Origin of the sequence: Paenibacillus mesotrionivorans (assembly GCF_046098205.1) — a bacterium.
GTDB lineage: Bacteria > Bacillota > Bacilli > Paenibacillales > NBRC-103111 > Paenibacillus_AR > Paenibacillus_AR mesotrionivorans.
This window is the reverse complement of record NZ_JBJURJ010000013.1, coordinates 115,343-170,625: the sequence shown is the minus strand read 5'-3', so window position 1 is coordinate 170,625 and position 55,283 is coordinate 115,343. Positions and strand designations below refer to the sequence as shown.

The following is a 55,283-nucleotide window of genomic DNA, read 5'->3' as shown; positions in this document are numbered from 1 at the left end:
GAGAATGAGTACCGCCTGTCCGAGCATCTCCTCCGGGTCCAGGTGAAGAAGGATTCTCCTCTTCTGGACAAAACACTGCTGGAGCTGCGGATACCGGCGCGTTTTCAGCTTACGGTTATTGAGATCCGCCGTAAGATATCGGCGCGCAATCAGTTTTTTAAGACCATCAACCAGGAGGTGGCCGGTCCGGAGAGCATCATCCAGGAGGCGGATGTCCTGTATGTGCTTGGCCCCCGGGAGGATGTGTCGGCGTTCGCGGAGGAATACGGGCTTGTGGTGTTGGACTCCGGGGAGCCGGAGATTTCCGGCGGAAGCCAAGGCGGCGGCGCTTACGCCACCAGCGATATGGGGCTGGCGGAGGTGATGCTTACGCCCAAGTCCCGGCTTATCGGCAAGCTGGTGAAGGAATCCGGCTTCCGGGAGAAATACCGGCTGAATGTGCTGGGCATCCAGCGGAAGGACCAATACATCCTCCATCAGGTGAAGGAGGAAAAGATGCGCTTCGGCGATGCGCTGCTGGTACAGGGCACATGGGAGGACATTGCCCTTCTGGCTTCGACGGCCTCCGAGGTGATTGTGGTGGGTCAGCCCCTGGAGGAATCCCGCAAAATCACCATGGACCGCAAGGCGCCCATTGCAGCAGGCATTCTGCTGCTGCTGATTATCCTGCTGGTGACGGAGTGGGTGCCTGCGGTGACGGCGGTGATGATTGCCGCGGTGCTCACCGTAGCCCTGGGATGTATCCGCGGGATGGAGGAGGCATACCGGGCCATCAACTGGGAGAGCATCGTCCTCATCGGCGGCATGATCCCTATGTCCACGGCTATTGAAAAAACAGGAGCGGCGGAGCTGTTGTCCAGTGGTTTAGTGAACAGTCTGGGCCAGTTCGGGCCGATGGCTCTTTTGGCGGGGGTGTACATCACCACCTCCATTCTGACCATGTTCATCAGCAATACTGCGTGTGCTGTGCTGCTGGCGCCTATTGCCCTGGCCGCGGCCACCCAGTTCGGGGCGAATCCCCACGCGTATCTGTTCGCCGTATCCATCGGGGCCAGCATGTGCTTCGCTTCCCCCTTCTCCACACCGCCCAATGCACTGGTAATGTCGGCGGGCCGCTACAAGTTCAGCCACTACCTGAAGGTAGGGCTGCCCTTGCAAATTCTCATGGGCATCGTGATGATTATTGCGCTGCCGCTGATTTATCCGTTCTAGGTCTGTTTGCAAATGTTTGCAAATCCACGACAGGCGTCCCTTCCGGGGACGTCTTTTTTTGCGAGGGTGGACGAGAGGGAGGAGGCTTGGAGGAGGGCGGTGTTTCGGAAGCGGAGACTCTATTGTAACGATTTAATGCTCGGCGTGTGAGAGGATCAGGTAGAGTCTGGTGTGGGAAGAAAAGTAGAGTCTAGTATCGGGGGGAAGTACAGTCCGGCGTCAGGTTAACCAAGTAGACTTTGGCATCGGGAAACTCAAATGAGGCCCGGCTCCGGTGTACAAATCGCTGCCCGGTGTCGAGACAAAATGCAAAAGTGCATTTATTTTGGAAGGGTGGCGTCAAATGGAGGGCCTATCCTGCAAAAGTGCAGTTATTTGGAGTATAAAGGCCTTCTGAGGTCAGTTGGGCAGGAAATAACTGCACATTTGCATTTGGAGGGTAGGAGAGCCCGAGAATGGGAGAAAATAACTGCACTTTTGCATTCCAGTATCAGCCAACTATTATCGCACCAATCATCTGCCTCTCGGAAAAAACGATTGCTACAGCAAATCGAACCATCGCCACATTGTTCATGTTCGGCGGCTGGCGGTCTGGAGTCACCGCACACGGCTGCTCCGGCATCAACGTCCGCTCCGGTCACAGGCAACTCTCCGGCGGGATTTTCAAGTCATACCATGCTATGAACCCCATGGAGTACAAGGACAAATTTGCCTCAAGCTCAGTGGGCTGGCAGGACTTTTAGCGCAGAACGGGCGGTACTCTTGGGTACCATGTCCAGTTCGTTTCACCCTCCCCATCCATATACTTAAGTGGAGGAAGGAGGTGGGAACATGGCTAATTTGATTTTACCCCGTCAACCTCTTGTATCGTACACCCTGTATAATTACTTTATGACCGCTCCTGCCGGAGGCATCGCCCTGGCGGCGAATACCGCCTCTCAAATCGGGCCGGACACCGCAGGATTTTCCTGGGCGGACAATACAGGCGCAGCGGTCACCGAATTTGCGGTTGACCCCAGTACACCTGCTGTAGGCCATCAGTATGGCATTGAGTTTTATGTCGAAGGGCAGCTGCAACAAAGAAACCTGGTTACGACGGTAACCAACGAAGCGCTGGCACTGACATCCGCCACCGCAGGCACTATACCGGAAGGGTCACGTGTTACGTTGACGATTCTCGATTTCACCGTTTCGTAATCCGCTTCCGTTTTTTGCAGCAGCAAAGCTTCTTTTTCCTCCGGCAGGACTTCGGGGAAGAAGAAGCTTTTTTCTTGGCTGAACGCGGTGCGGGTTGGGATGGAGATGGGGGATAAACGGCGATAAATTCTGCGATAATATTGGCCCCCGCCGGCGGAAGGGTGGAGGTGCGGAAACGAAGACGGCCCGCCCGCAGCCGGTAGGTGAGCGGCGATTGCAGGATGCCATCCACATAAACATGCGCATAGGAGTAGGAGTGAGGGGAGGGGAGGCGGCTGCGGAAACCGGGAGCGGCATCCTTTATGCGAAACTCCCGCTTTCCGCCGGTGCTCCGGGCGTAATAAAAGGTCACCGCGGCGCGAAGCGGCAGACGTTTGGACAACACCTGCTTTAGCTTCCGGCGCTTCGGTTTACATATGGCCATGATGCTCCCTCCTTCCGTTTCCCGATCAGATGTCTCCCATAATAGTTAATGAGCACAAACCCGTTTTCGATACCGTGGTAAAGGCCTATCTTGCCCGGAGTCTAGATGGTGGCAGCTTCATTTCGCCGTAAAGGACCCAGACGCCGCTATTCAGCAAAAAACCGGCGTTTTGCACTTTTTACGGACACACGATCCGTTAATAGGTGTAAAACAGCCGGTTTTGAGGTCGAACTGTTGCAAATAAGGTCCCCTGCGTCCGCCAAATTGGTGAAAGGTAGGTTTGGAGGCGAATAGCGGAACGTGGGTCCGTTAAGTGTTCATTTCCTTAACTGATGATGCTGTCGCAATACTCACATTTAGTTGTTTCGCCTTCCATAATGGTTGTGCTGGCCCCGCAGCCGTGGCACTCAATCGTTTTAGGCTTGGGCGCACGGGAGGGATCTCCTTTATTCTCAGGCTTGTTTGTTTGAGGGTGGCTAACCATTCCAGCCCACTTATTATCTAGTCTTATGATTTGATTGCCATGGATTTCAATACCGGACAGAAGGTTGTTGTGAATCATATGCTTTAACTCATTTCTTACAACCAACGGCCGATGCCCGGTAGCCTGCGCCATTTCCTCTATGAATTTAATACTGTTTTGTGTAATGAGTTCACGATAATGATTGTAACGCTCATTTATTTTGTTGGATTTATTACTCGCAACCCCAAACATGATCATAGATGGCAGGAAAGTGATGGCACATACGAATATTATGAGGACTGGATCGCGTTCCATGGAAACAGCAACTGCGAACAACAATGAAAGTACAAAGAGAAGAAACACAGCCATCAGTTTTAAATCACTGATCTTTTTATGCGGATAATGGCGATGCTTTATGATCCGGTATAACATAAAAAAGGGAAAGAGGTAAGGGAAAAATACACATAAAAGAATCATTATACCGTTTCTCACAGAAAGATCTTCTTCATAATCATCTGCAATCACTGAAGCCATTGCGGCCCTCCTCTAATCCTCTTTATTTCAACGACAACAGCCGGCTGTTCCGTTTGGCCAGGCCGCCCATAATATCGTCCAGCAGCTGACGTGCCAGTTCTCCGTTGCCGGAGTCGCCTTTGCGCCACAAGTGAAGACACTTCTCCAGCTCCCGGATTTGCCATAGCAGGTTTTCCTCGATGGAAATGAGAGAAGCATGTGTGACAGGATCACTGAAACGCGCCTTCTCCGAAGCTTGCTCCAGGAGACGCAGCAGCGGGTCCCCTTTCACAGATGACCATGCCGCCGCTTCCATATGAAGTGCCTGGAGGGACTGCCGGATTTGTGCAATAACGGATGCGGATCCGGTGTTTGTCGTATCCTGATCTTCCGTATACCTTTTATAGCTATTGGCTACAATCAGTGCCGCGGCTAATAGAATAGTAGTGATGCCATGTACAAGCAGATAAGACACAAAAGAAACCTTAAATATTCCCCAAAACAGGACTATGTAGATGAGGAGCAATATCGCATACCCCGCAATAATCGTAAAAGGCAGCAATAGGGCAGGAACCTGCCTTGTTCTGCGACGGTTCTGCACCACTTGGTTTACATAGAAAAAAGCTGCAGCTTCGGACAGAATGAATCCGCTGAGAGATACTCCCCAATATCCGGAGAAGGAGGCTTGAAGTCCGATCCAGAAGAATATAAGGGCAGTGATTAGCAGGGATAGAAGAAATAATAAAGGAATGGTCAAACTGCCGAGCTGGCGGTATTGTTTCACGGATATGACCTCCCTCACAGCAGCTTATGGCCGCATTCAAAGCAGAATTTTTGACCGGGTTTTACCTCATTCTTGCATTGCCCACAGGTTAGAATCATGCTGGTTCCGCATTCCGGGCAGAATTTCGCATCCTTGGTAACGGTATGGCCGCATTTCGTACAGGATTTCCCAAAATCGGCCCCGCATTTGGCGCAGACCTCAGCATCTGCGAGATTATCGGCTTTGCATGCAGGGCAGGGATGATAGGGGTCTCCGCAGTGAGCGCAGAATTTGGAGCCCGGTAATACTGGCTTGCTGCAGTTGTGGCAAAGGATCTCTTCTTGTTGCTTGGCACTCTCCCGCATGGAGCACCCGCAGGATTTGCAGAAGTTGAAATCCGCCGGGTTCACGTCCTTGCACTGCGGACAAACGCGGTGGGGACCGGCGGCCTGAAGCTGGCTGGCCACTTGAGGCATAACGCTGCCCACGGCGTTGCCCAGACCCGAGCCCAAACCGAGGCCAATTCCTGCATTCATAAAAGCAGACTGGCTGCCTTCGTTTTTGGCAGCCTGCTCCAGTGTGTCAAATGCCCGGGCTTGCTGGTAATTAAACCCGAGGATTTCCATCTCCGCTTTTTTGGTGAGGGCTTCCTTCAGACGTTTGGTGGTAGGATCGTCATCCGGCAGATTGATGGATTCGATATTCAGATTTACTAGGCGAAGCCCTGCGTCCGCAAAGGCCGGTGCCACCCGTTCTTCAACGTGGCGGGAGATTTCGGAGATATAGGCGTGTATGTCCAGGATACTGATTTTTTTGTGCAGCAAAAAGGAAGAAATCAGTTCCTTGATATTCATCATTAGAATGCCTCTGAAGTAATTGTACAAGGCATCCTGATTAAACACCGGCATGGTCCCGATAAGTCGGGTGATGAACATCCGGGAGTCGGCAATTTCTACGGAAAGCTGGCCGAAGGCCCGAACGGCCATCATCAGCTGATACTTGGGCTCTTGCAGCTGGATTGGCGCTGAGGTCCCCCATTTGATATCCATGGACCGGAGCTTGTTTATATACCAAACCTCGGCAGTAAAAGGGGATTTGCCGCCGAAGGGAAGATTGACAATGTTGGAAAGCACGGGAATATTCTCCGTGGATAAGGTATGCCGGCCTGGCCCGAACAGGTCCAAGGCTTGGCCTCCTTTGAACAGAAGGGCTTCCTGTGACTCGTTGACAATAAGCTGAGTCCATGTACCTAACTCCTGATGGGGATACTTCCAGACCAATACGTCCGGAGGGCCGTCGTATTTTAATACGCGGATGATGGCCATGTTTGTTCTCCTCTCAAAACTGGCAGTACGCAGTATGTAAATTTATTCCGGTATAGGTATTCGACAAAACCCTCCAAATCCCTGCCAGCACCCTTCACTCCTATTCCAAGGATTTCCCATCGTGATGCCCGGCATCCTGAACGGGTTCGATGGGGAAATACAGGTCGCATTCGCAATACTGCCTGCTGCATCGGGTGTAGTCGATGCGTTCGAAGCTGAAGATTTCCTTCAGCTTCATCTGTACGGTAGGCATCCAGACCTCGAACACCTGATGCCAGATATCCTTTAGGGTCAACGCGGAAATCTTCTCAGGGTGATGCTGGCCGATATAAGTAAAGACACCGTAACGGTGAGCCTTGATCTCCCGCTTAAGCATATCTGCCGGGATAATGCTTGCAGCGTCGACGGCAAGTGAGGGCATATAATAGGTATAATCGGCTGCTGGCTCAGGCACACGGGTTAAGCCGATGTAAACATCCTTTTGTAAGGGATGCTGAATCCGCTGCCGGTGGTGCAGGAAAAAGTCCACCCCCAGCTTGTTGGAGGTTTGGTTCAGGTGGTTATCCCGGATATCCACTCTGTGCTCTCGGCCTGCCACCACAAAAGCGGGTAAAACGGCTGTGCTGCGGTAGAACATGATCCCCTCTGAGGCACGCCGCAGAAAATCCCCGTTGAAGCGGTCTAGAACCTGGAGAGGAACGGGGCGGTTCCGCCACTGGGCCGGGGTTACGCCGAACTCATTCTTGAACACACGGCCGTAGGTCCGCTGGCAGCCGAAGGAGTATCTCCAGGAGATGTACTCCAACGGTTTCCGGCCCTCGAGCAGATCCCCCAGAGAGAGGGCAATCCTTCTTCTTCGCACATATTCCATTAGTCCCGTTCCCGTGGTGCCTTTCCATATCCGCAGCAGATAGAATTTCGATACACATACATGGTCGGAGATGACATCCAGGCAGAGGGTTTCGTCCAGCAAATGCTTTTCCACAAATTCTGTTGTTTCATGGATAATATCCAGCAAGTGATGATCTATCACGCCCCATGCCCCTATCTAAGCAATTTCTGTCCGTTTTTCCAGATATGGATGTAGTATGATGGTACCACATTTTCTTGGCAGGGGGAACAACTGTTTCTATATGAATGCGGGCGGAGGATAAAATGTGGCCAATTGATCCATTGGACGGAATGCGCAGCAGTATCCAGAAGAGATTTCCGCAAGCCAGGCTTTCTTCACTTCCGGGCGGCGGGACAAATACCTGTTTCATGCTTAACGATAACGGCTTGCGGACAGTAGTGAAGGTGGCAATGGTTTCTGAAGCCGGCGCTTCCGTAGAAAAAGCATGTCTTGGTCAGTTGACTGGCTCAGGTTATGCACCGCGGTTGTTTGGAAGCTTTAGGGTTGAGGAGCGGACTGCGCTGCATATGGAGTTTGTGGAAGGCAGAATGATGCTCGAGCGAATTATAGAATACAGCCTCAAGGGGGAGGTTCAGGACATTCTGCCGCTGTTTACTGAATTGGGAGAGGTTCTTGCGGGGCTTCATCATCTTCCTGTTGAACGGGAAGGACTGGAGGAGGGCTGGACAATTCCAGAAATTCAGCTTAGTCTCCCCGATCCCCAGATCTGTATTGAACCCGCACTGACGAAACGCTCTGAAGAGCTGGTTGGCCGGTTAGAGGGAATCAACCCCAGGCAGGTATTGCTCCACGGCGACTATGGCTATCATAATCTATTGATCCGGGATAACGGAGCCTGCTGTCTTCTGGATTGGGAGCTTGCGGGCTTTGGCCATCCCGGAATGGATATCGGGAATGTATTGTTTTGGACTCATTTGCATTTCCCGGAAATCGCCGGAAGCTGTATCAGGGAGTTCCGGAAGGGATACGGGTCTGGGGAGGAGAATGATTCAGCTGACATCCTCCATGCCTTTGTGATTCTCCAGTTGTGGAGGATGATCGCGCTGGTACGTCCGGATTTTAGGGAATCCGTAAAAAAGGAATGGAACCGACGCCTTGCCTGGGCGCTGGACCATTCCTTCTTATAGCATTTACCTATGGATAAGCTGCTCCCGGCGGGGTCCTACAGATACCATGGAAACGGGGACGCCTGTGGACTTTTCCACGAAATCGACGTATTGCTTGGCTTCCTCTGGCAGATCTGCGTACTCTTTCACAGTAGAAATGTCGCATTTCCAGCCGGGAAGGTTCTGCATGATAGGCTCTGCGCCTGCCAGCCGCGCCGTTGCGGGGAATTGCTCTGTGATCTCTCCGGTTGCCAGCTTGTAGGCGGTGCAGACGGGGATTTCGTCCAGATAACCGAGCACATCCAGGTTGGTCAGCGCGGTTTGGGTAGCACCCTGGATCATGCAGCCGTACCTGGTGGCAACTGCGTCGAACCAGCCCATACGCCGCGGGCGTCCGGTGGTGGCGCCGTATTCCCCGGCATCTCCGCCCCGGCGGCGCAGCTCATCTCCTTCGCTGCCAAGCAGCTCGCCGACGAAGGGACCAGCACCCACACAACTGGAATAGGCCTTGATGACGGCGGTGACGCTGCTGATGGCATAAGGGGGCAAACCAGCGCCCACCGGGGCATAACCGGCAAGAGTGGACGAGGAGGTGGAAAAGGGATAAATCCCGTGATCCGGGTCCCGCAATGCACCCAGTTGTCCCTCCAGAAGAATATTTGCGCCGCCGGACCAGGCCTTGCGCAGCAGCTCCGTCGTATCGCAGAGATAAGGAGCGAGCCATTGCCCCTGCTCTGCCAGTCCCTCCGCCCAGGCGGCCGGATCAATGGGCTGTTGGCCATATAAATGGGCCAGCAGTACGTTTTTCTGGTCCAGCAGCTGCTGGAGCCGGCCTTGGAGTGCGCGGCCATCAGCCAGCTCCGCCGTCTGAATGCCCAGCTTCAAATATTTATCCGCATAGAAAGGGGCGATTCCTCTGCGGGTGGAGCCGAAGCTCTTACTGCCCAACCGCTCCTCCTCCAACCCATCCAACAGGCGGTGGACAGGCAGCACAATTTGAGCCCGGTCGGAAATATGGAGCTTCGGTGCCGGTACACCACGTTCTGCCAGCATCTGAAGCTCCGCCTGCAGCACCTCCACGTCAAGGGCCACCCCCGGCCCGATCACATTGCCCACAGCCGGATGAAATACTCCCGACGGCAAAAGATGCAGTGCAAACTTCCCGTAGCCGTTGATGACCGTATGGCCCGCATTGCTGCCTCCCTGAAACCTGACCACATAATCCGATTCCGCAGCCAAAGCGTCGATGATCTTCCCTTTCCCCTCATCTCCCCAATTGGCTCCCACTACCGCGGTTACTGCCATTCCGATGCGCCTCCTTTAGGGTGTATACGCACACCCCAGATTGTTTTACATTGACCTCTTTATTATAATAATGGCGGAGCTATTAGAAAAATGAATATTTATAATACCAGATATAAGGTGAGGTAATAGTTATGGAAATCAATCTGGAATGGTACCGGGTATTTTATTGGACGGCCCAAACCGGGAGCCTGTCCAAAGCTGCCGAACGGCTCTACATCACCCAGCCTGCGGTCAGCCAAACCTTGAAGCAGCTGGAGGCCAAGTTGGGGGGACAGCTATTTTTCCGGACATCCCGGGGAGTGACGCTTACGGCAGAGGGCAGTGTGCTTTTCCGCTATCTGGAGCAGGCTTTCGGGCTGATGGATGTGGCGGAAAAGGCGCTGGGGGAGATGCATGGCCTAAGCAGAGGTGAAATCAACATCGGCGCCAGTGATACGCTGTGCAAATATTATCTGCTGCCGTATCTGGAGCAGTTCCACCGCCAATATCCGGATATCCGCATCCGCGTGACCAACCGGACTACGCCAGAAACTATACAGCTGTTGAAGGATGGAAAAATCGACTTCGGACTGGTCAGTTTGCCCGCGGGGGACAAGCAGGTGGAAATCCGCCAAAGCGCTTTGCTGGAGGAATGTCTTGTCGGCAGTCAAAAGAGCGCCGGGTTGGCCCGCCAGGGGCTTGCCGTGGAGGAGCTGGTGAAGCAGCCCCTCCTGATGCTGGAGCCCGGTGCGAATACACGCAGCTACCTGGACCGTTTTGCTGCCTCCTGCGGCGTCACATTTTCTCCTGAGTTTGAGCTGGGCAGTGTTGATTTGCTGGTCCAGTTTGCTTTGCGGGGGTTCGGTCTTGCCTTCGTGCCGCGGATTGCCGTGGCGGAGGAGCTGGCGTCCGGTCACCTGGTGGAGATTCACGTGCATCCGGCTTTGCCGGAGCGCCAGATGGGCATTGCCGCTCTCCGGGGAGTGCCGTTGTCCGCCGCCGCTAAGGCATTTGTTGGGTTGCTGCCGTGGTAATCCGGCGGAATTTTTATTTTTACCAAAACCAAATCCATTCACGCGCGGATATATAGGTGAGAGGATGTGAGAGGCTTGCACAGCGATGAGCGCGCAAGGGACGTGGAGGCACTGGCCCGGCGCTGGGGCAGCAGGCTGTATGCGTTTTGCCGGAGGCTTGCCCCGTCCCGGGCAGATGCCGACGATTTGTACCAGCAAACCTTTCTTCGGGTGCTGGATATGCCTGGGCGGGTAGAGGAGGGCAACAATCCGGCAGGTTTCCTGATGGCAATTGCCGCCAGGCTTTGGCGGGACGAACAGGTCAAGCGGGCCAGGCGGCACCGGATTGCGCCGGTGGACCCGGAGCCGGACCGGGTGGAGCAGGCTCCGGATACGGGAAGCACGGAGCAGCTGGTGGAGGACGCCATGCTGCGGCGGGAGGTTCAGGAATCCGTCCGCAAGCTTCCTGACGTGCTGCGGATGCCGGTACTGCTATTTTATATGGGCGGTCTGTCGGTCCGGGAGGTTGCCGATGCTCTGCATCTGCCCCAAGGCACAGTGAAAACCCGGCTTTATCAGGCTAGGCAGCAATTGAAATCCGAACTGGAGGGATATTCCATATGAAGAAGCCGATGACGGATGAGGAGCTGGATTCCCTGCTGTTTTCCGCTCTGGGAGATGAAGCCATGGAAGTGCCTCCGCCGGTGCAGGCTGCGCTCAATAGGGAGCTGCGGAGGGAAAATCGCCGCTGGCCCTTGTACTGGTGGGTGCCGGCTCTAGCCGGTACGCTGCAGACGGCTGCTGCGGCAGCGGTTATTCAAGTGTTACTACCTGGTTCGATGGCAGCGTTTTTGGCTGCGGCGGCCTGCGCTGTATGCTCCTTAAGCGGATGTGTGCTGTGGGGCGTCGCCCGGAAAAGATGGAAAAAGGAGGTAGAGGAATGCTGAATATGCCCTTGTTTATCGGAATGATGGTGGCTGCCTTTCTGTTGTTCGGGGGAGCTATGGCCTGTTTTGGAGTGTGGACGTACCGGGATGCGAAGAGACGCGGACTGGAAGCGGGACTGTGGACCATTATTGTATTGCTGATGCCTAACCTGCTGGGTTTTCTATTATACTTCCTGGTGGGACGCAAACACCGGAAAATCTCTTGTCCCGTTTGCAGCAGCCTCACAGAGCCGGATAAAGCTTATTGCTCCAGCTGCGGGACGCGCTTGGGGGAAACGGTTTTTGTGCCTGCTGAGCGGGGCCGGGGGAGGGGAATCCTGTTTGCCGGACTTGGTTTGATCGTACTGGGTTTCATGGTGGTTATCGGTATTTTCTTAAGCCAGTTCGCAGCTTCTCCAGAAACCTTCACCCAACGGAATATCGCCATCGGCCAAGCACAAACCTCAATGCCCAACAGGTGGAAGCTGTCCTTCTGGTATTTGGACGGGGAAAAGTCCCGCTCCATCAAGCTGAAGCCGGAGGGCTCCCGGATAGTGAGGGTCACTGCGTATATTGAGTCGGGAACCGCTGAGGCTGTATTAACTGCCAAGGAAACCGGTGAGGAGAAGCGGATCATGCTGAATGATCTGAATGGTCAGGATTCTCCTTATACCTGGGATGTCAGCGATTTCCCCGCAGATGCGAAGCTGACGCTCCGGATTTATGCCGAGAAGGCTAAGGGCAAATTTGAAATGAAGTGGGAGCAGTAGGGGGACTGCTGTCGGGTGCAAGGCGCAAGAATGTGGACGTAAAAAGCTGCAATGCACGCTGCTAAACCCTCGGGTGTCCCCACTTTGGATTCTAACGGACGTGAGCGCCGCTATTTGCCCCAAAACGAGGTTCACGAAATTCTAACGGAAGCAGGAGCCCTTATTATAGCGGAAAGGGGCTACGGGCAGGCCTTTTTGCGAAAGTAGCGTCTGTGGACGCCGTTAGAATTTCCGAAGGAGCATTTTTGCGGAAATAGCGTCTCTGAGGTCCGTTAGAACTTCCCGACGGAGCCGGGATCCCGGCTTCAACATAAAAAGCGGCTTTTGGCAGATATGCATGCCGGATGCCGCTTTTTGCCTATGCCTTCACTGCGCGGGAGGAGGGAGAGATTGCACCTACCGTCCCTGCGCCATACCCTGGCTGCTCCGCTCCTTCTGAATGACATCATGGGCCCCGCCTTCCACGATGGTTGTGGAGGAAACCGTAGTGAGCCGCGCCTTCTGCTGGAGCTCCGGGATGGTCAGGGCACCGCAGTTGCACATGGTGGATTTGATTTTGCTTACGGTAATGTCAAGGTTATCCTTCAGCCGTCCGGCATACGGAATGAAGGAGTCCACCCCCTCCTCAAACTCCAGCTTCCCGGCTTTGGTTTCACTGTGGTGATCGTAGCGGTGCCAGTTGCGGGCCCGGCTGGAGCCTTCGCCCCAATATTCCTTCACGAAGCTGCCGCCAATGAGCACCTTCCGTCCCGGGCTTTCGTCGAACCGGGCAAAATACCGGCCCAGCATCACAAAATCCGCACCCATAGCCAAAGCCAGCACAATGTGGTAGTCATGCACAATCCCGCCGTCGGAGCACACGGGCACATAGATCCCCGTTTTGTCAAGATACTCCTGCCGCGCCGCTGCTACCTCAATAACGGATGTAGCCTGGCCTCTGCCGATGCCCTTTTGCTCCCGGGTGATGCAGATGGAGCCGCCGCCGATTCCCACCTTAATAAAATCCGCTCCGGCCTCCGCCAGATAAAGAAATCCCTCCCGATCCACCACGTTCCCCGCCCCTACCTTGACCCGTTCACCGAAGGTAGCTTTCAGATAACGGATGGTTTCCGCCTGCCATTCCGAATAACCGTCGGAGGAATCGATGCAGAATATATCCGCTCCTGCTTCGATCAGCGCAGGGACCCGCTCCTTGTAATCCCGGGTGTTGATGCCTGCCCCGACGATCAGCTGCTTGTTGCTGTCATGAAGCTCCAGAGGATGCTCCTTCAGACTGTCGTGGTCCTTGCGGAATACCAGGTGCAAGAGCCGGTCTTCCTTGTCGATCACGGGCAGGCAATTGAGCTTGTGCTGCCAGATGGTTTCATTGGCCTCGGCCAGCGACACTCCTTCCATAGCCACCACTAAGGACTGGCGGGGGGTCATAAATCCGGCAATCGGCTCGCTCTCCGACATCTGGTTTTCCCGGTAGTCCCGGCTGGTGACGATACCCATCAGCTTTCCGTTGGATTGGCCGTTTTCCGTAATGGCAATGGTGGAATGCCCGGTTCTTGCCTTCAGCCGCAGCACATCTCCCAGGGTATGCTGAGGAGTAAGATTGGAATCGCTGTCCACAAAACCGGCTTTGTACTTCTTTACCTTGCTGATCATGTCGGCCTGCTCGGCAATAGACTGGGACCCGTAGATAAAGGAAATCCCGCCGCAGCCGGCCAGCGCAATGGCCAGATTATGATCGGACACGGACTGCATAATAGCGGAGGTCATGGGCAGATTCATCTGCAGGAAGGGGATTTCCCCTTTGCGGAAGCGGGTTATCGGGGTGCGCAGCTGCACATTGTCGGGAATGCAGGCTTTGGTGGTCAAATTGGGTATCAGCAGATATTCGCTAAAGGTTCTGGACGGCTGATCATAATAAAAAGCCATAGCTTCACCTCCTATAAAATGGCCCCAAAAGCACTTGGAGTCCGCTTCGGAGCATCACATCACTTTTGGGGTTACGGGTTTCGGGGTTGGGGGATTCCTTACACATGTCCCAGACAGTGCACTGGAACCCCCAGATCCTGCTCCAGCTTCAGGTAATGGGCGCCTTTGGCCAGAATGGCCTGAACACCCACCAGGGTTACTCCCATCAGCTTCAATTGGGCGGCGATACACCGGATGGTGGCGCCGGAGCTGATGACATCATCTACCAGAAGCACCCGGTCCCCTTCCTTGAAGCCGTCGAAGCAAATAAAATTTTCATTATAAGCGGTTTCCCGGCGAATGCAAATCTGGAAATCCTCATACAATTCCGTACTCAGCCGCAGGATATTGACGGGCTTATGCAGCTTGCAGGCGGCCAGCATCCCCCAGGTATGTCCGCCTGGCTCCGGCGATACGATGTAATCGAAGGCGGGGAAATCCGCCTCTATACCGGCTGCCAGATGGTCGGTCAGCTCCAGCATCAGCTCCGGCTCCAGATAGGTGCCCCGCTCCCCGAAGGCATACAGCTTGAACGGATAAACCGTGGCGCTGTCCTTTTGGATTTGCACCGTTTTGGCAGCGTGTATGGAATGCGACAGTCTTGCGGGCATTTGACTCATACTGCTTCACTCCTTCAAAAAATATATAGATGGATGCCAATGAGCCCCGAGGCGCAGGAGAAGGACAACCGGAGGGAGCCGTCTCTTTTTTTGGGGGAAAAAGAACGGGCCTTCTGCCGCCGCAACGGGCAAACAGATTTGTCCGGTTACACTCCTCCTGTAGCCTGGGGCAATTTACGGTTGCCTGTAGAAACGCCCGTTCCACATTAACGGGCTTATACAAGAATGGAGACAACTATATGTTAGGTTTCGTCACACAAATTTCTTTTTTAGTATCCTAACATCCTTGAAAATCAATGTCAATAGATATATGCATGGTATGTTTATTCTCCGAAAAGTGGGCTCAGCTTCGTATTGACAGCGGGATTGGGTCGGTTTATCATTAATTTCAATTAATACGTTATATAAACTGACATCTCCTAATCCGAGGACGGAGTGATGAAGATGAGCGTGATGGAGCCTGATGTAAATGCTGTGCTGCCTCTTCCCCGGGAGTGTACCTTTACTGAGAATGATTGGCGGGTGCTTGCCCGCTATTGGTATCCTGTTGCTATCGCCGACGAGGTGAAGGACGCTCCTGTAGCCGCCAAGCTGCTGGATGTAAGTTTAGTCGTATACCGCAGCAGCGCCGGCAAGGCTGTGGTGGCCCGGGATCTGTGCTTCCACCGCGGTGCCCCGCTGAGCAAGGGCTGGATGGAGAACGGAGAAATTGTATGCCCGTACCATGGCTTCAAATATAATTGCGAAGGCGCCTGCACATCGGTGCCTGCACACCCCAACAGCAAAATTTCCCCCAGGCTGAAGCTGGCCATGTACCCGGCGGTGGAGCGGTACGGTCTGATCTGGACCTGTTTGGCGGGAGGGGAGGAGCCCCGGCTGCCGGACTTCCCGGGCTGGGAGGATCCGGATTTTATTCGAATTTTACCCCCAAGCTTCGATATCGCCGGTTCGGCTGGACGCCAAATGGAAGGGTTTCTGGATGTGTCCCATTTCGCTTATGTGCATACGGAGAGCTTCGGGGACCCCAATAATACCGAGGTGCCGCAGTATAAGGTGAGAAGGGAAGGGACGGAGCTGTTTGCCGATTACGTCAGCACCGTCAGCAATTACGGAAAAGGACAGAACATTCCTGTTCCGGAGGGGTTCCTGTGGCTTCGTGCCTTCCGGGTATTTCCGCCCTTCGCCGCTTCGCTAACGGTCCATTTTCCCCATGAGGGCAAGCTCATGATCCTGAACTGCGCCTCTCCCGTCTCCGCCCGGTATACCCGGCTGTTCTGTCCCATTGCCCGCAATTTCGATAAGGATGCGCCGGTGGAGGATGCTATCCGCTTTAACCTCCAGGTATTTTCGGAGGACCGGGCGATGGTGGAAGCCCAGAAGCCGGAGGACCTGCCCCTGGATCTGCTGGAGGAGGTCCACATTCCTGCTGACCGCACCTCTATCGCCTATCGCCAGCTGCTGTCCGAGCTGGGGTTGGGCCGCAACTATACCTCGTAAGGCAAGAAGCGACTCCTATCCATATATCCGTATGCCGCTTGCAGTTCCGGGCGGCCTTTTTTGTCCGGATAGATGCTTATGGAGCAGTGCTGATCCCACCTTGTGGGATGGTTTCTACCGTTCACCAACCACCAGCCCCGCCCACCAGCCCCGCCTATCAACCACAAGCCCTGCCCACCAGCCAATACAGAAGCAAAACCAATTTAACAACCAAGCTTGTGAAAATTATCACTTTCTTGGAGGTGAAATTGCGGTAATATAAACATAGGTTAAAAATACCTAGGTACAAATAACATAAATATGGAGGAATAGATCATGGAGTTCAAACATGCATTTACACCGGGTGCAATCGGACAGCTGACATTGAAAAACCGTTTTGTGCTTGCCCCTATGGGCTCCGGTATGGCGGACAATGAGATGATTACAGAGGAATTCATCCGGTACCATGTGGCTCGGGCCAAGGGCGGCGTCGGCATGAATACCATCGAATATACAGCCGTACATCCCACCACACGGAATCCGTCTATCCCTTCCATCTACGAGGACCGTTTTATTCCCGGCATGAAGCAGCTTACTGATGCTGTTCACGCTGCAGGAGGCAAAATAAGTACTCAGCTGTGGCATGCAGGGCGCCAGACCTCCAGCCAAATTACCGGGTTGCCGTTGATCGCTCCCTCTGCTATTCCCAATGTGGCTTACCGGGAAATGCCCGTAGAAATGGACCATGCGGTCATCCAGGAAATTGTAGAAGCTTTCGGAGCCGCTGCACTTCGGGCCAAACAGGCCGGCTTCGATATGGTGGAGCTGCACGGCGCCAGCGGGTACCTGTTGAATCAGTTCATGAGTCCTTACAGCAACAAGCGGGAGGATGAATACGGCGGCGACTTGGTGAAGAGAACACGCTTCTGCACAGAGGTCATCCAGAGCATCAAACGGCACGCAGGCGCAGATTTCCCCGTTTCCTACCGGCTGACCATCGAGGAATTTGTATCAGGCGGACTGGTACCCGAAGATATTATGGAGATCGCCCCGATCCTGGAGGCGGCCGGAGCCGATGTTCTGCACGTGACCAGCGGTCTGTTTGAGACTGTTCACAAAACCATTGCCCCCTTGGAGGTGGCTCCGGGATTTAACGCGGGCTATACGGCCCGGCTCAAAAAGCTGCTCCAGATCCCCGTTATGGTGGTGGGGCGGATTAACGATCCCGCAGTGGCGGAACGAATCATCGCCGAAGGTCAAGCAGATTTCGTAGCCTTGGGACGTACCCTCATCGCAGATCCTGAATTTTGCATCAAGGCGGAACAGGGACGTGTGGATGAAATCATCAAGTGTATCGGCTGCAACCAATCCTGCGTCGGCGGACAGCGTCCCGACCGGGAGCTTGCCGGACATAACGGGCCGGTATGCTTACGCAATCCGGTTACAGGACGGGAGGACCGCTTCGATGACAAGCCGGCGCAAACCCCCAAGAAGGTGCTGGTTGCAGGGGGAGGCGCAGCAGGGATGACCGCTGCCCTCCATCTGCAAAACCGGGGGCATCAGGTGGTGCTGTGTGAAAGCTCCGGCGCTTTGGGCGGACAGCTGTTCCTGGCAGGGCAATCCCCCTCCAAGGGGGAAATGGCGGAATCTGCCCTCCAGATGGGCCGGACTGTGGTGCGGAGCGGGGTGGAGGTACGTCTCCGTACACCTGTTACGCAAAGCCTCATCGAAGCTCTTCGTCCGGATGAGATCATCATCGCAACCGGTTCGGAGCCCTTCGTGCCCAACATTCCCGGAGTGGAAAGCGGGCATGTGGTAACCGCCCACGCTGTCCTGCGTAAGGAGGCGGCCCCAGGCTGCCGCACGGCCATTATCGGAGGCGGTCTGGTGGGCATTGAGGTGGCGGAGCTGCTGGTGTCCCAGGGCAAGGAGGTGGTCATCGTAGAGATGCAGGATGAGGTGGCCAAGGAGCTGGTGCATACCCGCAAGATTTTTGCGCTTGATTTTATTGCCCGGCATGAAATTCCTGTCTACGTGAACACCCGCTGTGTGTCTGTCGGGGAAGGGGAAATCACGCTGGAGAAGGAAGGCGCGGAGTTTACGCTTGAGCATATTGACACTGTTGTACTGGCTACCGGATCCAAGTCCCGGAATGAGCTGGCGGCGGTCGTACAGGCTTCGGGCATTCCATACCATGTGATTGGTGATGCCCTGAAGCCCCGCAAGGCGCTGGAGGCGATTTATGAAGGAGCGGAAGTGGCTCAGCTGATTTAACGGATCGGGTTGCAGGCTGCCTGTTAGGGAGGTTGCTCCTGCCGGGCAGCCTCTTTTGCTTCGATGGCGGATTTTGTATACTGGGAAGTAAAAGCCCGGAGGCGAACCGGATACAGGAAGCGGGAACCCACATGTATATCGATATTCTCATTTTGTCCCAGTTGATGCATAGCCCCAAGCATGGCTACGAGATCAAGAAAAATGTGGCTTTTCTATTGGGCAAATCCAATACCATTAATAATAATTATTTGTATCCCACCCTCAAGCGGTTCGAGGAAATGGGAGCCATCACCAAACAATTGGAGCTGCAGGAGAACCGGCCCAACCGGCATATCTACTCCATCACAGAAATGGGGAAGGAAATTTTCCACAGCCTGCTTAATGAATTTCCCCCGGAATATGCCCGGAATCAGGACGAAATCTTTAACCGGCTGGCGTTTTTTGATCTGCTGGAGCCGGAAACCCGGGAGCAGGTGATTACTGGACGTCTCCGGTTTATCGAGGAAAATTTGACTCATCTGGATGGTTTGGTCCACAGTCTGGAGGATAACCGGTTTTTGCCCATGTCCCCTATCATGCACGAATATTCGCGGCTGCAGATGCAGGCGGAGCAGGGGTTTTTCCTGAAGCTGAAGGAACGTTTTTTGCATAAAAAATGATGTAGATTTAATGAAAATTAAAATAGAATGATGCTGAAATCTGTCATATAATTATTGTAGTATGACGGTGGATGGATAACCATCGTGTGAAAGGAGCTGTTCGGGTTCGATGATGTGGAAAGAAAAATACAAGATCGGTGTGGAACTGATCGATGAACAGCACCTAGAATTATTTAAGCGTGTTGAAAGCTTTTTGCTGGTACTCCGCTCCAAGGACGATTGGGACACCAAGGTGGAGAAGGTTAAGGAAACCCTGGAGTTTATGAAGCTGTACGTGGTACAGCATTTCCGTGATGAGGAGCAGTATCAGCGGGAGGTTTGTTACCCGGATTGCGCCGGCCACTGCAAGCTGCATGCCCAATTTACAGCTGATGTGGCGGAATTCGTCAGACTGTTTGAGGAGCAGGGTTATCAGGAGCCGTTGGTCCAGAAGTTCGCCGGTAAGCTGCTGGCATGGCTGATTAATCATGTGGCCGCTTCCGACCAGAAGATCGCCGACTATCTGGAACGCCTGAAAGGGGATCCCGCGTATGAATCCTGAGCTTGCGAATCCCTTCTATGTGGCAACCCGGGAAGTGTTCCGGCTGATGCTGGACCTGGAGGTTCAGCGCGGAGCGGACCAGCTGAAGCTGGACGGTCTGGCCAATAAAAAAGCCTGTGTCAGCATCGGCATTGTTGGCGATCTGGAAGGCACCATCCAATATAATTTTCCCGAAAGTATGACGCTGGAGATGGTACGGATCATGTCCGGCATGGAAATGGAGGTTGTGGATGATTTTGTCGCCTCCGCCCTTAGCGAAATCGTCAATATCATCAGCGGCAACGCCATGACCAGCTTGTTCGAAAGCAATTATACCTGCGACATTCTCCCGCCTACTCTCGAGCTGATCGAGGAAGTGGCGGAGCGTCCTTCCGATAAAGTGATTTCCCTGCCCCTGGAGACGATCATCGGTCCTCTCCGGGTAGAAGTGGATTTGCGCAAAAAAGGGGCATAACGCCCGATCCTCCGCTGGTTTCCTTGGGAAGCTGGCTTTTTTGTTTGCCCTTCGCGCATGTTTGCAAACACGCTCTTAGGATGAATCCGTTTCGCATGATTAGCTGCCGGGCCAAGTGGTATAATAGACTGGAAGCGCGGTCCAGTGCCGCGGCTCTAGCAATAGCACTTGGGAGAGGAGTGGACCGTACCATGGATCAACAAGACGGATTGGATGTACAGAAGGAGCTGGCTACCTTTGCCGGGGGATGCTTCTGGTGTATGGTGAAGCCTTTTGATGAGCTCCCGGGAATCCTTCGGGTGGTTTCCGGTTATACGGGCGGACATAAGCCCAATCCTACCTATGAGGAAGTGTGCACCCATACCACTGGACATACGGAGGCGGTGCAGATCGAGTTTGATCCGGCACGTTTCCCTTATGCCAAGCTGGTGGAGCTGTTCTGGCAGCAAATAGATCCCACCGACCCGGGCGGTCAGTTTCATGACCGGGGTGACTCCTACCGCACAGCGATTTTTTACCATTCCGATGAGCAAAGGAAGATTGCCGAGGAGTCCAAGCGCAAGCTTGCAGAAAGCGGACGATTCGATAAGCCCATTGTGGTCCCCATTGAGCCTGCCCAGCCGTTCTATCCGGCGGAGGAGTATCACCAGGACTACCACAAGAAAAATCCGATGCATTACAAGCGTTACCGGATCGGGTCCGGCCGGGAGGCGTTTATTGAACAGCATTGGTCCCGCAAAACCCATGACACAAGCCACTTGACGCCGATACAGTATGAGGTAACCCAAAATAACGCAACGGAGCCGCCTTTCCGCAATGAATTTTTCGACCATAAGGAAGAGGGCATCTATGTGGATATTGTTTCGGGTGAGCCCTTGTTCAGCTCATTGGACAAATTTGATTCCGGCTGCGGCTGGCCCAGCTTTACGAAGCCGTTGGCCGAACATGCGGTGAAGGAGAAGTCGGACTTCAGCCATTTTATGATCCGTACCGAGGTCCGCAGCAGTGAAGCGGATTCCCATCTGGGCCATCTGTTTGACGATGGTCCGGAGGAGAAGGGGGGACTGCGCTATTGCATCAATTCCGCCGCTCTCCGGTTTATCCCCAAGAAGGATCTGGAGCAGGAAGGGTATGGCGAGCTCCGCAAGCTGTTTGGTGAATAAAAGAAGTACACTTCGAACCCCTGGTCATAATGGCCGGGGGTTTTTGGGGTGTGCTGGCGGGTGTAACATATATCACACTTTGAATAGAGCGGACAGTTTATAATTTACGGGTCCGCTGTCCGCATCAACCGACGCTTGTGGTGGGGCGGAACAACCGGGCAAGATCGGTAAGGAGGAACCAAGATCCATGGCTTACAAGTCGCTTGAACTGGTAAAACCTGAACTTTATACGCTGGAAGGGCTGGAGGTGGGGTTGACCTCATCCTGCAACTTCAAGTGCGATTATTGCTGCGCGTATCAGCGCAATGACGGAGAAAGCGTGGATGGCCAAGAGGTAATCCGGATACTGGAGGAGCTGCCGGGACTGAAGCGGGTGCGTTTATCCGGTGGTGAGGTCACCATGAAATACAAGGATTGTGTGGAGGTTGTGTCCTACTGTGCTTCACGGGGGATTCAAACCCAGTTGAATTCCAATGCCAGTTTGTTGAATGAAGCCAAGGTGGAGGAATTGGTGCAGGCGGGGCTGACCACCATTCATATCAGCTTTAACTTTACGACAGCTGAGGGGTTTTCCAGGTATTATAAGCTGCCTCCGGCTGTTTACAACCGGATTCTGGAGAACATCCGCCTGTTTGCACAGACTAAGGTGGATACAGTGTTGGAGACGCTGTTATTTGAGGAGACCCAGCATTGTCTGACGGATATCAGCGCCATGGTCTATGATCTGGGGGTCCGCACTCATGAAATCCAGAACAGCATTGTCATGAATCATACGGGATGGAAGGCTATAGCGGCACGGGAGCAATTGAAGCGGGCGGTGGATGAGCTCATCGCCGCCAAACGGGAGGATTCGGTACTGTTTTTAACCTGTATGGACCGTTTCGCCGAAGAGCTGGGCATCCGTGAGCAGCCGGGAGTATTTATTACCCAATGTATCGAAGGCAAAACCCAGCTCCATCTCCACGGGAACGGGGATATCCTAATTTCGGAGCTATGTTATCCGGTAGTGATCGGCAACATCTATAAGGGCACCAAACTGGCGGATATTTTCAGCAGTATGCCTCCTGCCTTACAGGATTATCTGCAGCGTGAGCCATGCCCGGCACGTGAAGCCATGTTTCCGGGGGGAAGCAAGGCCTAGGGCGGGGGTTGCCTACACGCCCTGATCCGTCATTCCTTCTCCGTCCCAAGACGGAGATATAAATCCTCCTGTGGTGTGTTGTTCCCGGATGGCAGGTTGCTTACAATGAGAACATACAGGATAAAGTCCTAAACAAGTTCAGGATTCGAACGGGAGGATATTATGGACAGGAAAGCGTTGGGCGGTATTTTATTAATTCTGGCCGGGGTATTGATGTTTGCCGGGAAGGGAAACCCCATAGACCCGGGATTTGTCTTCGGGAACTTCTGGGCCAGCCTATTTATTATCCCATTGGGATTATTCTTCCATTGGCTGTATTTCTTCGCCACAGGCCGCAAGGGGACAGGGCTCCTTATTCCGGGCGGTACCCTCCTGGTGGCGGGGGTGGTTTGCCAAGTCTCCATGCTGTTTGATATTTGGGAGTACACCTGGCCCGGCTTCCCGCTGGCCGTAGCATTCGGCCTTTTGGAGTTTTATTGGTTTTCTGGCCGGAACCGCTGGCTTCTGATTCCAATCTTCATTCTTACCAGCGTATCCGTGCTGTTCTTCGCCATCTTCGCATTAGGCGGCTTGACCAGCTTCCATGTGATGGGCCAGTCCGCAGCAGCTATCGTGCTCATCGCCGCAGGTCTGTTCCTGATGCTGGGCAAAAAGCGCGAGCGGTTCTAATCCGCCGCGCCGTTACACAGAATGCTTCCGTCCGTCTCTTGGGGAATCGGTTCCAGTCAGGCTTGCCTGGCCAGGAAGCTCCGATGCCCGGGAGACGGGCTTTTTGCGTGGGGGCGCCATGGTCCCCGGATCAGGCTGCATCTCGGGCAACTGGCTCCAATAACGCTTGGGCATATGATTCATCCGCAGGCGGGGGTTGACCCGCTCCCGGATGGCAATGGTATTGTAGAACCGTTTCCAGAGGCGGCGGAATTCCACTTCCTTGTGATCCAGCTCGGGCATGTCCAGCTCATCCACAGCGACAATCGCATCCCGCCCAGGCTCATGAATAAGGGCTTGACCGTGGGTCTTGTCGTAGATCATGAAGGTTTCGCTGGCGAATCTGTCGCAGAAGTGGCTGCGTATCTCTGGCAGCACCTGATTCCGCGGCTCTATGATGGAGACCAGCGCTCCTTGGTGGACGGAGAAACGGACGAAGCCAGTAAACTTATGAGCTTCCCGCCTCAGCTGCAGCACAGCCTCATCCAGCGTCCTGACGGTATCGTCCGCCAGCATATCCGTAACGGCGGGGCCGCAGGAAAAGCCCAGGCGCAGGAAATGGAGCAGCAGCAGCTCCTTGTGGGGGTGGTGGATCAGCCAGCCCAGGCGCACCAATTCACGGGCTTCCCGGGAAATCTTCGCGGCGATGGTGGCATATACCCGCTTGGCTGTGTTCAGATCGGTGGCAATGGGCCGGGCAGGCAGAAGAAATCCCTGCTCCTCCTCCTGGGAGACGATCTCATAAGGAAGCTCCTGCTGGCTGTAACTTTCATATACGCAGCATAAAAACCCGTTAAAGCTGCCGTCATAGCTGTAGGCTACATCTGTCCGGTAAGACATTGCATCACACTCTCCTTTGTCACCGCGGATTCGTCAAAAAAGGATAGCTGCTCATACTCTGGCTGCAGAACGTTCTTCAATCCGCTTTCGGAAATGAGGCCACGCAGGATGCTGCTTTCATTAACACGCAAACCCTCCAGCGCCTTGCCCTTACAGGTGATAAAATATTGGGCCCGCTTCAGGACCACACCCAGCTTCTTCAATGAGGCAAAGTCCAGGTTGGCTGTTCTTCGTGCGGCGATAATCCGTTTGGCGCTTTGGACGCCGATGCCCGGAACCCGAAGCAGCTCCTCGTAGGAGGCTCTGTTCACCTCCATAGGGAACAGCTCCATATGGTGGATGGCCCAGTTGCACTTGGGGTCGATGAGCGGATTAAAATTGGGATTCCGCTCGTCCAGCAGCTCCCTGGCCTGAAAGCCGTAGAACCGCAGCAGCCAGTCCGCCTGGTACAGCCTGTGCTCCCGCAGAAGAGGAGGTTTGGTCTCCGTAGAGGGGAGCAGGGAATGCTGGGTCACAGGCATGTAGGCCGAGTAGAATACCCGCTTGAGCTTGTATTTCTTGTACAGCCCCTCCGACAGAGTGAGAATCTTGTGGTCCGTCTCGGGTGTGGCCCCGACAATCATCTGGGTGCTCTGACCGGCCGGGACGAACTTGGGGGAATGACGGTACTTGACCACGTCGTATGCATTCTCAGTGATCTTCTCCCGGATGAGACCCATGGGCTTCAGGATGGACTCCTTGCTTTTGTCCGGAGCCAGCACCTGCAGGCTTTCCTGGGAGGGAAGCTCAATGTTGACGCTCATCCTGTCAGCAAGCATACCCAGGCGGGAGATCAACGCACTGTCCGCGCCGGGAATGGCCTTCACATGGATGTAGCCGTTGAAGCCGTATTCGTTCCTGAGAAGCTCAAGGGCTGCAATCATCTGCTCTGTGGTATAGTCCGGGCTGCGCATAATGCCCGAGCTCAGGAACAGGCCTTCGATATAATTGCGGCGGTAAAACTGTATAGTGAGATCCGCCAGCTCCTTGGGCGTAAACGCCGCGCGGCGCGTATCATTGGAGCGTCTGTTGACGCAGTAGGCACAGTCGTACATGCAGCTGTTGGTCATCAGCACCTTCAGAAGCGAGATGCAGCGTCCGTCTGCGGAGAAGCTGTGGCAGATGCCCATACTCACCGTATTGCCCGTCATGCCTGCTTTGGAGCCTCTGTTGGAGCCGCTTGAGGTGCAAGCGACGTCATACTTGGCCGAGTCGGAGAGGATGGTCAGCTTGTCGATCAAATTCATGGGTGTTACCTCCTTGCTTGCATTTATCATAACACAGAACATGTGTTCCTGTCATCTTTCATGCATGGGAGTTCTTGTCGAATATGAAAAAACTTTTGTAAAAAAAGGTTTGACATTGTTTTTTGACCGTGGTATATTACTTCTTGCGCCCAACAAGAAAGCCTAAGAAACAGCGCAAAAACATGCAGATCCGTAGCTCAATGGCAGAGCAACCGACTCTTAATCGGTAGGTTGTGGGTTCGACCCCCACCGGGTCTATAGCATCACCTTTTTCCACCGGCAATGCCGCATCTTGCAGATCCGTAGCTCAATGGCAGAGCAACCGACTCTTAATCGGTAGGTTGTGGGTTCGACCCCCACCGGGTCTATAGCATCACCTTTTTCCACCGGCAATGCCGCATCTTGCAGATCCGTAGCTCAATGGCAGAGCAACCGACTCTTAATCGGTAGGTTGTGGGTTCGACCCCCACCGGGTCTATATGATTTTTCCAAGGAGTCTCCTTCGTCCCAGCAGGCGGAGGGGGCTTTTTTTAATGCAATTTTTCTGTTGACCTTCCCGTTGCAGGAAGGTTTATGATAGATCCGTAAAGCTCATCCGGCCGAAACAGCTTAAAGCATGGAGGTCCCATTTTGAAAATCAGCGAGTTTGCCGAACACAACCAAGTCACGCCGAAGATGCTGCGCCATTATGACGAAATCGGCCTGCTTAAGCCGGAGGCCACGGACCCGGTCAGCGGGTACCGGATCTATGGGGAGGAACAGTCCCGGCAGCTGGGATGGATTCAGATTCTGAAGAATCTGAGCTTTTCGCTGGCAGAGATCAAGGAGATTCTCCGCGGCCCGGTGGGCAGGAGGGAATTATTGAAGGAGCTGAAGGAGAAGCGTATCCGGATCCTTTCCGCCCTCAATGAGCATCACCAGAAAAAGCTGCAGATTGACCGCTTCATTCAATTGCTGGAAAGGGATGAGGTTCAAATGGATAAGCTTATTGAGCTGGTGTCGCTGGAGCAGACCAGTGTTCACGAGTTAAAGAAGAATATGCCCAATATGGAAATGTTTCTGGAGAACGTGGCGGATATTCTGGCTGCTTGCGCCGGTGCCGATCCCGTTGCGGTGCTTCGTTTCGATATCGCCCGCTTCAAGCAGGTCAATGACGATTATGGCTTCGATGTGGGGGACCGGGTTATTCTTGCCTGTTATGAGATCCTTCTCGAGTCGGCTCGACCCTTCGGCACAGATGCCTGTGTCGGGCGGACCCACGGCGATGAGTTTATCCTTTTTGTTAAAGGGGACAAAAACCAGGCTGAGGAATTGGCAGGCCGGATTGTGGAAGGACTGGGAAAGTTTCCGTTTTCCAGCGTAGGCTGCCACTCCCGGGTAGGCTGCACCATCGGCCTGCTCCACACAGTGAAGGAAAAAACTGGCGATATCCGCAGGATGATTGAGGATACCCTGGATACGGTTAATGAAGCGCGCAAGGGAGGACCTAACACGGTTTTGCAGCTGCCTTATATAGAAAGATAAGGAATCATCTATATTTAAGAACGCCTCCGGAGGTCAAGCTTCCGGAGGTTTTTACCTTCTTCAGAAACTGTTTAGAGTTTCTTCATCTGATATTAAGGTACGTCTTGTATAGTGTAGATAGTAAGTGAAACGTAAGCGCTTTACAAACGTATAAGCCTAATGTTGAACCTAATCTGCGACGCGCCGTCCGCCTCTTGTGCACCAGCGGCATTCCCAAAGACCAGCGCCGCCACTATTGAATATGAAATGGGGATTTACCATGACAACGAAACAATGGATTATGATCGGTACGATTGTGATAATGATTACGTTGAACGGAGGCCCGGGAAGAGACGGCATTCGGTCGGCTGAAGCCGCATCCATAGCCTTCTTCGATACCTCCAGCCAAGCCGACAGTGAGGATGCTGCAGCAGAGCTTGCCAAGGTCAGCGATCCGCTGGCTCAAGCCATCGGCGAGGAAGCCGACTCTGTCATCTATGATGCTCTTCTTCAGGGCAAAACTCTGGCTGATGTGGCTTATGACCACGGCGCCGATGTGGACAGCCTTATCCGCCATCAGGTTGCCCAACTTACCGTACAGTTGGATGAGCGGCTTGCCGCAGGCAGCATCTCGGAAGAGGTGTATGCCGCGCACCGCGGTGAGTTGTATGACATTGTGGCCAGAAGTGTCCACGGGTTATAACGATAACCCGGTTTCCATTAACCCGGTTCCCCACATGAAAAAAAGGAGCTATAACGGAAGTCTTCTTCCCGCTATGGCTCCTTTTTTGTACAGCCCTATTCGTACAAAGCGTCCAACAGCTTGGACGACATATAGGATGTTTTGTCCGCACTTACCCGCTGCTGCCGGGGCAATCCCTCGCCCGTTACCGGATTGGGCTGTTCCTTCAACAGCACCCAAGGCCCATCTTCCCCGTCCAAGCGTACGGCCCGGATGCCGCCCTCGCGGCATAACCGCTCCACTTCTTCGGGCTGCAGGCCCCACTTGGCCGCCGCCTCCCGGACACCCATAATCTGGCTTAACACGTTCATGAACTCCGCCACCTTTTTTACCCTACTGGAAACCTCACGATCCCGTCCCTTCATTCTAGGGCATTGCCGCGGGTTGGGCAAGGTGGGTGCTGTCTCACAGGTATCACAGGTTCTTATACTTCCGTCTCCCCCGGGACAACCTAACCGTATTACCACATAAAAAGGAGCGGTTTGTCATGCATATTAAAAAAGCGGCATTTTCCAGAGTCATTCCTAACGGGGATCAGCTTATCGGAGAGGTGAAGGTTTGGCCGGTCCGGGAGGAGGCGCCGATGCTGGCCTGGTTTGTGCGGGAGGCGGACGGCTGTCTGTCTCTGCAAAAGCTGATCCGCAAGCAGGAGGAGCTGGATCTGGACTGGTACGACAATGACCTGCGGCAGGCCTTCCAGGATGTGACTGCCGAATGGTTCACCCAGCCACAAACCTCGGATGCCTGCAACCGGACGGAGTTTGAGCGGGAGGTGCTGGATTATCAGGATGTGGCGGCGGAGCTGGAGGAGCATCTGTGGAACACGGAGCAGGAGCTTGCCAAGGGGGCGGTGTTTGGAGCATTTGCCCATAAGGCCAGTCCGGAGGCCGGCGAATCGCAGCTGCACTAAGCCTAAGCCCGTTTCCTTGATACAGCAGGCAATTAAGGTTCCCCGGTGGAAACGTTCATGTTATGATGGGGGCATATACCTTTTTTGCTGAGGGGTGGCGTATGGGCAAGTTTATCGGTTTTGTTTTGTTATGGCAGCTGTTGGGGAATCCGTTCCTTGCCATTCTGGTGATTCTCGTGATCGGCTATTTCCTGGAGCGCCGCTTTATCGGCCTTACTCCCAGCATCGGCAAACCCTTTAAGCGGAACCGCAGGCTATCCGTTCTGCGGCGGGAGCTGGAGAGCCGTCCCCATGATACCCGGAGCAAGCTGGAGGCGGCCAGACTGTATCTGGAGAAAAAACGCTTCAGGGAAGCTCACGACTATCTGGAGCAGGTTTTGCCGGTGATGGACGATTCCGCCGAGGTGCTGGTGGAGCTGGGCTGGGCGAAGCTTAGGCTGGGCCAGCTGGAGGAAGGCGAATCCCTGGTCAGACAGGGGCTGGAGCGTAATCCCCGGGTCCGGTACGGCGAGCCGTATCTGTGGCTGAGCGAAGCGTTTCTGGAGAAGGAGCCGGCCAAGGCGCTCCATTATCTGGAGGAGCTGCGCCAGCTGAATTCCTCCTCCTCCGAAGCCTTCTACCGGATGGGCGAGCTGTACCGGTCCATGGGACGCAAGGAGGAAGCCAAAGCTGCATATGGCGAAGCGCTCCGCATCTACCGGAGTCTGCCTAAGTACAAGCGGAAATCCGAACGGAGATGGGCGCTTTTGTCCAGATTGAAAAAGAATGCGGGTTGATTCGGTCCGCCTCCGGCTCATGCCGCGGCATAGTCAGGTCGGTCCGTACCCGTGCTAGAACCGTCAGGGATAAGCCTTGGCGGTTTTCTCATGCGCAGGCCGCCAAACCCGCCTCCGGCTTGACGGTTTGCGGCAGCCGCCGCTAAACTAATAGCGGATTCATTTTCTTTGGAAACGCCAAAAAGAAAGGTTGAGATGTCATGTCCTTTATTCCCAAAGCACTGACCATTGCCGGCTCGGACAGCGGCGGAGGCGCAGGCATTCAAGCCGACCTGAAGACCTTCCAGATGCTGGACGTGTTTGGAACCACCGCCATTACTGCCATTACGGTGCAAAATACATTGGGCGTCACCGGCATCTATGATGTGCCCCTGGAGGGCATTGCCGGGCAAATTGATGCCGTGATGACCGATATCGGGGCGGATGCCGTCAAAACCGGCATGCTCTCCCAGCCGGCTGTTATTGAGCTGGTTGCCGCTAAGGTCAAGGAGCATGGCATCACCAGGCTGGTGGTGGACCCGGTTATGATCGCCAAAGGCGGGGCATCCCTCTTGGCGGAGGAGGCCAAAACGGTGCTGCGCCGGGTGCTGCTGCCCGTAGCCGCTTTGGTGACGCCCAACGTGCCGGAGGCGGAGGTGCTCACCGGGCGGGAAATCAGCTCCTTGGAGGAGATGAAGATTGCCGCCCGGCAGATTGTGGAGGAGTACGGCGCCTGCGCCGCCGTTGTGAAGGGTGGGCATATGGAAGGACCCCCTGTGGATGTGCTGTATGACGGGACAGATTTTCTTCTGCTGGAAGGGGTCCGGTATGAAACCCGCCACACCCACGGAACGGGCTGCACCTTCTCTGCAGCGGCAGCGGCAGGGCTGGCCAAGGGCGAGAGCCTGGAGCAGGCTGTCAAAACGGCCAAGGCCTTCATTACCTGCGCCATCCGCGATGAGCTGGGCATCGGGCAAGGCCACGGTCCCACCAATCATTGGGCCTATTCCAGGAGGGGCTGACCCATGTTCTATGCGGATTCGGACAAGCTGAACCGTCTTCTGGACTATCTGCCGGAGCTTGGCGGTATCGCCGGTGAGCTGGTTACCCGCTGGCATGAGGGGGACCGGCTGCTGGAGGCTGCGCTGGAGAGGATCATTCATCTGGCGCTGGAAGCAGTGACAGATGTAGGCGGGCTGCTGATCGACGGATTTATTCTGCGCGATCCGGGCAGCTATGCCGATATGATGGATATTCTCCTGGATGAAGGTGTCATCGGGCCAACGCGGCATGGGATTATGACCCGGCTGGTGGAAGCCCGCAAGATGCTGGTGCAGGATTACCTGACTCCGGACCGGCTGCTGCTTCTGGATATGGCCAGCAGCTTACCTGAGGAGCTGACCGGCTTTGCGGAGGATGTCCGGCACTTTGCCGGACGGGAGACCGGCGGAGCAGGAGTATGAGCCATCCGGGAAGGATGTTTTTTTTCGGTTAGCGGATTATGATACTTTTATGTATAAAAATTTTACTTAATAACAACTATAAGATAAAATAAAGTCAAAACAGGTGAGGGAGGTGAAGGGTTGAGCAAGGATCAGGATTCGTCGACGCGGAAGGTCCTCCTGACCATGATGAAAACAAAAGGCCCTTTGTCCGTCAATGAGATGGCCAAACGGCTTGGCGTTACAGAAATGGCAGTGAGGCGGCATCTCAACACCATGGAACGGGACGGTCTGATAGAAGCTACTATTTCCAGGCAAGCCATGGGACGGCCCTCCCATTTATATTCCCTCACAGTTTTGGCCGATGATTTGTTCCCGAAGAATTATCATCTGCTGACCCTGGACCTTCTGGATGAATTGCTGGCCCATGCGGGAGAGGAGCAGGTAAACCGCCTCTTCGAGGGCCGCAAGGAGAAGATGCTGGATAAATATGCTGATCAGATGAAGGGCCAAACGTTAGAGGAGCGTGTATCCGAGCTCACCGATATTCAGAATGCCGGCGGATATATGGCCAATTGGGAGAAGAAGGAAAACGGCGAGTATGTTCTAAACGAATTTAATTGCCCTATTGCCCAAGTAGCCAACCGGTATGAGGAAGCCTGCAAATGCGAGCTGAACCTCTTCCGGACCCTGCTTCAGGCGGATGTGGAGCGGACGGATTGTATGACCAAAGGCGCCTGCCGCTGCTCTTACCGGATTAAGCCGCTTCAAGACGGCACAACCGCCGAATCCCCAAACGACAGCTCCTCTTCCTGAGGCGGCTGCCGTTTTTTTTGTGAAGAATGAGGGGGTGGAACATATTTACAATGGCACTTCTATATGGTTTAATATGAATGAACACAAAAATATTCATTCATGGGGCGGCAGATGGAAGATAAAAAGACTCTGATATATAAAAGTGCAAAAGAGCTGTTCTCTGCTAATGGTTTCAAGGATACGGCAATTTCCGATATTGCCAAAAAAGCGGGCATGGCGGTGGGGACCTTCTACAATTACTACTCCTCCAAGGAAAAGCTGTTCATGGAGATTTATCTGGAGGAAAATGAAAAGCTGAAGCGGAGCTGCCTGCAATCCCTTGATCTGAGCCGGCCGCCTGTGGATGTGGTGCGGGAGATGCTGGTGAAAAACGGGGAGGGTATAGCTGCTAATCCCATTCTCCGGGAGTGGTATAACAAAGGGGTTTATCAAAAGCTGGAGAAGATGTACCGGGAGGAAAACGGGCAGCAGGCGGTGGATTTCCTGTATGACAGCTTTCATGAGCTGGTGGTGAGCTGGCAGGCTGAAGGCCGGATGCGCCAGGACATAAACAGCAAGATGATTATGATGGTGTTCGCTGCCATTATTAATGCGGATATACACAAGGAAGAGATCGGCATCGGCTATTTCCCGCAGCTGACAGACCTGCTGACCGAGCTGGTGATGGACAGTCTGACCCGGCCTTAACGGCCGTTGGATAATCAGAACGCTCTATAAGATCCACGAGGAGGGTTTTACATGAGGATTGCCGTAATTTCGTATTCCTTCACCGGCAACAACAAGGCATTGGCCCACAAGGTTGCCCAGGCGCTTCACGCGGATTTGATCGAGCTGGCCGAGCCCAAGCCCCGGACCATGGGCACAATTGTACTGGATATGCTGTTGAACCGGAACCCCAAAGCGCTGCCGCAGCCGGAAGCACTGGAGGAGTATGGACTCCTGCTGTTCAGCGGCCCTGTCTGGATGGGGCATGTGGCAGCGCCGCTGCGCCCGTATCTGGGGTATCTGCGGAAGCATCCCCGGCAGTATGGCTTCTTCTCCATCAGCGGCGGGGCGGACGGCGGCAATGCCAAGCTGTCCGGCGAGCTGCATAAAAGAGCGGGGACAGCCCCTGTTCTGTTGCTGGACCAGCATATTGCCGGCCTGCTGCAGACAGATGCCGCCTCCGCTCCCGCACGCAAGGATACGTCCGCTTACCGCCTGACGGAGAAGGATGTGGAGGCCTTGGCCGGTCCCGTCATCACGGCTTGCAAGCAAGCGATGTAGTCGTATTACGTCTGGTTCAACTGGCGGGTGAGCCGTTTGGCTCCCGCCAGTTGTTGCTTTCCGCAGCCTGGAACGCCTCGTGGATCTCCTCCGCCAGTTCGGAGGCCATCTTGACCGCGTCCGCCCCCTCCGAGGAATGGAGGATGGCGGTGTAGTCGATGCAGACGGCATCGCAGCCTGCCCGTATGTATTCCGCAGCCTGAGCTCTTACCGCCCCGCCTGCGGCGATAAGTGGGATATGCCCCAGCTCCGCCTTAATCTCAGCGGCATAGGCGGGTCCTATGGCCGCGGCCGGAAACAGCCGGACACCGCCGGAGCCATACTTCCAGGCCTTCATAACCTCTGTGGGGGTAAGTGCGCCGGGATACACCGGAAGCCTTGCCTCCCGCCCGAATTGAATCACCTTCTTGTCGATCCCCGGTGTGCACAGAAAGGCTGCACCCGCCTCCAGCGCCGCCTTGGCATCCGCCACATCCAGAACCGCGCCTGCGCCGATCAAGGCTTTCTTGGGAAGCTGCTTCTTCAAATCCCGGATCAGATAATACGCGCCTACCGTATTCAAAGGGATCTCCATGGCATGAATGCCGCCTTCATACAGCCAATGGGCTGCAGCTGCCAGCCTGTCCCTGTCCACTCCCCGCAGGGAGGCGATTATTCCCGCTTTTTTCAGCAATTCTCCGCCTTCTCCACGTTCCATCGTCCCCATCCTCCCTATTATGCCGGATGTATGTCCGGGATGACCCCATGATACCACTCCTCCGGACTTTTTTCACTTTCATGGAGAAATTCTTCTGTTTCGTGTGTCAAAATTTCAGATTGCACTTATAATGGAAGTACATTAGGCGTATGACCAGATGCTGGAGGCGGCCCACATCTTACGCGTAGAGAAATGGGGGAGTACACCGGTGATCGTCCAAATCAGCGCGGCAGTTGCAGCAGCCGCATTTACAGCGCTCGTCATTTATCTCATTACTTTTATTTTGTCGGCCAAACGGCTGATGGTGGAGGCCAACAAAACCTTATCCTCCATCCAAGGTGAGCTGGCATCCGTCAGCAAACAAAGCACCGAGCTTATGGCGGCCAGCCGCCAGCTTATCGAGAATGCGGATGATAAGCTGCATGCGTTTGACCCTGTAGCCCGTTCGGTGAAAACCGCAGGAGAGGCGCTGGAGCAGGCCTCGGCCTCGGTGAAGCAGGTTTCCGCCGCCGTTTCCCGGACAGCCTCGGGTGCGGCCAAGGCCAAAAGCCAGCAGCGGCTGGGCGAAGCGCTGGAGCTGGTCTCCACGGGGCTGCAGCTGTGGCAGAAGTGGCAGGATGCCAGGAACGCCAGGCAACAAGCGAAGCAAGAATCCAATACGGACACGAAAGGATGATTAGTAATGGCAGAAAACAATTCAGGGAAGAATTTTCTTATCGGCGCTGTGGTAGGAGGCGTGCTGGGGGCAATAACGGCTCTGGTGCTGGCGCCTAAGCCCGGCAAGGAGCTGCGGGAGGACATCTCCCAGCAGGTAGACAAAATCAGCGGCAAAACAGTGGAGCTGGCAGGAATCGTCAGCGACAAAACCACGGAGCTTGCTAAGGTTGTCGGCGCCCAAAGCGTAGAGCTGGCGGGCAAAGCCAGAGATGTGGCTACCGTGATTGCAGATGCGGTGACAGAGGTTGTGGCCGACGAGGTCAGAGCCTGGAAGGAATCCCACGCCGCATTGCCGGAGACAGCTCCTGCAGCCGAAGAAGGGGATAAGGCGGAGGAAGAAGCCCGTTTGGTCTCCGTTTCGGCAGAAGTGAAGTAAATCCGGGCTGAGCCCGGACATCTGCGGCGGCCTTCAGTCCTAATGGGCTTGAGGCCGCCGGCATACATAACGAAGGAGGACAAGCATGGCGGAGGAAAAAACGCAGTCGGGGTTTTCGGGCTATTCCGGTAAAAGCGAGATGGAGCGCACGCTTCAGGCGGGTTTGCAAGGAGCCCCGAGGCTGAAGCGTGAGGAAGTTTCGCATTATCTGGGCGAGTTCCGGGAGCGGGTTCTGCGGGTTCTGACGAAAAGCCAGGTAGGGGAGTCCATTCTGTACCGGGAGATTGAAGAGGCGGTGAAGCACCCGAAGGCCAAGCTGATGGTGCTGCAGGGGGGACAGATGGAACAGGCGGTCTCCAAGTACCAGAAGCTGGCGGAGGCAAACGGGATTATCGTAACTTACCGCCGGGATGAGGAATTTACCGGGGACATCGGGCTGGTGGTGGCGTCCGGGGATGCGGTGGATATGCCGGAGGTGGAAGTGGAATACAGGCAGGAGCGCCTGGCCAAAAAAGGGCTGACCGAGCAGCTGATCCGGGCTGCCGGCCAAGCGGTGTGCAAGGACTGTTATGCCCGCATCCGCGAGGCCGCACCGGAGGAGCTGGAGCATTACCAGCAGATCAATCCGTTAAGCCGGCTGTTCGGGGAGAAGTGCCCGGGCCACGAATAACGGGTCTACCACTTGGAGGGGTCGATGGTGTTGATGTCGATACCCTCCCAGATGTTCTTGATGGAGATGGAAGGATCCTCGAAGGCCAGCCAGGCGGTGGGCAAATACCGCTCGCCGTATTCGCTGGACGGTTTGTTGATGATCTGGTTATCCTTGACCAGCACGGTGGAGGAGCCGCCGTCCAGGTTGGCTGCGATAATCGCGCCGCGCTCCAGGAACATCTGCTGGAGCTCATACAGAGTGACGCCGATGCTGTGGGTTTGCCTGCCGTCGATAACGGCGAACATGATGGTGCCGTCGGCGGTTTGGGCCATGGCGGTGCGCGGGGCGACGCCCCAGCCCTCCGCGGCGCTTTTGATGGAGCCTTCGCCGTTTACGATGAAACGGGGGGAGAAGGTCACTGCCTCGGACATTTTCATTTTTAGCAGCTCTTCCGCCGAATATTTGCCTGCGATCATTTTGCCGTCGGCGTCAATCCCCACCACGTGCAGCTTGGTGGTTTTGGCTGCATCCAGATAGAAGATTTTTCCTCCGGACATGACGATACCGGCAGGCTGGAAGCCGTTGCCCTTCCATTCCGGATCGGCAAAGCCGCCGCCGTTCACACCGGCCAGGGCGCCGGTCCGCTTCACCATGGAGGAGACCTTTTCACCTTTGTCCACCTTGCCCGGGACCACAATGCGCAGCTTCTTGGGATCATGGACATGCAGGATGTATCCCTTGTAATAGCCGTAAGCGCCTTTGCCCTCTACCTCCTCCACCTCGATCGGCTCTTTGTTGACCTTATCGGGTTGGACGGATGTGACGGCCGGGATGGCGGGAGCCTGGACAATGGGGGTCTCGGCATATTTGTCGAAGCGTTCCCAATACGCGTCCACGCGTTTCTTTAATTCCGCCTCACCTACCAGGTATTTGCCCCAGTGGCGGTGCTGGGTGGTGATGAGGGTATCCACCATAATATTGCGGTATTGGGTTCCCCAAGGTGTCAGATAGAACCAGGCGGCGAACCCGGCGGCCAACACAAAGCCGATGATGCTGGTCCGTGCCAGGATACGCAGGAAAGGGTGCCGCTTCTTCTTCCGGGCGGCGCTGTGATTCACGCTCCGGGCCTGGCCGGGCGTTTGGGGTGGTGCTGGGGATGGCATTAACGTTGTATCCTCCGATCTATCCTTGAATAACCTGAACATTCAACTACTATACGGCGGAGGGCCGCCAAAGGTTGCAGCCGTCCTACTCCCGGCGGGAGGGGCCCATGTTCAGTTGGTAATGACGGTAATCCGTGGGCGCCTGACCGTACCACTTTTTGAATTGCTTCGAGAAATAGAGAGCATCGGGAAAACCCACCGACGCCGCTACCTGCTCCACCGTCAGGGGATCGCTTAGCAAGAGCCGTGCCCGCTCCATCCGGATTTTCAGCAGGAACTGCATAGGGGACAGGCCTGTATGCTGCTTGAACATTTTGGACAGATGAGTGCGGTGGTAACCTAAGGTTTGCGCCAGCTGCTCGATGGAGATCTGCTGGGAATACTGCAGCGTCAGCCAGCGGATGGCCTGCTCCACCTGGCGGGTAATCTGCGCTTCCGGCTCAGGATCACTGGTTTCGGTGCGCTGCCGGTTGCCCACCAGATCTGCCAGGATCAGTCGAAGCCAGCCGGAGGCCTGCAGATCGCAGGAGGGTTCGCCCTTGCCAAACACACGCTCGATCCGGCGGAACAGGGAGCAGGTTTTGGAGCTGTACGCGTTCTGGATCACCGGCTTCTCTGGAGTGATATCCAGCCGGGCCAGCAGCTCGTCCACCTGGCCGCCCTTATAGCCGGTCCAGCGGTAGGCCCATGGGGATTGCGGATCGGCATCGTACCGGACCAGTTCACCCGGGTAGATAAAAAAAGCGGCTCCTGCCTCAAGCAGGTATTCCTTGCCCCGGCAGTGAAAAACCCCTCTCCCGGACAGGACGTAGTGGAGCAGGTGATGGCTGTGCACCAATGGCCCCACCTTGTGGTCGGCGGAGGTTTGGGAGTGACCGCTGAACAGCACGGACAGCTCGTCCCTGGACGGGTACGGGTTAATCGCCACACCATAATTCAGATCCATGGTAAACCGCCTTTCTTCGCATCAGGAAACGGGAAGCGGCTGCCGCCGCAAATGTGCGCCTGCCTGACCGGACTTCTTCTATCATGATGCAGGAACAGAATCAAGAAATCAAGATTCGATTGGAATCAACAACCATGAGGAGGAGTACCTGTGAATCGTTTCTGGAAGGACAATGCCCTGCAGCTGGCTTGGGTGGTGGCGCTGGTGGCCACCTTGGGAAGCCTGTATTTTTCGGAAATTCTGGAGTACAATCCGTGCAAGCTATGCTGGATTCAGCGAATTTTTATGTATCCGTTGGTGATTCTTCTCGGCATTGCCGCCGTCAAGCGGGACAACAAAATTACTACCTATGTGCTGTCCTTGAGCATACCCGGGGGATTGGTGTCCCTTTACCATTACCTGTATGAAAAAACGGACTGGTTCCAAGCGGCCTCCAACTTTTGCCGGGAGAACCCCTGCGACATCGAATACATCAACTGGCTTGGCTTTATTACGATCCCGTTTTTGGCGCTGACGGCCTTCATTCTCATCACCGTGATTTGCTTCCTTCTGCGTCGTGCTTTGCGCAAGAACGACGGACTACATTTCTCCATGTAAAAGTGGCTTCCTTCCATAGTGAAAAGGCTTCGGCTGCGGTATAGTAGACCTATAAGGGCTACCGGCCGGAGCCTATTTTTCCATCTGGAGGGTGTTTATTCCTATGTCCAAAATTACGTTTCTGGGAGCAGGCAGCACCGTTTTCGCCAAGAATGTGTTGGGAGATTGTATGCTGACCCCGGCTTTGCAGGATTTCGAAATTGCCCTGTTCGATATTGATCCGGAGCGGCTGAAGGATTCGGAGAATATGCTGCTGAACCTGAAGGGGACGCTGAACAGCGGCTGCCTTGTGAAAGCGTATACCAACCGCAAGGAGGCACTCCGGGGCGCCAAGTATGTGGTGAATGCCATCCAGGTGGGCGGTTATGAGCCCTGTACGGTGACCGACTTCGAGATTCCGAAGAAGTACGGGCTGCGCCAGACCATTGCGGATACCCTGGGCATCGGGGGGATTTTCCGGAATTTGCGCACCATTCCCGTGATGATGGATTTTGCGGCGGATATGCAGGAGGTTTGTCCAGACGCGTGGTTCCTGAACTACACCAACCCCATGGCCGTGCTGACCAATGCGATGAATACCATGGGCGGCATCAAAACCGTCGGCCTCTGCCACAGCGTGCAGGTATGTGTGCCTCATCTGTTCCGCGATCTGGAGATGGACGATTCGGGAGTCCAGTGGAAAATCGCAGGCATCAACCATATGGCCTGGCTGCTGGAGGTTACCAAGGACGGCAAGGATCTGTACCCGGAGATCAAGGCCCGGGTCCGGGAAAAGCAAAAAACGGTCCATCACGATATGGTCCGCTACGAAATGATGCAGCGCTTCGGCTATTATATTACCGAATCCTCGGAGCACAATGCGGAGTACCATCCGTATTTCATCAAACGTAACTATCCGGAGCTGATCGAACGCTTCAACATTCCTCTGGATGAGTACCCCCGCCGTTGCGTCAGCCAAATTGAGCGGTGGAAAACCATGCGGGAGGAAATGGTCAACAACAAGAACCTGGAGCATTGCCGTTCCCGGGAATATGCCTCCTTCATGCTGGAAGCCATGGAAACCGACCAGCCTTACAAGATCGGCGGGAATGTGATGAACACGGGGCTGATCCCCAACCTGCCCAAGGAAGCCTGCGTAGAGGTGCCGTGTCTGGTGGACAAAAGCGGCATTACACCTACCTATGTCGGCGATTTGCCGCCGCAGCTTGCAGCGTTGAACCGCACCAACATCAACACTCAGCTGCTGACCCTGGAGGCGGCGCGTACGCTCAAAAAGGAGCATATCTACCATGCGGCTCTCCTGGATCCGCATACCTCTGCCGAGCTGTCCATCGACGATATCGTCGCCATGTGCGATGACCTTATCGCCGCCCATGGAAGCTGGCTGCCGAATTTCAAATAAGCCGCCTTGCGGCACCGCGTTTGGTTTGGCTGACCGCATAAATGTTAAAACCCCTGACCGCCCAGTGGAGCGGCTCAGGGGTTTTTAAGTATCTTCAATTCCTGGACACGCTCCAGCTGCTCCTTTATGCAGCCTCGTTTTGCTTTTCATCCACGGGAACTCCGCCTCTCCGTGCATCCGAAATGCAAAAGTGCATCTATTCTGCTGGATCACCGCTTCTATCTGCACCCCAAATGCAAAAGTGCAGCTATTATCCGCCGAGGGTTCCATGTTGCTTCCATCTGAGGGAAATAACTGCACTTTTGCAGGATAGACCGGAAAAACCAAGGTTTGTTTAATAAATACATGCACTTTTGCATTTCGGAAGAGGCTGGAAGTAACGCTCCTGCGTACGCGGCCCTCTTAGGTTTTTCCAATCTGATCCAAACCAGGGTGTGTCTGAAAACCTTGAGGGGAGCAGATTATTTTGAATCTTTGTTCCGGGCAAAAACACTTTTGTGAAGGTGTACCGGGGGGACGTCAAGCATCAGTAACGCCGCATAGGGCGAACAGGGGGTTCAAGGATGCCTCATGCGGGCTGTTCAGACAGACGTTATCCTACCTTAGTCGAACTGGATGGTCCAAGCCTCCTGCATTCTGCGCAGCTGGACAATTTGGCCCGTGTGAAACAGGTCATGGGGGAGCCAGCCGATGAGGTAGTCCAGCAGTGTCCCCTCACCAAAGGGGCGGCTTAAGTCCTCGTCCGTCAAAGCGCCGAGAGCCTTGCGCAGTCTGGCGGCAACCTCCTCCGTCCGCTTCAGGCAAGCCTGCCAATCCGCCTCATCGGCTTCCGGATTTTCCCCGAAGGTGTCCAGATTGGTGTTGGCCTTGGGCGGATTCGGGGTTTCCTCCAGCTTGTAGGCCAGCCGTTCATTATAAAAATTCAAATGATTGACCAGCTGGCGGATGCTGTTCCCCTGGGAAGCCGGCTTCCATACAGATTGCGCCGCTGTGGTTCCTTTCAGGGCAGACTCCAAATTGACGCACCAGCCGCCTTCTGCATTCCAGCTTTGGTCCCGCATGGCAAGCAGCATGGACAAACGGTCATGAGACATAAATGATTTCCTCCCGGCTTTTGAATTGGTATAGTGGTGTGTAGAAACATATGCACGACATTTCTGTAACTATCTAAATAGGGATAAGGTGGTTACTTGCAATATCACTTTATCATAGGGAAAACCTTCCTGCAAGCGGAAACATTACATATAACCGTTCTATCCGCAACAGGACGAGAGGATGAGCAAGGTTGGACATGTTATGGCTGGATTTTTTGAATACGGATTATCATGACTGGAGAGGTACGGGGAAGGATGAGGACCGGCTGGAGCGAGTGGATATGGTGAACCGGTTGCTGGATACGTGGCAGCTGTCCGCTGCCTTCCCCCTGTCTCCCCTGGAGCTCAAGGAGATGCGGGAGCTGCGCCAGTGGCTCAGGCAGCTGACGGAGCGGCTGGTCCGCGGGGAAACACTCACATTGGAGGACCTGGATAAGCTGAACGGTTATATGGAAACCTTCTGCGTATCGTACCGTCTGGAGGTGGAGGTATCCGAAAATAGCGGCCATGAGGCCTGTCCCCCTTACCGGCTGGAGGAGGAGCGGCAGGGACAGGGCTGGGCGGAGGTGCAGGGGGCTGTGGCTGCATCGTTCGCCAGGATGCTGGCTCATAACGAACCCGGCCGGATCCGGATCTGCGATAACCCCGATTGTTTGTGGGTGTTCTATGATGATACCCGCAGCAGGACCAAACGTTTCTGCGACGATACCATGTGCGGCAATCTGATGAAGGTGCGCCGGTTCCGGGCCAAACGCAAGCCGGAAACACCGTGAATCGGGTCCCATAAACAGGAATTTCCTCGGAGCATGTCGAATGGGTTAGCGTACAACTCCAAGAGACAGGAGGAAGCTCATTATGCCAAAAGCCCGTTATGTGGCTCTTACTGCAACTGCCATACTGCTCGCCGCTGCCGCATTATCTGCCTGCTCGGAGGACCAGGCTGCACCGGGGACCACCTCTGCCGCTTCGGTTGCCCCGTCTGCGCCGGTCGCCTCCGCTTCTCCGGCAGCTTCTGCCTCTATTGCCGCTACCGCTTCGCCTGTGCCGACGCCCACTGCGGCTCCGTCTGCTTCGCCTTCTGCGGAAGCCGCTTCTCCGTCACCAAGCGCAGCTGTTACCCAGGCTCCATCCCCTTCCGCGGCTGCCAAACCAGCCGTTTCCGCTCCTGCGGTAAAACCGGGCAAGGATACCAAGGCCTATTCCTGGTATTACATGAAGAAGAAGGACCATCAGGTCCCCGGCTTCCCCGGAGAGGTAAAGGACCTGTCCCCCAACAAAAAAGCGGTATGGGTAGGCACCGGCAAAACCGTTTACTTGACCTTTGATACTGGCGGTCCTATGGGCGAATCGGACAAGCTGCTGCAAATTTTGAAGGACAATGATGTGAAGGTCACCTTCTTTTTGGTGGGCTACAATGTGAAGGCTTATCCCGATTTTGCCAAAAAAGTAGTGGAAGAGGGCCATACCATCGGCAACCATACCATGACCCATAAGGATATGACTGAAATTTCCGAAGAGGCGGCCATGAAGGAAATCGATGATTTTGCCGCTTTGATCAAGGAGACCACAGGCAAGCCGGTGGCACAGGTTTTCCGTTTTCCTTACGGCAAATACAGCATGAGGCTGTTGGATCTGGTCAGTGAAAAAGGCTACACCTCCGTCTTCTGGTCCACGGCCATGCGGGATTGGGAGCCTCGGGCAGGCGGGGCGGAGGAGCCTTACAACGACATCATGAACGGCTTGCATGAGGGCAACATCATTTTGATGCATCAAGGTTCGGAGGAGAATATAGAAGCACTTGATCGGATCATCAAGGATGTGAAGAAAGAAGGGTATTCCTTCGGCACCCTGGATGAGCTGATGCAATAAAGCCTGTTGAGCCTGTCTACGCGTTTATGCGGTACCTTTTGGCGGGGGCGTTCATATCCTGAAGAAGGGTTATAACGCTGTAAACTCACCTTATAGGCAAAGGATGCGTGTATCCGTGCAGCAGGCCATAGCGGTATTGGACTCGGGTGTGGGGGGATTGACGGTGGCCAGCGAGATCATGCGCCAATTGCCCAAGGAGGAAATCCTCTACTTCGGCGACACGGCCCGTGCCCCGTACGGCCCCCGAACACCCGGTGAGGTATTGATGTTTACCAGGCAAATCATTGATTTTCTGCTGCTTTACCGTCCGAAAATGATCGTGCTGGCCTGCAATACGGCAACTGCTGCAGCCCTGGCCCCGCTTCAGGCCTCCATTGCGATACCGGTGGTGGGCGTGATCCAGCCTGGGGCACGGGCAGCCATCAAACATTCCAGAACCCGGTCCGTCGGTGTCATCGGCACCACGGGAACCATCCGCAGCGGCGCGTACGAAGAAGCCCTCCGGCGAATCGCTCCGGACATCGATGTGGTCAGCCTGGCTTGTCCCTCCTTTGTCCCTCTGGTAGAGGAAGGCCGCTACCAGTCGGAGGAAGCGCAGCTGGCCGTGTACGAAGCACTTGCCCCGCTGCGGGGGTTGGCGCTGGATTGCCTGATTCTGGGCTGCACGCATTATCCGTTTTTGCGTTCCTACATCGCGGAATGTATGGGCAAATCGGTGGCCCTGATCAATTCTGCAGACGAAACCGCACGGGAAATCAGCACGATCCTCTATTCGCAGCATCTGGAGAACCGCAGCCGGATCAAACCCCGGCACCGGTTTTTCTGCAGCGGGTCCCATTCCTTGTTCCGCACCATAGCCGAATCGTGGTTGGGCATTCCGGTTCCGGTGTCCCGGGTGGATATGCCCGTCATCCAAATGGTCAATCCTTAAGCGGCTGCCGGAAGGCGGCGGCATATCCGCACACAAAAAAAGCAAGGGCGTAATGGCCCTTGCTTTTTTTGGTGAACTGAGCCGATGCGAGGCAGCGGCCGGCTAAGCCGCAGCTGGATGTGTGATGAGAGCCTTGAAAGCGGCAGCGCAGGTTCTAACGGAAGCCAACGCTCTTTTTTGCCCGAATAGCGGCTCCCACTGCCGTTAGATTCCTTAAGCGTTCACGCGAGACTCCGGCTCAGGCTCCAGCATCACTCTCCATCGCCACGCCAGGGCCCGTCGGCATTTAGGGTCCTGAGCTCAGACTGCCGATTTTATAGCCGCCTCCGCTTTTTTCGAGGGAGACATAGAGTGTGCGGTTCCTTAGCCAGCCTTCCTGATCCAGCTCGCCACCGCCGGCGACCACAAAGCGCTCCGTTTCTGCCAGGGTATCATATGTGACCACAAAATAGACATTGCTGTCATTCTTAAAAATCCGTAATTCCTGATGGATTTGAAAATTCTTGATTCGTTGTTCAGGCGGCACGGAGGCAAGGGTTTCTTTATCCAAATATGCCGTAAACAGTTCCCGTACCATGGGCTTCAGCCGATTAAGTTCTTCCTCGGTCATATTCTGCAGACCAGACTCCGAACCGCCGACTCCGTCCAGCAGCATCTGCTCCAGCCGCTTCAGATCCCGGCCCAGCTCGGACAGATCCCCGTAGCGGGCGAAGTCCGTTCTGTGGAAAGTGTAGGAGACGGGATACGCCTGCTGGTCCAGCACGTTCCCGGACATGTCCGGACGGAAGGAGAAGGTAGCCTGCTCCAGATTGTCTATCATGCTGAAAAGCACCAGGGCATTGCTGCGCATGACCTTGCCGAATCTGGTTGCGGGATCATCCAGAGGGATGCCGTGGTTGCCTGCAGGCCCGCTGGATGCGGGATGGGCTGCTTCGTAATACAAGGTGAGCCCGTAAGGCTGCGCCGTTGTCTGCAGGGCCATAAATCGCTGCATGAAATTCCGGTGGGGGACGGGCAATCTGCCTGAAATCTGGGAAACCCGACTATTGTTGCCCACATAAGGCGTCCGGTAGTTTGCGATACTTTCCAGCGGATACAAGGAGCGGATACCTTCCGGGCCAGGGTCGGAGGTGTATTCGCTAATCACCCAGACCAGCCTGTCATCCGAAGCAGAGTAAACAAAGCTTACGGCGATGCCATTCTCCTTGTCCTCGTAACGGGCGGACTTGAGCTGCTGTCCCCGGTCATACCAGGACCTGGGGGCTTCACCCAGCCGGTCTGCTACCTGGGACATCGTGGTCACAACCGGCCCGGAGCCTAACTCCGCCTTCTCCATAGTGAAAAAAGGCATGGTAAAGCCATTTTCATAGACATCACCGTGAATACCGGTGATCCGGCCGTCCGCTCTGATTTTGAGCATAATCTGCTGGGCCACGTATTGGTATTTTTCGCCCAAGCTCTGCTTTGTGGCTTCATCCGCCTCGAAGAATTGGGACGTATCGATATCTGCAAAACGTTCCCCCAGCTGCACATTGTGAATGCTGAATTGGGCGAAGCCATACTCGTAACGGTTCACCTCCGGCTGCCGCTGGTACCCCAAAAAGAATGCGGCGGCAGCGGCAACAGCCAAAAGCAGTACCCCCAGCTTCACGGAATTCTTCCGCGCCCCGGATCTCATAATGGAGACCAGACGCTCCTTCAGGTCACGCCCCTCCCGGGTCATTGCGCCCAGCATGGAGGAGTGCCGGCCCCCCGGTGAGGCGGCAAGGGCGATCAGGGTTTCGCCGTAGCCTTGTTTGTCGGACGGACTCATGTGGCGGACTACAGCTTCGTCGCAGGCAAGCTCGCAGAGGCGGTCCATATGCCGGGCAGCCCAATATACCGCCGGGTTGAACCAATGCAGGCATACTGCAAGCTGCACCAGCCATTTGACCGGCAGATCCTGCCTGCGGCAGTGGGTCAGCTCATGAAGGAACATGAACCTCAACTCCCGGCTGGCCCAGTTCCCTTCCGGGAGCAGCACCGCCGGGCGGATCAGGCCCATAATCATGGGGGTCGTCACGAAGGGGCTCCGGTAAACGGGAACAGCCTCCCGGATGCCCAACTCCCTGCGGCATTGGTTCAGCACCTCAATCACGGCCGGAGCTGATTCTGGGCGGCTGTCCTGCAGAAGCAGACGTCTGTACCGGCGGTAGGCGGCGGCTTTCCAAGCCAGCATCACCACTGCGCCGGTCAGCCAGCAGGCCTGAAGAATATCCGCGAGCCCGGACCAGTCCCACGAGTCCGCTGGTGCAGCTTCACCGGGGCTGGAAGGTGCTGCTTCCGTTCCTGGGCGCACTGACGTCTGCCCGGCCTCTCCGGCGGGAGTCAGGCTCTGCGCCTCCGTCCCCGGTGCCAACCCAGGCTGAGTGCCGGTTGCAGAAGGCAGCGGGGAACCCGGATTCTCTCTTTGCTCAGACATCACCGAATGCCATACCGAGGAAGCGCCATTGGCCAAGGCGGTCATTCCATTCATCTCCGGCGCCGCCGGGAACAGAAACCGAAGGATAACCAGGATCCAGATGCCGTATTGGTACGAATAGGAGATCCGTCCGCGGAACCAGGGGGTGGCAGCCAAAACGGCAACAGCCAGGAGGGTTCCGGAGATGGAGAGGGACAGCCAGCCGGACAGGAGGTTATTCATCCTGCCCCTCCACCCGGAACAGCTCCTTCAGCTCCCGGATGTCCTTTTCGGTCAAACGTCCCCCCTGGTACAGCGCGGCTACCATATTTTTGGCGCTGCCCTGATACAGCTTATTCACCATTTCCTCCGTTTGGGCGGCGGTATATTCCTGTTCCCCCAGGTTGGCGGAATAATACAGTACCTCCCGTTTTTCTGCGGAAAGCACTCCTTTTTCCTGGAGGCGCCTGACCAAGGTGAGGATTGTGGATTTTTCCCAGCCCTTGGCGGTTTGCAGCCTGCGGCGGATTTCCGTGGAGGAAACGGGGGAGTTGTGCTCCCACAGAATATGCATAACCTCCAGCTCGGCAGGTGATATTTTATCGGATAAGGACATGATAACTAACCTCCGGTTTTGAGTTTACAACTGTAGACTACTCAAGTCTACAACTGTAAACCACATCTGTCAATCCAATTGTAGCGCCCATTTCCCTCCCCTTCATCCTCGCTACCCCCGCTAAGCGTCGCTCATTTCCGTTAGCGCGCCACGGCAGCGGATTTCGGCTCCTAAGAGTCGCTGAGTACCGTTAGCGCACAGGGGGCCGAACGACATAAAACCCTCCAAACGCTAACGGAACTCAGAAGCGCTTAGCGGCCGAAAACAACCCCATTTGAGTTGTAACGGAACTCAGCCGCTCTTAGCGCCCATTTTGCTCCCCTTCATCCCCGCTACCCCCGCTAAGCGTCGCTGAGTTCCGTTAGCGCGCCATGACGGCGGATTTTGGCTTCTAAGAGTCGCTCATTTCCGTTAGCGCAGAGGGGGCCAAACCGCATAAATCCCTCTAAACGCTAACGGAACTCAGAAGCGCTTAGCGACGAAAATCAACTTCAGCATCGTCCTACCCAACAGAGTTTTCTGATTGGGGGAATGTTTTAGGGGGTGTCCCCATATACCTCTTACCAAACAGCATATGGAGAGGGGTTGGTTCCATGGTGACTCGCGCGGTGAATCCGGGGGAGCCGTTTGGGTGGAAAGAGTACGAAGCGGCTGCCGCGAGTCTGTTGGAGCGGTATCCGTTTATTCAGTACGAGAAAATCGGGCGCAGCGTGCTGGACCGGGAGCTGGGGGCGTTTCAGATCGGGCGGGGCTCCCGGGAAATCCATTACAGCGGCGGCATGCATGCCAATGAATGGATTACGTCGCTTGTATTGATGGCTTTTTTGGAGGAGCTGGCAGAGGCGGAGGCGCAGGACGGACAGCTGCACGGGGTGCAGGTCAGACCGCTTCTGAACAACGTCAGCTTGTGGATTACCCCCCAGATGAATCCGGACGGGGCGGAGCTGGTCATCCGGGGGCTGCCAGCAGAGCCGGCCGTGGCGGAGCGGCTGCTGGAGTGGAATGGGGGCAGAACGGATTTCCAAAGCTGGAAAGCCAATGCCAACGGTATTGATCTTAACGACCAGTTCCCTGCCCATTGGGAAAAAGAAAAGGCCCGCCGGGATGCGGCAGGACCGGGACCCCGGGATTACACCGGAGATGCGCCGCTCACCGAGCCGGAGGCTGTTGCGTTGGCCCGGTTTACAGCCGCCCGCAGCTTTCAGCTCCTGATCGCCCTCCATACCCAAGGACGGGAAATCTATTGGAACTACCGGGATCTGGAGCCGGCGGAATCCATTGTCTGGGCGGAGCGCTTCCGCAAAGCCAGCGGCTATATTCCCGTGAAGCTGGAGGGTAGCGATGCGGGCTACAAGGACTGGTTTATTCAGGAGTTCGGCAAGCCGGGCTTTACGGTGGAAGCGGGCTTCGGAGTAAATCCGCTTCCCCTGTGCCATTTCGCCACCATCTATCAAGAGGTATCGGCGATTATGCTGGAGGGAATGAAGGAGCGGCATTAATTAGATTCTATAATCAAATGAACTACTCGTAACAGGAATCGTCCCCGTACGTATCCATTTAATAGCCTGTAATACGAGGGGCGATGAATTGTTAGCCGTTACTTCATCAAGAGCGAGCCAAATAGCCCCGTTTGAATCTTGTCCTTCAAACGATTCAATCGTATTCGTTATTTCTTCTGAATCAACATCAACTTCATATAAAATTGCAATATGATGTAAATTTTCTACTATGTTATCTTGTAATGTCCACATTACAGTAAAATCACAAACCCCGATATTATTAAGCTTTCTAACTGTATGCCCTGTTTCTTCTCGGAGTTCTCTTGTGATTCCTTGCTCTAAGGTCTCCATCTTTTCTAACCGACCACCAGGTAAATCATATTTTCCTGTGTAGGGACCTAGGATTTTTCGAATAACTAAAAGGCAGCTATCAGCCACACAAATTCCATAAACCCCCATATGACGATAAAAATTGTCGTTTATGTCAGCCATCCTACCCTTCCCCCAAACGATTTCAATTAAGCTTATTATCTTACATTAATGTCAGGTTGTTCAGCCTAAAAAGTTGACTGTCGAAGTGGAATCCCCTTGTACGGGATTGTATAAAACTTCTACGAATCGTTTTAAGTTCCTTCAAATTCATAGGAATGTATGTCCCAAAATTTAAAAGCCGCATGGAAAACGTCATGTTTTCTGTCCGGCTTTTTTGGCGTCGATACCGGATTAAAGAGGTCTTTCTCCGTCTCTGGACAGAGATATAAATCCGCCTGAAGCGCGTTGTTCCCGGTGGTGAGGTTTCTTACAATGGGAACATACAGAACATATGCCCTCGAAGGGTTTACATTCCGTTTACATGACGTGATTATGATGAAATTATAAATAAGCTCACAGAGGTGATGGGAATGAAAAGACGGTATAGCCTCGATAACACCGCGAAGCTCTATCCAGCCATAGCGGAGAAGAAAAACTCTTGCGTGTTTCGCATCTCGGCCGTGTTGACCGAAGGCGTTGATCCGGATGCGCTTCAGCAAGCTGCAGATATAACCATCAAGCGCTTCCCCACGATGGCGGTGAAATTGAGGAAAGGGCTGTTTTGGTGCTCCCTTCATGAAAATAACAATCCGCTGACCGTGCGCAAAGAATCCGCTTCACCCTGTTCGCCGATTATGGGAGTCAAAGAAGACAATGGCTATCTGCTCCGAATCCTCTATTTTGGACGGCGGATTACACTGGAATGTTTCCATGCGCTGACAGACGGTATGGGAGCGATGGAATTCTTGAAGTCGCTGGTCTATCGATACCTGCTCTTAACCGGAAAGGAGGTTCAAGATGAGGGGGTGCTTCTGCTGCCGGAAAACCCTCCGGAGCCTCAGGAAGAGGAGGACGGGTGTGTAAGGTATTATCAAAAGCACGCCAAGAAGGCAAAGCTGGAGGAACGCAAAGCCCACGCTATTCAGGGGACGGTTCCGGAAGACCGCAAGACGATGGTCATTCACGGCGTTCTTCCGGCATTGCCGCTCCGTGATTACGCCCGCCGGCATGGAACCACCATAACGGGATATTTAGCCGCTGTTTTTGCCCAAGCCATTCTGTCATCCGGCTCGCAGCAGGGTCGAAGCCCTCATCCGGTCCGGTTAGTCGTCCCCGTTAATCTCCGGGGGATGTTCCCGTCCAAATCACTCCGGAATTTTGTCACCCAAATCAGTGTAAGTCTCCCTGCAGCGTCCGGTCAAACCATTGACGACATGGTGGAATCCGTAACGGCGCAAATGAAAGCCTCTGTAACCGAGGAACATTTATCCGGCAAAATAGCTGCATATGTCGGGTATGAAAAAATGCTTGTTGGACGAATGGTTCCGTGGTTTATCAAAAAGATGGCAATCAGCCTTGTCTCCAAGCGGGTTTACCACGCAACAACCGCACTTTTTACCAATCTGGGAGATGTGAAGCTGCCCAAGTCTATGGAGCCGTACATAGAGATGATCGAGGTGGTTCCATCTCCCAAAAAAGCGGCTTCCATCAATTGCGGCATCTGTTCCGTCGGGGGCAATCTGAATATCGCTTTTGCGGGTAATATTGCGGAACCCGATGTCATCGAACGTTTTTTTGAGCTGGTTTCCCAACAAACAGGCTTAGAAGCCGAGCTGTACTCCAACGGTTGGCTAAAATCCGACAAGCATTCAGCCGTCGGGCGCAGCCTCTATCCGCCTTACACAGCAGCATCCGAACAGAGCGGGGGAGTCCGGCCAATTCCGGTCAAGGCTTAAGGAGTTGTGTCCATTATGAAGAAAAGGGGGGGACCCGTGATGAACATAGGACTCTTTACCGACACCTATTATCCGCAGATCAATGGAGTGGCAACCTCTGTTTGGATGCTGAAGGGAAATCTGGAGAAGCTGGGGCATACCGTCTATATCTTTACCACCACCGACCCTGAAGCCCCGGCGCACGAACATCATGTTTACCGGCTGCCCAGCATCCCCTTTGCCGGCGCAAGACGGATCGGATTATTCTACCATCCGGAAACCGCAAGGAAAGTCAGAGCGTTGCGGCTCGATTTGATCCATACCCACACGGAGTTCTCCCTTGGAATTTTTGGGCGCAGGATAGCCCGTTCACTGGGGATTCCAACCGTCCATACCATGCACACCATTTACGAGCATTACACCCACTACATTGCAAAAACCGGCACGTTGGATGCTGCCGCCAAAACCCTCGCCCGGAAAATGAGCCGCCACTTTTGCAATACGGCTGACGCGGTGATTGCCCCCACAGAAAAGGTGGAGGAGATGCTCCGGGTGTACGGTGTGGGAAACCGGATTGCTGTGATTCCCACCGGGATAGAGCTGGATAAATTTGCTCCTGCCAGGTACAGTGACGCTGAAATCACAGCGGCGAAAGCGGAATATGGGCTTGTGGATACGGACAGGGTGCTTCTTTATATCGGGAGAATCTCCAAAGAAAAAAACCTCGTCGAAATTCTTCAGGGACTTAGGGATTATTTGCCCCGGCATCCCAACGTTAAATTCCTCCTGGTCGGAGACGGTCCGGACAGGAAAAACCTGCAATCGCTCACCCATTCCCTTGGAATGGAGAGCCAGGTTATTTTCGCGGGAGAAAAGCCATGGGAGCAGATTGGCCTTTATTATCAGCTGGGGGATGTATTTGTCAGTGCCTCACAGAGTGAAACCCAGGGATTAACCTTCATTGAAGCCCTTGCTGCAGGGCTGCCCCTGATCGCCAGGGCCGATCCTTGCCTGGAACAGGTGCTCAACCACGGGGTGAACGGCTTTGTATTCGAGGATAAAGTCGGTTTCCTCAGCGCCTTGGAGTCGGCTATGTCCGGCGATATCATCCTACAGGGCATGTCCAAGGCAGCCGTCCGTTCGGCAGTGCCTTTTTCCGCAGAGACCTTTGCGCGGAGCGTAGAGGGGCTGTATAAAGAAACGCTCTTGTACAAGGAGGAAGCCCATTGCTTACCCTCAATATGCGATCATCAGCAAACCGTGTGAAAAGTCAGGGGGTGGGCTCCTGTTATGATGAGCAGGTGCGCCTGATGCGGGAGGGTTTGGCCGGCTTCATCGTCTCGGAGAATAAAAAAGGGCGTTTTGACCTGGTGCATTATCACACGGTAAACCTCCGGTATTATGTGGAGCGTCTGCGAAACCGTCATTCGACTGTTGGGATCGGCTACGTGCATTTTTTACCGGAAACCCTGGAGGGAAGCCTGAAGCTGCCAGCATTCACAAGGAAAGCCTTTTACAGATATGTGCTGGCCTTCTACAATAGCATGGACTATCTGGTTACGGTGAATCCGTATTTTGTCGAGCGTATCCGTTCATATGGAATCGACCATCCGGAAGTGCTTTTTATTCCTAACTTTGTTTCCTCCAAGAGCTTCTACCCAATGAGCGCTGAAGTGAGCGTGGCCTCGCGGAGCGAGTACGGTATCCCTTCACATAAGTTCGTTGTACTGGGTGTGGGACAGCTGCAAACGCGCAAAGGGGTATTTGATTTTGTGGAAACAGCCAAAATGCTGCCTGAGGTTCACTTTGTTTGGGCAGGCGGCTTCACCTTCGGTCGGATCAGCGACGGGTATGAGGACATTAAACGGCTTCTTGTCCATCCGCCGGCAAACGTGACTTTCCTCGGCATATTGGATCGTGAGAAGATGCCTGCCGTCTATAATATGGCGGATATGATGTTCCTCCCGTCCTACGAGGAGCTGTTCCCCATGGCGATCCTGGAGGCGCTTTGCTGTAAAAAACCCGTATTGGTAAGAGACATTCCCCTTTATCGCGACATCCTGCTGGATTACTGTATGAAAGGCCGGAGTACAGACGAATATGCCTCGTTTATTAAAGAACTTGCAACGGATGCCGCTGCATATAACCGGTGGTGTGAACAATCATGGGAATGCCACCAGATGTATTCGGAAGAAAGGCTGCTGCGGCAGTGGACGGGATTTTATCAACATGCGTACACCAAAGGACGTTTTAAAGATGGCGGAAAAGAGAATAACACTTAAAAGGGTGTTTCATGTAATATCTATGGCAGGACTGCTTCTGACCGTTATTTTGGTTGTTTACGGATGGCATACCGGCATGTTGACTTCTTTGGATATGTTGAAGAGCACTGTCCATAAAACCGGAGCCTGGGGCCCGGCAGTGTTTGTACTCCTGCAAATCGTCCAAGTGGTTATACCGATCCTTCCCGGCGGCATCAGCTTATTGGCGGGGGTTATGATATTCGGTCCTGTAGCAGGATTCGTGTACAACTATCTCGGCATAGCTGTTGGATCGGTAATCGCCTTCTTATTGGCACGAAGGTTGGGCGGGGCTTTTTTGCAGAGTGTTTCCTCCCAAAAGGTGTATGATACATGCATCAGGTGGCTGGACAAAAAGAACCGCTTTGAACCGTTCTTTGTCCTGGCTATTCTTCTGCCGGTAGCTCCCGATGACCTTCTGTGTATGGTGGCAGGACTTACAAAAATGAAACTGGAAAAATTTACAATGATTATTCTGTTATGCAAACCATTCTCTATTGCCGCATACAGTTTTGGCATTTCTTCCTTCACAACTTGGATTGCCACTGCCGTTTAATTGAAAAGAACAATAAGAGGTGAAATCATATGAAAACCAAACTCATTGTGGATAGCTGCTGCGATATGCCCGATTCCATGAAGAAGGAAATGGGCATAACTGCTGTACCCTTAACTTTGATGCTGGGAGAAAGAGAATTTTTGGACGACGAAGCCCTGCATTTACCTGAATTTATGAAAGCCATGAAAGCCTGCACGGACAAGGTCGGCTCTGCTTCTCCATCGCCCTACCGGTATGCCTGTGCCATGGAGGAAACTCAGGAGTCCTTTGTGGTAACCCTGTCAAGCAAGCTGTCGGGGTCATATTCAAGTGCCATGCTGGCAAAATCCATGGCGGAAGAAAATGGGGCCAACACCTATGTTATTGATTCCAAAAGTGCTTCTGCGGGGCAGACGCTGATCGCTTTAAAGCTTCATAAGCTGCTGGCGCAGGGTCTGCCCAAGGAGGAAATCATAAACGCCATTCATCACTTTATTGATCATATGAAAACCTTCTTTGTCCTGGAGCGGTATGACAATCTCCAAAAGAATGGGCGGCTGAATAAGCTGTCAGGAAAAATAGCCCATCTTCTGAACATCAAACTGATTATGGGTGCGGATGGGGAAGGAAGTATTGCCCTGTTTGACAAACCTCGCGGCACAGCAAAGATGATCGAAAAATTGCTTTCCTATATTGAAAAAAGCGGAAAGGACACCGCCGGTGAAAACATCGTGATTGCCCATTGCAACAATCCCGCCCTTGCAGAAAGGCTTGCTGACGCAATAAAGAATAGATTTCGTTTTTCTGATATCCATGTTGTGCCAACGGGCGGAGTCAGCTCTCTGTATGCCGATGAGAAGGGGATTATCATGGCGTTCTAAGGAAAGGAAAGCCCCAGAAAGGAAGCGCCGACTTGAATAAAATCATAGTGGTAGACGATGACCCGCATTTCCGGGAATTGGTGAAGGTGGTATTGCAGACAGAGGGTTTTTCCGTCCATGAAGCTGCCGATGGTCTCGATGCCCTTTCCAAATTGGAAACGGTAAAGGCGGATTTGGCTATCCTGGACGTGATGATGCCGCATATGGACGGCTTTGAGCTGTGCAGGGAGCTTCGGGAACGCTTCAATATTCCCTTGCTTATGCTCACGGCAAAGGGAGAAACCTCGCAAAAGGTAAAGGGCTTTCAGTTGGGAACGGATGATTATCTGGTGAAGCCCTTTGAGCCCTTGGAGCTGGTGGCCAGGGTGAAGGCCCTGTTAAAACGGTATCAGATTATCGCCTCCCAGAATGTTCAAGCCGGGAAATTGGCCATGAACCAAAAAAATTACGAAGTGACGGCGGGTAATGAGAAAATCACACTTCCGCTTAAGGAATTTGAGCTTTTGTTTAAACTGGCCGGGCATCCCGGACGTACCTTCTCCCGTGATGCGTTGATTGAGGATATATGGGGCTACGATTTTGAGGGCAACGAGCGGACGCTGGACGTGCATATCAACCGTCTTCGCCAACGCTTCCCGGAAGAGAAAAGCGCCATTAAAATTACCACCATCCGGGGCTTGGGCTACCGCTTGGAAGTGGACCCATGAAAACGGACAGGTTCAGGTTCATCCGTTTTGCAGAGGGCGCTGTATCGGAGGTAGCCGGAGTTATAATCTGTTTTGCCGCCGCATTTGCCATCGTAATGACGGTGGGATGTATCCTCCTTTTACTTTCGGGCCGGGAAATCATAAACGGTGAGATTTTAACCTTATATATATCTGCCCTAGCTCCAGGGGTGCCGCTGTTTGTGATGGCTAAGAAAAGCCAGAAGGTTAGGACGCTGCTCGGCATTGAGTTTGCCCCCAAGAAAATAAACATCCGGATCATTTCCTTGATCGGTTTGATCACCGCCATTTTGTCCGTTTGTTTTGCTGTTGCCCACGGGCTGATCAGCATCGGGTACGCGGTGATCGGGTTAATGCCTGCGGCACAAGCCACGCGGGAGTTTTGGAGCCTTAACATTCTCATCTGGGCACTTCTTCTGTTCGTCGTGAAAAGGTTTCTGTGGGCGAAGCTGCCTTTTGGCAACCGCTTTATCAGCAGGGGGGAAATCGTTCAGGGGGCTGCTGTGACAGTTGTCATCGCGGCGGTCATCATGGGCGGGATGGTGGTGGCTTACCTGTTGGCTTTTGTTCTGTACGCAATTTTTATGGGCCAAAGCGTACCGGAGGACGGCCCCCCGTTTTTCCATCTTCTCTGGCGTTACTCTGGGGTTTTGATTTTCTTGCTGCTTCGCCAATATCTCAAGCATTCCAATTTTACCGGCAATATCTATCTGCTGTCTGAGGTGATGGACTCGCTGGAGAAGATCTCGAAGGGGGATTTCAGCGTCCGGCTGAATGACAGGCTGAAAGAAAAGGGGCCGTTTGCCAAGCTGGTCAAGGGTGTCAACGAAATGGCCTTGAACCTGGAGCAGACAGAGAATATGAGACAGGAGTTTATTTCCAACGTCTCCCATGAAATCCAGTCTCCCCTTGCTTCTATTAAGGGTTTCGCCTACGTCCTCCAGAACGATGAGTTAACGCCCGAGGAACGAAAGCATTTCCTGAGCATTATCGAAACGGAAACCGGCCGGTTGTCCCGATTGAGTGAAAACCTGCTGAGGCTTGCCGCGTTGGAGGCCGACAGCGTTACATTCGAACCGAAGCCCTACCGGCTGGATAAACAGCTCCGGACTTTAATTCTGAGCTGTGAA

At 54.2% G+C, this 55,283-nt stretch carries 59 protein-coding genes, 3 tRNA genes and 1 riboswitch (2 of these 63 running past the window's edge); of the genes, 44 read left to right on the top strand and 18 right to left on the bottom strand.

The genetic code is table 11. The features are described from left to right. The 3 genes from ACI1P1_RS19735 to ACI1P1_RS19725 form a co-directional block, all read left to right on the top strand. Positions 1–1,212, top strand: the 3' portion of a protein-coding gene (locus ACI1P1_RS19735) for an SLC13 family permease (protein ID WP_416218163.1). It extends 657 nt beyond the left edge of the window; 1,212 of the gene's 1,869 nt are visible here — the last part of the coding sequence; its start codon lies off the left edge, out of view; it ends in the stop codon at positions 1,210–1,212. A gap of 455 nt (positions 1,213–1,667) precedes the next feature. Next, a complete protein-coding gene (locus tag ACI1P1_RS19730) occupies positions 1,668–1,955 on the top strand; it encodes a hypothetical protein (RefSeq protein ID WP_416218162.1) in 288 nt (95 codons plus the stop codon). 88 nt (positions 1,956–2,043) lie between these two features. After that, entirely contained in the window at positions 2,044–2,409 is a 366-nt protein-coding gene (locus ACI1P1_RS19725) for a hypothetical protein (protein ID WP_416218161.1), read from the top strand. On the opposite strand, the gene ACI1P1_RS19720 is transcribed toward ACI1P1_RS19725, so the two are convergent. The 5 genes from ACI1P1_RS19720 to ACI1P1_RS19700 all read right to left on the bottom strand — a co-directional run bounded on the left by ACI1P1_RS19720 (position 2,396) and on the right by ACI1P1_RS19700 (position 6,930). Continuing rightward, positions 2,396–2,833, bottom strand: a complete 438-nt coding sequence (locus ACI1P1_RS19720; protein WP_416218160.1) for a DUF4183 domain-containing protein — start codon at positions 2,831–2,833, stop codon at positions 2,396–2,398. The two genes, ACI1P1_RS19725 and ACI1P1_RS19720, sit on opposite strands and share 14 nt — an antisense overlap. A gap of 325 nt (positions 2,834–3,158) precedes the next feature. After that, positions 3,159–3,830, bottom strand: a complete 672-nt coding sequence (locus ACI1P1_RS19715; RefSeq protein ID WP_416218159.1) for a hypothetical protein — start codon at positions 3,828–3,830, stop codon at positions 3,159–3,161. 22 nt (positions 3,831–3,852) lie between these two features. Continuing rightward, on the bottom strand, positions 3,853–4,593 hold the full coding sequence (locus tag ACI1P1_RS19710) for a hypothetical protein (RefSeq protein ID WP_416218158.1): 741 nt from the start codon (positions 4,591–4,593) through the stop codon (positions 3,853–3,855). A gap of 14 nt (positions 4,594–4,607) precedes the next feature. Next, positions 4,608–5,897 (bottom strand): SPFH domain-containing protein, encoded by a 1,290-nt coding sequence (locus tag ACI1P1_RS19705; RefSeq protein WP_416218157.1) that lies wholly within the window; start codon positions 5,895–5,897, stop codon positions 4,608–4,610. Positions 5,898–5,997: 100 nt separating this feature from the next. Then, positions 5,998–6,930, bottom strand: coding sequence for a helix-turn-helix domain-containing protein (locus ACI1P1_RS19700; RefSeq protein ID WP_416218156.1), 933 nt, complete (start codon positions 6,928–6,930; stop codon positions 5,998–6,000). A gap of 104 nt (positions 6,931–7,034) precedes the next feature. On the opposite strand from ACI1P1_RS19700, the gene ACI1P1_RS19695 reads away from it, so the two are divergent. After that, positions 7,035–7,937 (top strand): phosphotransferase family protein, encoded by a 903-nt coding sequence (locus ACI1P1_RS19695; RefSeq protein ID WP_416218155.1) that lies wholly within the window; start codon positions 7,035–7,037, stop codon positions 7,935–7,937. Between the two features lie 3 nt (positions 7,938–7,940). On the opposite strand, the gene ACI1P1_RS19690 is transcribed toward ACI1P1_RS19695, so the two are convergent. Beyond that, positions 7,941–9,221: an adenylosuccinate synthase gene (locus ACI1P1_RS19690; RefSeq protein WP_416218154.1), complete on the bottom strand. Its 1,281-nt coding sequence runs from the start codon at positions 9,219–9,221 to the stop codon at positions 7,941–7,943. 131 nt (positions 9,222–9,352) lie between these two features. On the opposite strand from ACI1P1_RS19690, the gene ACI1P1_RS19685 reads away from it, so the two are divergent. The 4 genes from ACI1P1_RS19685 to ACI1P1_RS19670 all read left to right on the top strand — a co-directional run bounded on the left by ACI1P1_RS19685 (position 9,353) and on the right by ACI1P1_RS19670 (position 11,909). Continuing rightward, positions 9,353–10,234: a LysR family transcriptional regulator gene (locus ACI1P1_RS19685; RefSeq protein WP_416218153.1), complete on the top strand. Its 882-nt coding sequence runs from the start codon at positions 9,353–9,355 to the stop codon at positions 10,232–10,234. Positions 10,235–10,309: 75 nt separating this feature from the next. Beyond that, positions 10,310–10,837, top strand: a complete 528-nt coding sequence (locus ACI1P1_RS19680; RefSeq protein WP_416218152.1) for an RNA polymerase sigma factor — start codon at positions 10,310–10,312, stop codon at positions 10,835–10,837. Beyond that, positions 10,834–11,160: a hypothetical protein gene (locus ACI1P1_RS19675; RefSeq protein ID WP_416218151.1), complete on the top strand. Its 327-nt coding sequence runs from the start codon at positions 10,834–10,836 to the stop codon at positions 11,158–11,160. The genes ACI1P1_RS19680 and ACI1P1_RS19675 overlap by 4 nt, the downstream gene beginning before the upstream one ends. Then, complete coding sequence (locus ACI1P1_RS19670) at positions 11,154–11,909, top strand: hypothetical protein (RefSeq protein ID WP_416218150.1); 756 nt, start codon at positions 11,154–11,156, stop codon at positions 11,907–11,909. Before ACI1P1_RS19675 ends, ACI1P1_RS19670 begins: the two co-directional genes overlap by 7 nt. A gap of 396 nt (positions 11,910–12,305) precedes the next feature. On the opposite strand, the gene ACI1P1_RS19665 is transcribed toward ACI1P1_RS19670, so the two are convergent. Both ACI1P1_RS19665 and ACI1P1_RS19660 read right to left on the bottom strand, forming a co-directional pair. Then, the gene (locus tag ACI1P1_RS19665; protein WP_416218149.1) at positions 12,306–13,832 is read right to left on the bottom strand and encodes an IMP dehydrogenase; all 1,527 of its coding nucleotides are present in this window, start codon (positions 13,830–13,832) and stop codon (positions 12,306–12,308) included. Between the two features lie 98 nt (positions 13,833–13,930). Next, a complete protein-coding gene (locus ACI1P1_RS19660) occupies positions 13,931–14,491 on the bottom strand; it encodes a phosphoribosyltransferase (protein WP_416218148.1) in 561 nt (186 codons plus the stop codon). Between the two features lie 140 nt (positions 14,492–14,631). Beyond that, a riboswitch (purine riboswitch) is annotated at positions 14,632–14,734 on the bottom strand. A gap of 201 nt (positions 14,735–14,935) precedes the next feature. Here ACI1P1_RS19660 and ACI1P1_RS19655 point away from each other — a divergent pair. From ACI1P1_RS19655 to ACI1P1_RS19620, 8 genes are all read left to right on the top strand, one after another. Next, entirely contained in the window at positions 14,936–15,988 is a 1,053-nt protein-coding gene (locus ACI1P1_RS19655) for a Rieske 2Fe-2S domain-containing protein (RefSeq protein WP_416218147.1), read from the top strand. 315 nt (positions 15,989–16,303) lie between these two features. Then, the gene (locus ACI1P1_RS19650) at positions 16,304–18,241 is read left to right on the top strand and encodes an oxidoreductase (protein ID WP_416218146.1); all 1,938 of its coding nucleotides are present in this window, start codon (positions 16,304–16,306) and stop codon (positions 18,239–18,241) included. 131 nt (positions 18,242–18,372) lie between these two features. Continuing rightward, positions 18,373–18,900 carry a PadR family transcriptional regulator gene (locus tag ACI1P1_RS19645; protein WP_416218145.1) on the top strand — a complete coding sequence of 176 codons (528 nt, stop codon included), beginning with the start codon at positions 18,373–18,375 and terminating at the stop codon, positions 18,898–18,900. A gap of 109 nt (positions 18,901–19,009) precedes the next feature. After that, positions 19,010–19,441, top strand: a complete 432-nt coding sequence (locus tag ACI1P1_RS19640) for a bacteriohemerythrin (protein ID WP_416218144.1) — start codon at positions 19,010–19,012, stop codon at positions 19,439–19,441. Next, on the top strand, positions 19,431–19,895 hold the full coding sequence (locus ACI1P1_RS19635) for a chemotaxis protein CheX (RefSeq protein ID WP_416218143.1): 465 nt from the start codon (positions 19,431–19,433) through the stop codon (positions 19,893–19,895). Before ACI1P1_RS19640 ends, ACI1P1_RS19635 begins: the two co-directional genes overlap by 11 nt. Before the next feature lie 191 nt (positions 19,896–20,086). Beyond that, positions 20,087–21,058 (top strand): peptide-methionine (S)-S-oxide reductase MsrA, encoded by a 972-nt coding sequence (gene msrA, locus ACI1P1_RS19630; RefSeq protein WP_416218142.1) that lies wholly within the window; start codon positions 20,087–20,089, stop codon positions 21,056–21,058. Between the two features lie 187 nt (positions 21,059–21,245). Continuing rightward, the gene (locus ACI1P1_RS19625) at positions 21,246–22,199 is read left to right on the top strand and encodes a radical SAM protein (protein WP_416218141.1); all 954 of its coding nucleotides are present in this window, start codon (positions 21,246–21,248) and stop codon (positions 22,197–22,199) included. 162 nt (positions 22,200–22,361) lie between these two features. Then, a complete protein-coding gene (locus ACI1P1_RS19620; protein WP_416218140.1) occupies positions 22,362–22,868 on the top strand; it encodes a hypothetical protein in 507 nt (168 codons plus the stop codon). Positions 22,869–22,880: 12 nt separating this feature from the next. Here ACI1P1_RS19620 and ACI1P1_RS19615 read toward each other — a convergent pair whose 3' ends face one another. Beyond that, positions 22,881–23,747, bottom strand: coding sequence for a TIGR03915 family putative DNA repair protein (locus ACI1P1_RS19615; RefSeq protein ID WP_416218139.1), 867 nt, complete (start codon positions 23,745–23,747; stop codon positions 22,881–22,883). Then, the gene (locus ACI1P1_RS19610; protein WP_416218138.1) at positions 23,726–25,033 is read right to left on the bottom strand and encodes a putative DNA modification/repair radical SAM protein; all 1,308 of its coding nucleotides are present in this window, start codon (positions 25,031–25,033) and stop codon (positions 23,726–23,728) included. The genes ACI1P1_RS19615 and ACI1P1_RS19610 overlap by 22 nt, the downstream gene beginning before the upstream one ends. A 186-nt stretch (positions 25,034–25,219) precedes the next feature. Here ACI1P1_RS19610 and ACI1P1_RS19605 point away from each other — a divergent pair. The 5 genes from ACI1P1_RS19605 to ACI1P1_RS19585 all read left to right on the top strand — a co-directional run bounded on the left by ACI1P1_RS19605 (position 25,220) and on the right by ACI1P1_RS19585 (position 27,239). Continuing rightward, positions 25,220–25,291 (top strand) — tRNA-Lys (locus tag ACI1P1_RS19605). A gap of 38 nt (positions 25,292–25,329) precedes the next feature. After that, positions 25,330–25,401 (top strand) — tRNA-Lys (locus ACI1P1_RS19600). 38 nt (positions 25,402–25,439) lie between these two features. Then, positions 25,440–25,511, top strand: a tRNA-Lys gene (locus ACI1P1_RS19595). 152 nt (positions 25,512–25,663) lie between these two features. After that, on the top strand, positions 25,664–26,557 hold the full coding sequence (locus ACI1P1_RS19590) for a diguanylate cyclase domain-containing protein (RefSeq protein ID WP_416218137.1): 894 nt from the start codon (positions 25,664–25,666) through the stop codon (positions 26,555–26,557). Between the two features lie 259 nt (positions 26,558–26,816). Continuing rightward, entirely contained in the window at positions 26,817–27,239 is a 423-nt protein-coding gene (locus ACI1P1_RS19585; protein WP_416218136.1) for a hypothetical protein, read from the top strand. Positions 27,240–27,334: 95 nt separating this feature from the next. On the opposite strand, the gene ACI1P1_RS19580 is transcribed toward ACI1P1_RS19585, so the two are convergent. Beyond that, entirely contained in the window at positions 27,335–27,589 is a 255-nt protein-coding gene (locus tag ACI1P1_RS19580) for a hypothetical protein (protein ID WP_416218135.1), read from the bottom strand. 176 nt (positions 27,590–27,765) lie between these two features. On the opposite strand from ACI1P1_RS19580, the gene ACI1P1_RS19575 reads away from it, so the two are divergent. The 7 genes from ACI1P1_RS19575 (at position 27,766) to ACI1P1_RS19545 (ending at position 32,467) form a co-directional block, all read left to right on the top strand. Then, positions 27,766–28,188, top strand: coding sequence for a hypothetical protein (locus ACI1P1_RS19575; RefSeq protein ID WP_416218134.1), 423 nt, complete (start codon positions 27,766–27,768; stop codon positions 28,186–28,188). 101 nt (positions 28,189–28,289) lie between these two features. Beyond that, entirely contained in the window at positions 28,290–28,964 is a 675-nt protein-coding gene (locus ACI1P1_RS19570) for a tetratricopeptide repeat protein (protein ID WP_416218133.1), read from the top strand. Between the two features lie 200 nt (positions 28,965–29,164). Continuing rightward, positions 29,165–29,965, top strand: a complete 801-nt coding sequence (thiD, locus tag ACI1P1_RS19565) for a bifunctional hydroxymethylpyrimidine kinase/phosphomethylpyrimidine kinase (RefSeq protein ID WP_416218132.1) — start codon at positions 29,165–29,167, stop codon at positions 29,963–29,965. 3 nt (positions 29,966–29,968) lie between these two features. After that, a complete protein-coding gene (locus tag ACI1P1_RS19560; RefSeq protein ID WP_416218131.1) occupies positions 29,969–30,406 on the top strand; it encodes a DUF86 domain-containing protein in 438 nt (145 codons plus the stop codon). A 120-nt stretch (positions 30,407–30,526) separates the two neighbouring features. Continuing rightward, entirely contained in the window at positions 30,527–31,201 is a 675-nt protein-coding gene (locus ACI1P1_RS19555; protein WP_416218130.1) for a helix-turn-helix transcriptional regulator, read from the top strand. A gap of 111 nt (positions 31,202–31,312) precedes the next feature. Then, on the top strand, positions 31,313–31,888 hold the full coding sequence (locus ACI1P1_RS19550) for a TetR/AcrR family transcriptional regulator (RefSeq protein WP_416218129.1): 576 nt from the start codon (positions 31,313–31,315) through the stop codon (positions 31,886–31,888). Positions 31,889–31,939: 51 nt separating this feature from the next. Further along, a complete protein-coding gene (locus ACI1P1_RS19545; protein WP_416218128.1) occupies positions 31,940–32,467 on the top strand; it encodes a flavodoxin family protein in 528 nt (175 codons plus the stop codon). A gap of 16 nt (positions 32,468–32,483) precedes the next feature. Here ACI1P1_RS19545 and ACI1P1_RS19540 read toward each other — a convergent pair whose 3' ends face one another. Beyond that, positions 32,484–33,164 carry a bifunctional 4-hydroxy-2-oxoglutarate aldolase/2-dehydro-3-deoxy-phosphogluconate aldolase gene (locus ACI1P1_RS19540; RefSeq protein ID WP_416218127.1) on the bottom strand — a complete coding sequence of 227 codons (681 nt, stop codon included), beginning with the start codon at positions 33,162–33,164 and terminating at the stop codon, positions 32,484–32,486. Between the two features lie 157 nt (positions 33,165–33,321). On the opposite strand from ACI1P1_RS19540, the gene ACI1P1_RS19535 reads away from it, so the two are divergent. The 3 genes from ACI1P1_RS19535 to ACI1P1_RS19525 all read left to right on the top strand — a co-directional run bounded on the left by ACI1P1_RS19535 (position 33,322) and on the right by ACI1P1_RS19525 (position 34,927). Beyond that, positions 33,322–33,840, top strand: a complete 519-nt coding sequence (locus ACI1P1_RS19535) for a DUF948 domain-containing protein (protein ID WP_416218126.1) — start codon at positions 33,322–33,324, stop codon at positions 33,838–33,840. 6 nt (positions 33,841–33,846) lie between these two features. After that, positions 33,847–34,257 (top strand): YtxH domain-containing protein, encoded by a 411-nt coding sequence (locus ACI1P1_RS19530; RefSeq protein WP_416218125.1) that lies wholly within the window; start codon positions 33,847–33,849, stop codon positions 34,255–34,257. An 85-nt stretch (positions 34,258–34,342) separates the two neighbouring features. Then, positions 34,343–34,927, top strand: a complete 585-nt coding sequence (locus ACI1P1_RS19525; RefSeq protein WP_416218124.1) for a DUF1694 domain-containing protein — start codon at positions 34,343–34,345, stop codon at positions 34,925–34,927. A 5-nt stretch (positions 34,928–34,932) separates the two neighbouring features. Here ACI1P1_RS19525 and ACI1P1_RS19520 read toward each other — a convergent pair whose 3' ends face one another. Both ACI1P1_RS19520 and ACI1P1_RS19515 read right to left on the bottom strand, forming a co-directional pair. Continuing rightward, positions 34,933–36,072, bottom strand: coding sequence for a phosphodiester glycosidase family protein (locus ACI1P1_RS19520; RefSeq protein ID WP_416218123.1), 1,140 nt, complete (start codon positions 36,070–36,072; stop codon positions 34,933–34,935). A gap of 85 nt (positions 36,073–36,157) precedes the next feature. Further along, positions 36,158–37,018: an AraC family transcriptional regulator gene (locus ACI1P1_RS19515; RefSeq protein ID WP_416218122.1), complete on the bottom strand. Its 861-nt coding sequence runs from the start codon at positions 37,016–37,018 to the stop codon at positions 36,158–36,160. A gap of 150 nt (positions 37,019–37,168) precedes the next feature. On the opposite strand from ACI1P1_RS19515, the gene ACI1P1_RS19510 reads away from it, so the two are divergent. Together ACI1P1_RS19510 and melA are read left to right on the top strand one after the other, a co-directional pair. Next, positions 37,169–37,615 carry a disulfide oxidoreductase gene (locus ACI1P1_RS19510; protein WP_416218121.1) on the top strand — a complete coding sequence of 149 codons (447 nt, stop codon included), beginning with the start codon at positions 37,169–37,171 and terminating at the stop codon, positions 37,613–37,615. A gap of 103 nt (positions 37,616–37,718) precedes the next feature. Further along, positions 37,719–39,017 (top strand): alpha-glucosidase/alpha-galactosidase, encoded by a 1,299-nt coding sequence (gene melA, locus ACI1P1_RS19505; protein WP_416218120.1) that lies wholly within the window; start codon positions 37,719–37,721, stop codon positions 39,015–39,017. 602 nt (positions 39,018–39,619) lie between these two features. Here melA and ACI1P1_RS19500 read toward each other — a convergent pair. Next, positions 39,620–40,111 carry a DinB family protein gene (locus ACI1P1_RS19500; RefSeq protein WP_416218119.1) on the bottom strand — a complete coding sequence of 164 codons (492 nt, stop codon included), beginning with the start codon at positions 40,109–40,111 and terminating at the stop codon, positions 39,620–39,622. A 197-nt stretch (positions 40,112–40,308) separates the two neighbouring features. On the opposite strand from ACI1P1_RS19500, the gene ACI1P1_RS19495 reads away from it, so the two are divergent. From ACI1P1_RS19495 to racE, 3 genes are all read left to right on the top strand, one after another. Further along, complete coding sequence (locus ACI1P1_RS19495; RefSeq protein WP_416218230.1) at positions 40,309–40,884, top strand: CGNR zinc finger domain-containing protein; 576 nt, start codon at positions 40,309–40,311, stop codon at positions 40,882–40,884. Positions 40,885–40,966: 82 nt separating this feature from the next. Beyond that, positions 40,967–41,980: a polysaccharide deacetylase family protein gene (locus ACI1P1_RS19490; RefSeq protein ID WP_416218118.1), complete on the top strand. Its 1,014-nt coding sequence runs from the start codon at positions 40,967–40,969 to the stop codon at positions 41,978–41,980. A gap of 115 nt (positions 41,981–42,095) precedes the next feature. After that, complete coding sequence (gene racE, locus ACI1P1_RS19485; protein ID WP_416218117.1) at positions 42,096–42,911, top strand: glutamate racemase; 816 nt, start codon at positions 42,096–42,098, stop codon at positions 42,909–42,911. Positions 42,912–43,197: 286 nt separating this feature from the next. On the opposite strand, the gene ACI1P1_RS19480 is transcribed toward racE, so the two are convergent. After that, on the bottom strand, positions 43,198–45,594 hold the full coding sequence (locus tag ACI1P1_RS19480) for a M56 family metallopeptidase (RefSeq protein WP_416218116.1): 2,397 nt from the start codon (positions 45,592–45,594) through the stop codon (positions 43,198–43,200). After that, entirely contained in the window at positions 45,587–45,967 is a 381-nt protein-coding gene (locus ACI1P1_RS19475) for a BlaI/MecI/CopY family transcriptional regulator (RefSeq protein WP_416218115.1), read from the bottom strand. Before ACI1P1_RS19475 ends, ACI1P1_RS19480 begins: the two co-directional genes overlap by 8 nt. Positions 45,968–46,560: 593 nt before the next feature. Here ACI1P1_RS19475 and ACI1P1_RS19470 point away from each other — a divergent pair. Further along, complete coding sequence (locus ACI1P1_RS19470) at positions 46,561–47,466, top strand: M14 family metallopeptidase (protein WP_416218114.1); 906 nt, start codon at positions 46,561–46,563, stop codon at positions 47,464–47,466. Here the strand turns inward: ACI1P1_RS19470 and ACI1P1_RS19465 are convergent, their stop codons facing one another. Beyond that, positions 47,467–47,958, bottom strand: a complete 492-nt coding sequence (locus ACI1P1_RS19465) for an NUDIX hydrolase (RefSeq protein WP_416218113.1) — start codon at positions 47,956–47,958, stop codon at positions 47,467–47,469. It abuts the gene before it with no gap. Between the two features lie 482 nt (positions 47,959–48,440). On the opposite strand from ACI1P1_RS19465, the gene ACI1P1_RS19460 reads away from it, so the two are divergent. The 7 genes from ACI1P1_RS19460 to ACI1P1_RS19430 form a co-directional block, all read left to right on the top strand. Next, positions 48,441–49,733, top strand: coding sequence for an alcohol acetyltransferase (locus ACI1P1_RS19460; protein ID WP_416218112.1), 1,293 nt, complete (start codon positions 48,441–48,443; stop codon positions 49,731–49,733). A 39-nt stretch (positions 49,734–49,772) separates the two neighbouring features. Continuing rightward, complete coding sequence (locus ACI1P1_RS19455; RefSeq protein WP_416218111.1) at positions 49,773–50,978, top strand: glycosyltransferase family 4 protein; 1,206 nt, start codon at positions 49,773–49,775, stop codon at positions 50,976–50,978. Further along, positions 50,939–51,994 carry a glycosyltransferase family 4 protein gene (locus ACI1P1_RS19450; protein ID WP_416218110.1) on the top strand — a complete coding sequence of 352 codons (1,056 nt, stop codon included), beginning with the start codon at positions 50,939–50,941 and terminating at the stop codon, positions 51,992–51,994. Before ACI1P1_RS19455 ends, ACI1P1_RS19450 begins: the two co-directional genes overlap by 40 nt. Then, entirely contained in the window at positions 51,969–52,568 is a 600-nt protein-coding gene (locus ACI1P1_RS19445) for a TVP38/TMEM64 family protein (RefSeq protein WP_416218109.1), read from the top strand. The genes ACI1P1_RS19450 and ACI1P1_RS19445 overlap by 26 nt, the downstream gene beginning before the upstream one ends. A 29-nt stretch (positions 52,569–52,597) precedes the next feature. After that, on the top strand, positions 52,598–53,428 hold the full coding sequence (locus ACI1P1_RS19440; protein WP_416218108.1) for a DegV family protein: 831 nt from the start codon (positions 52,598–52,600) through the stop codon (positions 53,426–53,428). 32 nt (positions 53,429–53,460) lie between these two features. Next, positions 53,461–54,135 (top strand): response regulator transcription factor, encoded by a 675-nt coding sequence (locus tag ACI1P1_RS19435; protein WP_416218107.1) that lies wholly within the window; start codon positions 53,461–53,463, stop codon positions 54,133–54,135. 203 nt (positions 54,136–54,338) lie between these two features. Continuing rightward, positions 54,339–55,283, top strand: partial view of a sensor histidine kinase gene (locus ACI1P1_RS19430; protein ID WP_416218229.1) — the 5' portion only. It continues 396 nt past the right edge of the window; only the first 945 of its 1,341 coding nucleotides appear in the window; the start codon lies at positions 54,339–54,341; its stop codon lies beyond the right edge, outside the window.

What these genes read in the sequence shown, in the direction of transcription:
- ACI1P1_RS19725 (WP_416218161.1), top strand. Translation starts at nt 2,044, where the DNA reads ATGGCTAATTTGATTTTACCCCGTCAACCTCTTGTATCGTACACCCTG.
- ACI1P1_RS19440 (WP_416218108.1), top strand. Translation starts at nt 52,598, where the DNA reads ATGAAAACCAAACTCATTGTGGATAGCTGCTGCGATATGCCCGATTCC.
- thiD (WP_416218132.1), top strand. Translation starts at nt 29,165, where the DNA reads ATGTCCTTTATTCCCAAAGCACTGACCATTGCCGGCTCGGACAGCGGC.
- ACI1P1_RS19465 (WP_416218113.1), bottom strand. Translation starts at nt 47,958, where the DNA reads ATGGCTGACATAAACGACAATTTTTATCGTCATATGGGGGTTTATGGA.
- ACI1P1_RS19695 (WP_416218155.1), top strand. Translation starts at nt 7,035, where the DNA reads ATGCGGGCGGAGGATAAAATGTGGCCAATTGATCCATTGGACGGAATG.
- ACI1P1_RS19535 (WP_416218126.1), top strand. Translation starts at nt 33,322, where the DNA reads ATGCTGGAGGCGGCCCACATCTTACGCGTAGAGAAATGGGGGAGTACA.
- ACI1P1_RS19490 (WP_416218118.1), top strand. Translation starts at nt 40,967, where the DNA reads ATGCCAAAAGCCCGTTATGTGGCTCTTACTGCAACTGCCATACTGCTC.
- ACI1P1_RS19620 (WP_416218140.1), top strand. Translation starts at nt 22,362, where the DNA reads ATGGACAGGAAAGCGTTGGGCGGTATTTTATTAATTCTGGCCGGGGTA.
- ACI1P1_RS19550 (WP_416218129.1), top strand. Translation starts at nt 31,313, where the DNA reads ATGGAAGATAAAAAGACTCTGATATATAAAAGTGCAAAAGAGCTGTTC.
- ACI1P1_RS19705 (WP_416218157.1), bottom strand. Translation starts at nt 5,897, where the DNA reads ATGGCCATCATCCGCGTATTAAAATACGACGGCCCTCCGGACGTATTG.
- ACI1P1_RS19520 (WP_416218123.1), bottom strand. Translation starts at nt 36,072, where the DNA reads ATGCCATCCCCAGCACCACCCCAAACGCCCGGCCAGGCCCGGAGCGTG.
- ACI1P1_RS19570 (WP_416218133.1), top strand. Translation starts at nt 28,290, where the DNA reads ATGGGCAAGTTTATCGGTTTTGTTTTGTTATGGCAGCTGTTGGGGAAT.
- ACI1P1_RS19660 (WP_416218148.1), bottom strand. Translation starts at nt 14,491, where the DNA reads ATGAGTCAAATGCCCGCAAGACTGTCGCATTCCATACACGCTGCCAAA.
- ACI1P1_RS19715 (WP_416218159.1), bottom strand. Translation starts at nt 3,830, where the DNA reads ATGGCTTCAGTGATTGCAGATGATTATGAAGAAGATCTTTCTGTGAGA.
- ACI1P1_RS19615 (WP_416218139.1), bottom strand. Translation starts at nt 23,747, where the DNA reads ATGTCTTACCGGACAGATGTAGCCTACAGCTATGACGGCAGCTTTAAC.
- msrA (WP_416218142.1), top strand. Translation starts at nt 20,087, where the DNA reads ATGGATCAACAAGACGGATTGGATGTACAGAAGGAGCTGGCTACCTTT.
- ACI1P1_RS19475 (WP_416218115.1), bottom strand. Translation starts at nt 45,967, where the DNA reads ATGTCCTTATCCGATAAAATATCACCTGCCGAGCTGGAGGTTATGCAT.
- ACI1P1_RS19545 (WP_416218128.1), top strand. Translation starts at nt 31,940, where the DNA reads ATGAGGATTGCCGTAATTTCGTATTCCTTCACCGGCAACAACAAGGCA.
- ACI1P1_RS19525 (WP_416218124.1), top strand. Translation starts at nt 34,343, where the DNA reads ATGGCGGAGGAAAAAACGCAGTCGGGGTTTTCGGGCTATTCCGGTAAA.
- ACI1P1_RS19575 (WP_416218134.1), top strand. Translation starts at nt 27,766, where the DNA reads ATGCATATTAAAAAAGCGGCATTTTCCAGAGTCATTCCTAACGGGGAT.
- ACI1P1_RS19500 (WP_416218119.1), bottom strand. Translation starts at nt 40,111, where the DNA reads ATGTCTCATGACCGTTTGTCCATGCTGCTTGCCATGCGGGACCAAAGC.
- ACI1P1_RS19495 (WP_416218230.1), top strand. Translation starts at nt 40,309, where the DNA reads ATGTTATGGCTGGATTTTTTGAATACGGATTATCATGACTGGAGAGGT.
- ACI1P1_RS19655 (WP_416218147.1), top strand. Translation starts at nt 14,936, where the DNA reads ATGAGCGTGATGGAGCCTGATGTAAATGCTGTGCTGCCTCTTCCCCGG.
- ACI1P1_RS19690 (WP_416218154.1), bottom strand. Translation starts at nt 9,221, where the DNA reads ATGGCAGTAACCGCGGTAGTGGGAGCCAATTGGGGAGATGAGGGGAAA.
- ACI1P1_RS19445 (WP_416218109.1), top strand. Translation starts at nt 51,969, where the DNA reads ATGGCGGAAAAGAGAATAACACTTAAAAGGGTGTTTCATGTAATATCT.
- ACI1P1_RS19515 (WP_416218122.1), bottom strand. Translation starts at nt 37,018, where the DNA reads ATGGATCTGAATTATGGTGTGGCGATTAACCCGTACCCGTCCAGGGAC.
- ACI1P1_RS19635 (WP_416218143.1), top strand. Translation starts at nt 19,431, where the DNA reads ATGAATCCTGAGCTTGCGAATCCCTTCTATGTGGCAACCCGGGAAGTG.
- ACI1P1_RS19540 (WP_416218127.1), bottom strand. Translation starts at nt 33,164, where the DNA reads ATGGAACGTGGAGAAGGCGGAGAATTGCTGAAAAAAGCGGGAATAATC.
- ACI1P1_RS19730 (WP_416218162.1), top strand. Translation starts at nt 1,668, where the DNA reads ATGGGAGAAAATAACTGCACTTTTGCATTCCAGTATCAGCCAACTATT.
- ACI1P1_RS19610 (WP_416218138.1), bottom strand. Translation starts at nt 25,033, where the DNA reads ATGAATTTGATCGACAAGCTGACCATCCTCTCCGACTCGGCCAAGTAT.
- ACI1P1_RS19720 (WP_416218160.1), bottom strand. Translation starts at nt 2,833, where the DNA reads ATGGCCATATGTAAACCGAAGCGCCGGAAGCTAAAGCAGGTGTTGTCC.
- ACI1P1_RS19685 (WP_416218153.1), top strand. Translation starts at nt 9,353, where the DNA reads ATGGAAATCAATCTGGAATGGTACCGGGTATTTTATTGGACGGCCCAA.
- ACI1P1_RS19560 (WP_416218131.1), top strand. Translation starts at nt 29,969, where the DNA reads ATGTTCTATGCGGATTCGGACAAGCTGAACCGTCTTCTGGACTATCTG.
- ACI1P1_RS19470 (WP_416218114.1), top strand. Translation starts at nt 46,561, where the DNA reads ATGGTGACTCGCGCGGTGAATCCGGGGGAGCCGTTTGGGTGGAAAGAG.
- ACI1P1_RS19675 (WP_416218151.1), top strand. Translation starts at nt 10,834, where the DNA reads ATGAAGAAGCCGATGACGGATGAGGAGCTGGATTCCCTGCTGTTTTCC.
- ACI1P1_RS19665 (WP_416218149.1), bottom strand. Translation starts at nt 13,832, where the DNA reads ATGGCTTTTTATTATGATCAGCCGTCCAGAACCTTTAGCGAATATCTG.
- ACI1P1_RS19530 (WP_416218125.1), top strand. Translation starts at nt 33,847, where the DNA reads ATGGCAGAAAACAATTCAGGGAAGAATTTTCTTATCGGCGCTGTGGTA.
- ACI1P1_RS19585 (WP_416218136.1), top strand. Translation starts at nt 26,817, where the DNA reads ATGACAACGAAACAATGGATTATGATCGGTACGATTGTGATAATGATT.
- melA (WP_416218120.1), top strand. Translation starts at nt 37,719, where the DNA reads ATGTCCAAAATTACGTTTCTGGGAGCAGGCAGCACCGTTTTCGCCAAG.
- ACI1P1_RS19480 (WP_416218116.1), bottom strand. Translation starts at nt 45,594, where the DNA reads ATGAATAACCTCCTGTCCGGCTGGCTGTCCCTCTCCATCTCCGGAACC.
- ACI1P1_RS19645 (WP_416218145.1), top strand. Translation starts at nt 18,373, where the DNA reads ATGTATATCGATATTCTCATTTTGTCCCAGTTGATGCATAGCCCCAAG.
- ACI1P1_RS19625 (WP_416218141.1), top strand. Translation starts at nt 21,246, where the DNA reads ATGGCTTACAAGTCGCTTGAACTGGTAAAACCTGAACTTTATACGCTG.
- ACI1P1_RS19455 (WP_416218111.1), top strand. Translation starts at nt 49,773, where the DNA reads ATGAACATAGGACTCTTTACCGACACCTATTATCCGCAGATCAATGGA.
- ACI1P1_RS19670 (WP_416218150.1), top strand. Translation starts at nt 11,154, where the DNA reads ATGCTGAATATGCCCTTGTTTATCGGAATGATGGTGGCTGCCTTTCTG.
- ACI1P1_RS19650 (WP_416218146.1), top strand. Translation starts at nt 16,304, where the DNA reads ATGGAGTTCAAACATGCATTTACACCGGGTGCAATCGGACAGCTGACA.
- ACI1P1_RS19640 (WP_416218144.1), top strand. Translation starts at nt 19,010, where the DNA reads ATGATGTGGAAAGAAAAATACAAGATCGGTGTGGAACTGATCGATGAA.
- ACI1P1_RS19580 (WP_416218135.1), bottom strand. Translation starts at nt 27,589, where the DNA reads ATGAACGTGTTAAGCCAGATTATGGGTGTCCGGGAGGCGGCGGCCAAG.